50 protein-coding genes are annotated in these 56856 nt (G+C 68.0%); 26 read left to right on the top strand and 24 right to left on the bottom strand.

All coding sequences use genetic code 11. The features are described 5' to 3' along the window. Positions 1-253 precede the first annotated feature (253 nt). The gene (locus AC1DF3_RS04545; RefSeq protein WP_286530598.1) at positions 254-997 is read left to right on the top strand and encodes a response regulator; all 744 of its coding nucleotides are present in this window, start codon (positions 254-256) and stop codon (positions 995-997) included. 13 nt (positions 998-1010) lie between these two features. Here the strand turns inward: AC1DF3_RS04545 and AC1DF3_RS04540 are convergent, their stop codons facing one another. The 3 genes from AC1DF3_RS04540 to AC1DF3_RS04530 are packed head-to-tail and all read right to left on the bottom strand — an operon-like array spanning position 1011 to position 2118. Next, positions 1011-1139: a hypothetical protein gene (locus tag AC1DF3_RS04540; RefSeq protein WP_286530599.1), complete on the bottom strand. Its 129-nt coding sequence runs from the start codon at positions 1137-1139 to the stop codon at positions 1011-1013. Between the two features lies 1 nt (position 1140). Then, positions 1141-1719 (bottom strand): thioredoxin family protein, encoded by a 579-nt coding sequence (locus AC1DF3_RS04535; protein WP_478138947.1) that lies wholly within the window; start codon positions 1717-1719, stop codon positions 1141-1143. 15 nt (positions 1720-1734) lie between these two features. Further along, positions 1735-2118, bottom strand: coding sequence for a hypothetical protein (locus tag AC1DF3_RS04530; RefSeq protein WP_478138946.1), 384 nt, complete (start codon positions 2116-2118; stop codon positions 1735-1737). A 403-nt stretch (positions 2119-2521) separates the two neighbouring features. Between AC1DF3_RS04530 and AC1DF3_RS04525 the strand changes: the two genes are divergently transcribed. The 4 genes from AC1DF3_RS04525 to AC1DF3_RS04510 all read left to right on the top strand — a co-directional run bounded on the left by AC1DF3_RS04525 (position 2522) and on the right by AC1DF3_RS04510 (position 10023). Beyond that, on the top strand, positions 2522-7639 hold the full coding sequence (locus AC1DF3_RS04525; protein ID WP_478139114.1) for a trifunctional serine/threonine-protein kinase/ATP-binding protein/sensor histidine kinase: 5118 nt from the start codon (positions 2522-2524) through the stop codon (positions 7637-7639). A gap of 23 nt (positions 7640-7662) precedes the next feature. Further along, positions 7663-8328 (top strand): response regulator transcription factor, encoded by a 666-nt coding sequence (locus tag AC1DF3_RS04520; protein ID WP_478138945.1) that lies wholly within the window; start codon positions 7663-7665, stop codon positions 8326-8328. Between the two features lie 153 nt (positions 8329-8481). Further along, on the top strand, positions 8482-9495 hold the full coding sequence (locus AC1DF3_RS04515; RefSeq protein ID WP_478138944.1) for a sensor histidine kinase: 1014 nt from the start codon (positions 8482-8484) through the stop codon (positions 9493-9495). A 150-nt stretch (positions 9496-9645) separates the two neighbouring features. Continuing rightward, positions 9646-10023: a response regulator transcription factor gene (locus AC1DF3_RS04510; RefSeq protein ID WP_286530605.1), complete on the top strand. Its 378-nt coding sequence runs from the start codon at positions 9646-9648 to the stop codon at positions 10021-10023. A 42-nt stretch (positions 10024-10065) separates the two neighbouring features. Here AC1DF3_RS04510 and AC1DF3_RS04505 read toward each other — a convergent pair whose 3' ends face one another. Next, positions 10066-10659 (bottom strand): cytochrome P460 family protein, encoded by a 594-nt coding sequence (locus AC1DF3_RS04505; RefSeq protein ID WP_478138943.1) that lies wholly within the window; start codon positions 10657-10659, stop codon positions 10066-10068. A gap of 399 nt (positions 10660-11058) precedes the next feature. On the opposite strand from AC1DF3_RS04505, the gene AC1DF3_RS04500 reads away from it, so the two are divergent. From AC1DF3_RS04500 to AC1DF3_RS04490, 3 genes are all read left to right on the top strand, one after another. Next, positions 11059-11826 (top strand): alpha/beta fold hydrolase, encoded by a 768-nt coding sequence (locus tag AC1DF3_RS04500; protein ID WP_286530607.1) that lies wholly within the window; start codon positions 11059-11061, stop codon positions 11824-11826. A 207-nt stretch (positions 11827-12033) separates the two neighbouring features. Next, a complete protein-coding gene (locus AC1DF3_RS04495; protein ID WP_478138942.1) occupies positions 12034-13050 on the top strand; it encodes an alpha/beta fold hydrolase in 1017 nt (338 codons plus the stop codon). 52 nt (positions 13051-13102) lie between these two features. Then, on the top strand, positions 13103-14533 hold the full coding sequence (locus tag AC1DF3_RS04490) for an aldehyde dehydrogenase family protein (RefSeq protein WP_478138941.1): 1431 nt from the start codon (positions 13103-13105) through the stop codon (positions 14531-14533). A 52-nt stretch (positions 14534-14585) separates the two neighbouring features. On the opposite strand, the gene AC1DF3_RS04485 is transcribed toward AC1DF3_RS04490, so the two are convergent. Continuing rightward, positions 14586-15500, bottom strand: a complete 915-nt coding sequence (locus AC1DF3_RS04485; protein ID WP_478138940.1) for a LysR family transcriptional regulator — start codon at positions 15498-15500, stop codon at positions 14586-14588. 138 nt (positions 15501-15638) lie between these two features. On the opposite strand from AC1DF3_RS04485, the gene AC1DF3_RS04480 reads away from it, so the two are divergent. The 7 genes from AC1DF3_RS04480 (at position 15639) to AC1DF3_RS04450 (ending at position 23900) form a co-directional block, all read left to right on the top strand. Then, positions 15639-16652, top strand: a complete 1014-nt coding sequence (locus tag AC1DF3_RS04480) for a tripartite tricarboxylate transporter substrate binding protein (protein WP_286530611.1) — start codon at positions 15639-15641, stop codon at positions 16650-16652. Between the two features lie 47 nt (positions 16653-16699). Further along, positions 16700-18205: a M81 family metallopeptidase gene (locus AC1DF3_RS04475; RefSeq protein ID WP_478138939.1), complete on the top strand. Its 1506-nt coding sequence runs from the start codon at positions 16700-16702 to the stop codon at positions 18203-18205. Between the two features lie 59 nt (positions 18206-18264). Further along, positions 18265-21270 (top strand): ATP-binding protein, encoded by a 3006-nt coding sequence (locus AC1DF3_RS04470; RefSeq protein WP_478138938.1) that lies wholly within the window; start codon positions 18265-18267, stop codon positions 21268-21270. Between the two features lie 82 nt (positions 21271-21352). Beyond that, positions 21353-21544: a DUF3311 domain-containing protein gene (locus tag AC1DF3_RS04465; RefSeq protein ID WP_286530614.1), complete on the top strand. Its 192-nt coding sequence runs from the start codon at positions 21353-21355 to the stop codon at positions 21542-21544. 37 nt (positions 21545-21581) lie between these two features. Then, positions 21582-23087 (top strand): sodium:solute symporter family protein, encoded by a 1506-nt coding sequence (locus AC1DF3_RS04460; protein WP_478138937.1) that lies wholly within the window; start codon positions 21582-21584, stop codon positions 23085-23087. A gap of 176 nt (positions 23088-23263) precedes the next feature. After that, complete coding sequence (locus AC1DF3_RS04455) at positions 23264-23719, top strand: DUF4148 domain-containing protein (RefSeq protein WP_286530616.1); 456 nt, start codon at positions 23264-23266, stop codon at positions 23717-23719. A 4-nt stretch (positions 23720-23723) separates the two neighbouring features. Beyond that, positions 23724-23900, top strand: coding sequence for a hypothetical protein (locus AC1DF3_RS04450; RefSeq protein WP_478138936.1), 177 nt, complete (start codon positions 23724-23726; stop codon positions 23898-23900). Here AC1DF3_RS04450 and AC1DF3_RS04445 read toward each other — a convergent pair whose 3' ends face one another. The 7 genes from AC1DF3_RS04445 to AC1DF3_RS04415 form a co-directional block, all read right to left on the bottom strand. After that, entirely contained in the window at positions 23901-24053 is a 153-nt protein-coding gene (locus AC1DF3_RS04445) for a hypothetical protein (protein ID WP_286521062.1), read from the bottom strand. 138 nt (positions 24054-24191) lie between these two features. After that, positions 24192-25064 carry a glutathione-dependent disulfide-bond oxidoreductase gene (yghU, locus tag AC1DF3_RS04440; RefSeq protein WP_478138935.1) on the bottom strand — a complete coding sequence of 291 codons (873 nt, stop codon included), beginning with the start codon at positions 25062-25064 and terminating at the stop codon, positions 24192-24194. Between the two features lie 91 nt (positions 25065-25155). Further along, a complete protein-coding gene (locus AC1DF3_RS04435; protein WP_286530619.1) occupies positions 25156-25512 on the bottom strand; it encodes a hypothetical protein in 357 nt (118 codons plus the stop codon). 24 nt (positions 25513-25536) lie between these two features. Further along, entirely contained in the window at positions 25537-26589 is a 1053-nt protein-coding gene (locus AC1DF3_RS04430; RefSeq protein ID WP_478138934.1) for an extracellular catalytic domain type 1 short-chain-length polyhydroxyalkanoate depolymerase, read from the bottom strand. After that, complete coding sequence (locus tag AC1DF3_RS04425) at positions 26589-26798, bottom strand: hypothetical protein (RefSeq protein ID WP_286521058.1); 210 nt, start codon at positions 26796-26798, stop codon at positions 26589-26591. Before AC1DF3_RS04425 ends, AC1DF3_RS04430 begins: the two co-directional genes overlap by 1 nt. A 98-nt stretch (positions 26799-26896) precedes the next feature. Further along, positions 26897-29113 carry a response regulator gene (locus AC1DF3_RS04420; protein WP_478138933.1) on the bottom strand — a complete coding sequence of 739 codons (2217 nt, stop codon included), beginning with the start codon at positions 29111-29113 and terminating at the stop codon, positions 26897-26899. Further along, entirely contained in the window at positions 29104-35436 is a 6333-nt protein-coding gene (locus AC1DF3_RS04415; protein ID WP_478138932.1) for a HAMP domain-containing protein, read from the bottom strand. The genes AC1DF3_RS04420 and AC1DF3_RS04415 overlap by 10 nt, the downstream gene beginning before the upstream one ends. Positions 35437-35929: 493 nt before the next feature. Between AC1DF3_RS04415 and AC1DF3_RS04410 the strand changes: the two genes are divergently transcribed. Beyond that, positions 35930-38395 carry a hybrid sensor histidine kinase/response regulator gene (locus AC1DF3_RS04410; RefSeq protein WP_478138931.1) on the top strand — a complete coding sequence of 822 codons (2466 nt, stop codon included), beginning with the start codon at positions 35930-35932 and terminating at the stop codon, positions 38393-38395. Here the strand turns inward: AC1DF3_RS04410 and AC1DF3_RS04405 are convergent. The 8 genes from AC1DF3_RS04405 to AC1DF3_RS04370 form a co-directional block, all read right to left on the bottom strand. After that, positions 38376-40346 (bottom strand): hybrid sensor histidine kinase/response regulator, encoded by a 1971-nt coding sequence (locus AC1DF3_RS04405; RefSeq protein ID WP_286530626.1) that lies wholly within the window; start codon positions 40344-40346, stop codon positions 38376-38378. The genes AC1DF3_RS04410 and AC1DF3_RS04405 overlap by 20 nt on opposite strands. A 3-nt stretch (positions 40347-40349) precedes the next feature. After that, the gene (locus AC1DF3_RS04400) at positions 40350-41243 is read right to left on the bottom strand and encodes a sensor histidine kinase (protein ID WP_478138930.1); all 894 of its coding nucleotides are present in this window, start codon (positions 41241-41243) and stop codon (positions 40350-40352) included. A 1-nt stretch (position 41244) separates the two neighbouring features. Further along, the gene (locus AC1DF3_RS04395; protein ID WP_478139113.1) at positions 41245-42204 is read right to left on the bottom strand and encodes an ATP-binding SpoIIE family protein phosphatase; all 960 of its coding nucleotides are present in this window, start codon (positions 42202-42204) and stop codon (positions 41245-41247) included. A 47-nt stretch (positions 42205-42251) separates the two neighbouring features. Next, a complete protein-coding gene (locus AC1DF3_RS04390; protein WP_286530629.1) occupies positions 42252-42656 on the bottom strand; it encodes an anti-sigma regulatory factor in 405 nt (134 codons plus the stop codon). Then, positions 42646-43020: an STAS domain-containing protein gene (locus AC1DF3_RS04385; protein WP_286509564.1), complete on the bottom strand. Its 375-nt coding sequence runs from the start codon at positions 43018-43020 to the stop codon at positions 42646-42648. Before AC1DF3_RS04385 ends, AC1DF3_RS04390 begins: the two co-directional genes overlap by 11 nt. A 7-nt stretch (positions 43021-43027) precedes the next feature. Next, a complete protein-coding gene (locus AC1DF3_RS04380; protein ID WP_286531308.1) occupies positions 43028-43873 on the bottom strand; it encodes an STAS domain-containing protein in 846 nt (281 codons plus the stop codon). A gap of 213 nt (positions 43874-44086) precedes the next feature. Then, positions 44087-44317, bottom strand: a complete 231-nt coding sequence (locus AC1DF3_RS04375; protein ID WP_478138929.1) for a hypothetical protein — start codon at positions 44315-44317, stop codon at positions 44087-44089. Positions 44318-44331: 14 nt separating this feature from the next. After that, positions 44332-44529 (bottom strand): hypothetical protein, encoded by a 198-nt coding sequence (locus tag AC1DF3_RS04370; protein ID WP_286530631.1) that lies wholly within the window; start codon positions 44527-44529, stop codon positions 44332-44334. 229 nt (positions 44530-44758) lie between these two features. Here AC1DF3_RS04370 and AC1DF3_RS04365 point away from each other — a divergent pair, with 229 nt between their 5' ends. The 4 genes from AC1DF3_RS04365 to AC1DF3_RS04350 are packed head-to-tail and all read left to right on the top strand — an operon-like array spanning position 44759 to position 47872. Continuing rightward, positions 44759-45463, top strand: a complete 705-nt coding sequence (locus AC1DF3_RS04365; protein WP_286530632.1) for a glycosyltransferase family 2 protein — start codon at positions 44759-44761, stop codon at positions 45461-45463. Positions 45464-45480: 17 nt separating this feature from the next. Further along, positions 45481-46497, top strand: coding sequence for an acyl-CoA dehydrogenase family protein (locus tag AC1DF3_RS04360; protein WP_301808143.1), 1017 nt, complete (start codon positions 45481-45483; stop codon positions 46495-46497). Continuing rightward, on the top strand, positions 46485-47252 hold the full coding sequence (locus AC1DF3_RS04355; protein ID WP_301808146.1) for a PIG-L deacetylase family protein: 768 nt from the start codon (positions 46485-46487) through the stop codon (positions 47250-47252). The genes AC1DF3_RS04360 and AC1DF3_RS04355 overlap by 13 nt, the downstream gene beginning before the upstream one ends. Next, on the top strand, positions 47249-47872 hold the full coding sequence (locus AC1DF3_RS04350; protein ID WP_478138928.1) for a class I SAM-dependent methyltransferase: 624 nt from the start codon (positions 47249-47251) through the stop codon (positions 47870-47872). Before AC1DF3_RS04355 ends, AC1DF3_RS04350 begins: the two co-directional genes overlap by 4 nt. On the opposite strand, the gene AC1DF3_RS04345 is transcribed toward AC1DF3_RS04350, so the two are convergent. After that, positions 47778-48983: a zinc-binding metallopeptidase family protein gene (locus tag AC1DF3_RS04345; RefSeq protein WP_286530636.1), complete on the bottom strand. Its 1206-nt coding sequence runs from the start codon at positions 48981-48983 to the stop codon at positions 47778-47780. The two genes, AC1DF3_RS04350 and AC1DF3_RS04345, sit on opposite strands and share 95 nt — an antisense overlap. Positions 48984-49230: 247 nt before the next feature. Between AC1DF3_RS04345 and AC1DF3_RS04340 the strand changes: the two genes are divergently transcribed. Further along, the gene (locus tag AC1DF3_RS04340; protein ID WP_286530637.1) at positions 49231-49482 is read left to right on the top strand and encodes a hypothetical protein; all 252 of its coding nucleotides are present in this window, start codon (positions 49231-49233) and stop codon (positions 49480-49482) included. 10 nt (positions 49483-49492) lie between these two features. Here the strand turns inward: AC1DF3_RS04340 and AC1DF3_RS04335 are convergent, their stop codons facing one another. Further along, the gene (locus AC1DF3_RS04335; protein ID WP_286530639.1) at positions 49493-49873 is read right to left on the bottom strand and encodes a response regulator; all 381 of its coding nucleotides are present in this window, start codon (positions 49871-49873) and stop codon (positions 49493-49495) included. Between the two features lie 138 nt (positions 49874-50011). Continuing rightward, the gene (gene chrA / locus AC1DF3_RS04330; RefSeq protein WP_478138927.1) at positions 50012-51370 is read right to left on the bottom strand and encodes a chromate efflux transporter; all 1359 of its coding nucleotides are present in this window, start codon (positions 51368-51370) and stop codon (positions 50012-50014) included. Positions 51371-51531: 161 nt separating this feature from the next. Between chrA and AC1DF3_RS04325 the strand changes: the two genes are divergently transcribed. Next, positions 51532-52392 carry an SgcJ/EcaC family oxidoreductase gene (locus AC1DF3_RS04325; RefSeq protein ID WP_478138926.1) on the top strand — a complete coding sequence of 287 codons (861 nt, stop codon included), beginning with the start codon at positions 51532-51534 and terminating at the stop codon, positions 52390-52392. Between the two features lie 43 nt (positions 52393-52435). Here AC1DF3_RS04325 and AC1DF3_RS04320 read toward each other — a convergent pair whose 3' ends face one another. Beyond that, a complete protein-coding gene (locus AC1DF3_RS04320; RefSeq protein ID WP_286530641.1) occupies positions 52436-53365 on the bottom strand; it encodes a LysR family transcriptional regulator in 930 nt (309 codons plus the stop codon). A 134-nt stretch (positions 53366-53499) separates the two neighbouring features. On the opposite strand from AC1DF3_RS04320, the gene AC1DF3_RS04315 reads away from it, so the two are divergent. From AC1DF3_RS04315 to AC1DF3_RS04300, 4 genes are all read left to right on the top strand, one after another. Continuing rightward, complete coding sequence (locus AC1DF3_RS04315) at positions 53500-54456, top strand: hydroxymethylglutaryl-CoA lyase (protein WP_286530642.1); 957 nt, start codon at positions 53500-53502, stop codon at positions 54454-54456. Between the two features lie 17 nt (positions 54457-54473). Beyond that, positions 54474-55628, top strand: coding sequence for a CaiB/BaiF CoA transferase family protein (locus AC1DF3_RS04310; RefSeq protein ID WP_478138925.1), 1155 nt, complete (start codon positions 54474-54476; stop codon positions 55626-55628). Positions 55629-55661: 33 nt separating this feature from the next. Further along, positions 55662-56642, top strand: coding sequence for a tripartite tricarboxylate transporter substrate binding protein (locus tag AC1DF3_RS04305; protein WP_478138924.1), 981 nt, complete (start codon positions 55662-55664; stop codon positions 56640-56642). A 4-nt stretch (positions 56643-56646) separates the two neighbouring features. Further along, a partial coding sequence (locus tag AC1DF3_RS04300; protein WP_478138923.1) for a VOC family protein occupies positions 56647-56856 on the top strand: 210 nt, incomplete at its 3' end.

Genomic DNA, 56856 nt, shown 5'->3' with positions numbered 1-56856 from the left:
ACGGCTGGATTGTTGGCTGCGTTCGAACGCGCCGGCGCATCCTGCGTATGCCTCTGTATCCGCGCGGGAAACGCACACACTACGTTTCAAGCCCGGCCTCCTGCGAGCCGGTTGGCGGCCGAAGCGGCAGGCAGGGCGCGCAACATAGTGTGGCGCCGCTGCATGTCGGATACTTGCGAATACAAACCCGCTGGCGGTGCGAAAGCGACAAGTTACATTGCGGCTGCCGCGGACCACACGCCCCACCCACGTCATGACCCCCAAGACCTCGGACCACATCCTCATCGTCGACGACGACCGGGAAATCCGCGAGCTGCTCACGACCTACCTGGTCAAGAACGGCTTGCGCGTCGTCGCCGTGCCCACCGGCCGGCACATGCGCGCGGCGCTGGAGGCGTCGGGCCCCTTCGACCTGATCATTCTCGACCTGATGCTGCCGGGTGAAGACGGGCTCACGCTGTGCCGCGACCTGCGCACCGGCAAGTACAAGGCGACGCCCATCCTGATGCTCACCGCGCGCAGCGAGGAGGCCGACCGCATCCTGGGCCTGGAGATGGGCGCCGACGACTACCTGGCCAAGCCTTTTTCCGCGCGCGAGTTGCTCGCACGCCTGCGCGCGGTCATGCGCCGCACGCGCATGCTGCCGCCCAACATGGGCGCGGTCGAGCCGACCCGGAAGCTGGTCTTCGGCGACTGGCAGGTGGACACGGTGGCGCGCCACCTGCTGGACGACAGCGGCACGATGGTGGCCCTGAGCGGCGCCGAGTACCGGCTGCTGCGCGTCTTCCTCGATCATCCGCAGAAGGTCCTGACCCGCGACCAGCTGTTGAGCCTGACCCAGGGCCGCGAAGCCGAACTCTTCGAGCGCTCGATCGACCTGCTGGTGAGTCGCCTGCGCCAGCGACTGCGCGAGGATGCACGCGAGCCGCGGTACATCAAGACGGTCCGCAGCGAGGGCTACGTCTTCGCTTCGTCGGTCGAGGCGCGGGACGACTGAGCGTCCCGCCCATTCATGGGCGACCGCGTTTTCGCCCGCCCTCGGATGCGCGGGCGTTGATGCATTGGCAACTCACCGGGTTGCGCACTTCGTGCGCGAAGCCGCCCGCCAGGAAGAGCAGCACGAACCAGAGCTTCTTCACCTCAGGTTCCTGGCGATGGCGATGGCGATGCCGGCGGCTGCTCGGCCAGCAAGGCCTGGATCTTCTTCTCGGTCGCGCCGTAGCTGCCTTCGCCGAAATGCGAGTAGACGATCTTGCCCTGCTTGTCGATCAGGTAGACCGCGGGCCAGTACTGGTTGTCGAAGGCCCTCCAGGTGGCGTACTGGTTGTCCTGCGCCACGGCGTGCTTGATCTGCAGGCGGTCGATGGCGTCCTGCACGTTCCTGGCGGACTTCTCGTAGGCGAACTCCGGCGTGTGCACGCCCACGACGACCAGCCCCTGGTCCTTGTATTTCTCGTTCCATGCCTTGACGTAGGGCAGGTGGTTGAGACAGTTGATGCAGGTGTAGGTCCAGAAGTCGACCAGCACGACCTTGCCGCGCAGCGCTTCCAGCTGGAGCGGCCGCGAGTTGAACCATTGGTCGATGTTCGCGAACGCTGGCGCCTTCTGCGCGGCGCCGGTGGCGATGTCCCCGCCGGGCGGCGGCGCCGCGAAGGTCAGGAGGCCCACCGAGGCCGCGGCGGCCGCGACGACGAGGAGCACGTTGGATTTCATGTTCACGGCGAGCTCCAGCGTTCAGCGCAAGGTGACGCCGTCGGCGATCCCGGCCTGACGTGTCGGAAGCACCCCGCGGATGCCGTACTGGACCGGCACCCGGCTGTTCACGAAGGCCTCGACATAGAGATTCTGGCTCGGCGCGTGAGCGACTGCGCGGGCTTCGGACTGCACCGCGGAACGCTCGCGCGGGGATGGAAGTGCCGCGGCCACGACGGAAGAGGCGCCTTCCGAGTAAGGATCGATGGCGTGCGCAGCAAGCTCCGCCTGGGCGCGAACGTCACCGCGGCCGAGCGTCGAATGGGTCTGCAGGACGCCTTGATATTCCTCGGCATGGGCCTGCGCGGCGATCAGCGCAACGAGGACGGACAGCGAGGCGGCACTGGCGATTCGGGAGATCTTCATGGCGATTCCTTGATGGAAGGTAGGGCTTGGAGAGGGAACGAGCGGATTATTCGACGCCCCCTTCGCCTTCGCCCGACGTTGCGTATGTCTCTGTGTCAGTCTGGCAACCGCACACACTACGTTTCACGACGAGGTCTCGATCCCGCTCCGCAACCCAGAACACCGGGATGGGAGGCCTTCGCGGCCGCCAACACCTGCGCATCTAACAAGAGCTAACACACGCCAACGCCCGCCACCGCCGGCGTGCCAACATCTGGGCTCCAATGGGCGCGAAGCGAAAGAGCGGAGGCCCGTTTCCATGCAGCAAGAAGAAATCACGCGGCGACCTGAGGCGGGCCTTCGCGACGCGAACCCCGAATCCGCCCCGCGCAACGGCTCCGGCGTGCCAGTGAAACTCGATCCGATGGTCTGCGACCACGGCCTGATGGCACGCGATTTCCACGACCTGGGGGCGGCCGCGCCGCGCCTCGAGCGCGCCATCGCCGACGGTTGTGTGTCCGTGCTCGTTGCGGGACGCGGCCGAGCAGAACCGACGGCTCAGGCCACGCTGCAGCGCGAGTACGCGTTCCGCAATGCGCTGCATGAAGACTGGGCGGCGCTGCCGCTGGCCCTGGTGCCGCATGGTGAAGGCGCGCTGCTGGTCCTGAAGGACCCGGGCGGGGAACTGCTGCGCCGCATGGACTGCCCGGTCCGCAGCATCGACACATTCATCGCCGTTGCGATCCGACTGACCGCGGCCGCTGCTGCCATGCACGCGGCAGGCGTGATGCATCGCGCGCTGACGCCGGATCGTGTCCTGCTCACGCCCGACGGCCGGGCCCGCCTGACAGGCTTCGGTTTCGCAAGCCGCATTGCCACAGAAAATGATGTGCTGCCGGAGGAGCATCTGGCCTGGGACGAAATCAGCTTCGACTATATGGCGCCCGAACTCGGCGGGCGCATGAACGTGCGGGTCGATGCACGCGCGGACCTCTATTCGCTGGGCTGCATCCTCCATGAACTGCTGGTCGGCAGGCCGCCTTTCCAGGGTGCGGATCCTGCGCAGCGGGTGCATGCGCATGCAACGCACAAGCCGTCGCCACCCTCCGATCTGGTCGAGGGCATCCCACGGCAGTTGTCGCTGCTGATCTTGAAACTGCTCGAGAAGACCCGAGAGCACCGGTATGACAGCGCGGCCAGTGTGCTCGCCGACCTGCATCGCTGCGAGACCCTGTATCGCCAGCACGGATCCATCCCGCACTTCGCGCTGGACGCCCAGGCTCTCCTGCGCAGGGTGCGCTACACGGACCAGGTGCTGGGCCGCGACGCCGAGCTCGAGACGCTGGTGTCGCTCTACCGCCAGACTGCCAGCGATTCGCGATCGCGCGTCGCATGGGTCTCGGGCCCGTCGGGCATCGGCAAATCGATATTGCTGCGCGAAGCCGTGGCGCGCATCCGGCAGTCGGGCTCGCCCCTGGTCGCCGCGGGCAAGTGCGACGAAGGCACCCGCGGACAGCCCTATGCGATCCTGGTGCAGGCGCTGGAACAATTGCTGCAGTTCGTGCTCGGCTGTCCCGAGGAAGAGTTTGCGACCTGGCAGGACCGGATCCGCGCCGCAACGACGGCCGTGGATCGCACCTTGGCCGGCTTCCTGCCCGCCCTGCCGGTCGTTCTGGGTGCGCAACCCGCAGCCACCGAGACCCCGGACGCGTCCGCCGTGCTCGAACGGGAGCGCGTGCGCCAGGGCATGGCGCGCCTGCTGGCCTGCTTTGCGACCGCCACGCGGCCCCTGGTGCTGCTGCTGGATGACCTGCAATGGGCGGACGTCGGCGCACTCGAGGTGCTCGAACGGCTGCTTCATCAGCATGCCGGCACGCCGCTGCTGTTGGTCGGCACCTTCCGCAGCAACGAGGTGGATGCCGACCATCCCTTGCGTGCAGACCGGCTCGCCGAGGTGCCCGCCTCAGTGAAGCTGGAACTCGGACCGCTCGACGAGCGCGCGCTGCGCGAGTTGATCGCGCAGGCATTGCAGCAGGACGGCGACGGCCTGGGGCCGCTCACGGACGTGGTCGGCCGCAAGACCCAGCGCAATCCGTTCTTCACCCAGCACCTGCTCGGGCTGCTCGCCCACGACGGCCTTCTCTCCTACGACGCGGGGGCGTCGGCGTGGCGCTGGAGCCTGGAACGCATCACTGCGCATCCGGCCGTCGACAACGTCGTCGACCTGCTGGTGCGCCGCTTCGAAGAACTGCCGGCCCCGACGCAGTCCGCGCTGCAGCTGCTGGCTTTCCTCGGGCAACGCGCGTCGGGCGAAACGCTGGCTGTCGCCGCGGGGCTGGCGCCGGATGCCCGTTCGATCCGCAGCCTTGAAGCTACGCTCGAGCCCGCATTTCGAGCCGGAACCCTCTGCCGCGAGGACGACGACTGGGTGTTCTGCCACGACCGGTTCCGCGAAGCGACCTATGCATCCGTGGCGCCGGCAGATCGCGCTTCGCTGCATCTGCAGATCGCGCGCCGCCAGAGCGCGCACCCCACGGCGCGGGCCCACGTCTTCGCGATCGCCGCGCAGGCCAACCTCGCCCGATCGGCCGTCGACGCGCTTCAGGAACGGCGCGACTTCGCGAAGCTCAACCTCGAAGCCGGCCGTCAGGCCAAGGCCGCCACCGCCCACCATTCGGCGCTCGGCTTCTTCCGCGCCGCGCTCGATTTCCTGGGCGCGGACGACGTCACCGAGGAAGGGCTGAACGCTCGCGCGTCGTGCGGTGAAGCCGAATTCCTGACCGGCAACCTCGAGGCGGCCGAAGCGCGGCTGTCGGCCCTGGAGCAGGTGGCGGGCGACGGCGTCTTCGGCGCCGACCTGGCGCGCCTGCGCGCAGCGCTGTACACCACCCTCGGGCGATTCGACCTTGCGCTGGCCGTCGGGCTGAGCTTTCTGCGCAAGGCAGGCATCCACGTCCCCATGCGGCCGGACGACGCGGCGGTCGACCGTGAGTACACGCAGTTGCGGACCTGGCTGGACCGGCACGGCATCCTCGCGCTGCGGCGCCTGCCGATCGCAGTCGATCCGCTGCGCCTGGCGATCACCAACATCTTTTGCGACCTCATTCCGCCAGCGCTCTACACCGACCAGAACCTGGTCGATCTGATTCTGCTGCGCATGGCCAACCTCGGCATCGTGCACGGCCATACGGACGCGTCGGCGAATGGGTATGTGTGCATGACGCAGGTCTTCGGTGTGCGCTACGGCGACTATGGCACCGCGCGCGAGTTCGGCGCGCTGGCGCTGCATCTGGTCGACGAGCGCGGCCTGCGCCTCTACCGCGGCCGCGTCTACATGGCCTACGGCACCATGGTCGTGCCCTGGACGCAGCCCGCCCGTGCGGCGCGCGACTTCATCCGCCGTGCCTACCAGGTCCTGGTGAATGTCGCGGACCACACCTTTGCGATCTATTGCGGCGCCAACGAAGCCAGCGGCCTGCTGTTCTCGGGCGAGTTCCTCGGTAACGTGCGCGATACGGTCGAGCACGGCCTGACCCTGGCGCGCGACGCCAATTTCCAGTTCGTCGTCAACGCGCTGCTGGCGCAGAAGGTGCTTCTTGCTCGGCTACAGGACGGCACCGACGGGCACCTGCCCGAGCCACCGAGCGTGCCTCAGGAAGGCGCGTCGACCACACTGGTGGACTTCGAATACTGGGTGTACCGCCTGCAGGGGGCACTGCTGTCGGGTGACCTCCCCGACGCTCTCGAGGCGCGCCGGCGTGCCCAGGCCTGTGCGTCGGCCGGGCGCACCTTTGCAGAGAGCGGCGAACTGCCGTTCTACGGCGCGCTGGCACTGCTGGCGCTGCCGGTGCGGGACCCGGACCAGCAGGCGGCGCTGCACCGCGACGTGGCGCAGCTCGCAGCCTGGGCCGAAGTCTGCCCCGACAACTTCTCGGCCCGATTCGACCTCGTGCGCGCCGAGCTGGCGCGGGTCGGCGGCGAGCCGCTGCAAGCCGCCGAGGCCTACGTCCGCTCGGTCTCGCATGCCCGCCGACACGGCTTCACGCAGATCGAGGCACTGGCCGCCGAACTGGCGGCGGCGTTCCACACCGGCCGCGGCGACGAACTCTCCGCACAAGGCAACCTGCGCCATGCCCGCGGCGCATGGCAGCGCTGGGGTGCCGCGGCCAAGGTACGGCAACTGCAGGCTGCCCATCCTGCGGTTTTCGAGCAGGACGCGTGGCCGCCGGCGGCGAGCCGACTGCAGGCGCTCGACGCGCAGGCCGTGCTGCGCATCTCGACCGCGCTCGCGAGCGACATCGTTCCCGCCCGACTGATCGAAACCGTGTTGCGCACCGCGCTCGAGAGTGCCGGCGCCGAACGCGGCACGCTGGCGCTGCTGCGTCACGGCGTCTGGCAGGTGCGCGCGCAGGCACGCGTGCTCGATGGCGCCATTCCGGTGACGCAGGAGGTGCCCGCTTTCGGCAGCGAGATTCTTCCGGTATCGATCGTGCAGGCCGTCGCGCGCACCCAACAGTGCCTGGTGGTGGGCGACGCGCGCGAGGAACCCTCCCTTGCACAAGACCACTACGTTCGCGTCCGGCGCCCGCGCTCGGTGTTGTGCGTGCCGATGATGCGCCACGCGACCCTGATCGGCGCGTTGTACCTCGAGAACAACCTCGCGGCCCAGGTGTTCACGCTCGCCAAGGCCGAGCTGCTGGAGGTGATCGCCTCGCAGGCAGCCTTCGCCCTGGAGAATGCGCGCCTGTACGACGAACTGCTCGATCAGAATCGGCAGCGGGCCGTCGCCGAGGAACAGCTGCGCGGCGCCCTCGCCGAACTCGAGCGCGCCAGCCGCCTCAAGGCCATGGGCGAACTCGTCGCCTCCATCGTCCACGAGATCGGCCAGCCGATCGCAGCGGTCGACACCTCCGCCAGTGCCGCTCTGCGCTGGCTCGATCGCGGCACGCCCGACATCGACGAGGCGCGCCAGATGCTGGCGCACATCAGCAAGAGTGCACTGCGAGCGCGCACCATCATCCAGAGCCTCAGGTCCAAGGCGCGCAACGCCGAGCCGCAGTTCGCCCCCTTCGATCTCGGCGAAGCGCTGCGCGAAGCGGCGACGCTGGTCGCCGGTCCGCTCGAATCGCTGGGCGTCGCCCTTGAGCTTCAAGGCCTGGACGCACCGGTGCAGGTGCGCGGCGACCGCGTCCAGCTGCAGCAGGTCGCGGTCAATCTCCTGATGAACGGCGCCGAGGCGATGACGGCGCTCGAGCACGGCCCACGGCTGCTGCGGTTCGCGTGTGCGACCGACGACGAAGGCCGCGCCCAGGTCGCGGTGGACGACGTCGGCAGCGGGATTGGCGCCGGGACCGCCGACAAGCTGCTCCAGCCCCTGTTCACCACCAAGGCCAACGGCATGGGCATGGGTCTGGCAATCTGCAAGTCGATCCTCGATGCGCACGGCGGGACGCTCGCGCTGCTGCCGCGCAAGACGGCGGGCACGCGCGCCGTGTTCTCGCTGCCGCGCCTGGACCCGGGCGCTGCGGCCCGGAACGTCTGAACCATTTCGCCAGCCACCGAACCATGCATCCCGCCCCCGCCTTCCCGACCGGCACTCGCCCCGACAGCGATCCCCGTGTCGCCTACATCGTCGATGACGACGATCTCGTGCGCGGCGCGCTGGGCAGCCTGTTGCGCTCCATCGGCCTGGAGGTTCGCGCTTTCGATTCGACCGAAGCATTCCTCGCCGCCGCGCGCGCCGACGGGCCGTCCTGCCTCGTGCTTGACGTGCGCTTGCGCGGCCAAAGCGGCCTTGCATTGCAGCAGAGCCTGCTCCAGCTCGCCCGCCCGCCGATTCCCATCGTCTTCATGACCGGGCACGGCGACATCGCAATGACCGTGAAGGCGATGAAAGCGGGTGCCGTGGACTTCCTGAGCAAGCCCTTCCGCGACCAGGACATGATCGATGCGGTCACCGCCGCGCTGGACAGCGACGCCAGGCGACTCGAGGCGGCGCGCCGGTTGCTTGCGGTTCGAAACGGCTGGGATGCCCTGACGCCGCGCGAGCGCGAGGTGATGCAGCATGTGGGCGGAGGCCTCATGAACAAGCAGATCGCCGCCGAGATGGGGATCGCGGAGATCACCGCCAAGATCCATCGCGGCCAGGCCATGCGCAAGATGAACTCCCGCTCGGTCGCCGAGCTGGTGCGCAAGATGGAAGCGCTCGGCGTGCTCCAAGGCACGCACTGAGCGCCTCGCCCGGCCCGTGGTCCGCTGCGCGCCCGCATGACAAGGGCAAACCTTCGTAGGGGTCGGGCGAACGCGGGTGCAATGGCGCACCTGGCACTGCGCGTGATGTCATCTCCCCATGCCGCCCATTGCGACGGCAACAGGAGAACGAAGATGACGAACAGCCCCGTGAAGCACCCCGACGCCGCCCCCGCCGCGGCCGCGGCTCGAACCGCGATGATCGCAGGCCGCGCGCTCGCCATCGCCACCCTTGGCCAGACCACGCATGCCACGATGCTGCCGTCAGCAGCCTGCACGGTCGATGCCAGCCTGTGGGGGCTGCTGTCCCTGACGCTGCTGGTCGGTCTTGTGCTGCTCGGCGCCCTCTTCGGCTTCACCGTCCACGCCCACCGCGCCGGCGCGATGCGAATTGCCCGTGAGCTGGATCGGGAAGGCAAGGACGCCAGGCTGCCCGCCATCGCTGTGACTGCCCCGATGGCCATTGCGCAGCTCGCGCGCTCCATCAACGCAGTCCGCCGCCGCCAGGCGGAGCGCGAGGCAGAGCATCTGGATGTCCAGGCCGCCTATGCGCACGACCTGCGCACGCCGCTCACTCGCATGGGACTGCGTTGCGAGATGCTGGAGGATCCCGCGGCACGCGAAGCCCTGGCGCGGGACCTCGCGGAGATGCGCGAACTGGTGGAGGCCAGCGTCGCGAGCGCGTGGATGCAGCGCAGCGTGGCCGAGCCACAGCAGCATGTCGATGCCGACGGCCTGATCGGCAACCTGGTGCGCGACTACCGCGACGCGGGCCGGGCGATCGCGCTGGATGGGCATATCGGCCGGCCGGTGGCCGCGTGCCCGCTGGCGCTGCGCCGCGTGCTTGCCAACCTGATCGACAACGCGCTGCGGTATGGCACCGACGTGCGGATCAGCGCCCGCGTCGATACCCGCAGCCTGGTGCTGGCCGTGATCGACTCGGGACCGGGCATTTGCCCGGCGCAGATGGAGGCCGTCCTTTCCCCTTGGGTGCGGGCACGGCAGGGACAGGAGCACAAGCCGGGATCGGGCCTGGGCCTGGCGATCGCCCGGCGCCTCGCGCGGTCCATGCAAGGCGAGCTCCTGCTGCAGAACCGCCGCGGCGGGGGGCTCGAGGCACGCCTGACGCTGCCGCTCGCAATGGCATGACGCCGCTCGAGCGGGACCTCCAGGCCGGCGAAGGTCCAGCGCCCATACCTTCATATGATGGCTGCCGCGCGCTCGCGGCGGTATTCTGGGCCACCGGGCAATGATGGGATGGTCCCAGCCGCTTTCCCAGGTAAAGAGCCGGATTCTCACTTGTCCTCCCATCGCATCGCGCTCGTGTCCATCGTCGACGACGATTCTTTCGTGCGCACCGCGACGAGCAGCCTCGTGCGCTCGCTCGGCTGGGAAGCGCGCGAGTTCGCATCGGCCTCGGCTTTCCTTGCCTCCGGCACGGCGGCGCGTACGCACTGCCTGGTGTGCGATGTGCAGATGCCGGCGATGGACGGGATCGAGTTGCTGGACCGGCTCCAAGGCCGGGGCATCCATGTCCGCACGCTGTTCATCACCGCCTTCGCATCGACCCGCGTGCGCGAGCGCGTGGCGGCCAGCTCGGCGCTGTGCCTGATCGAAAAGCCGATCGACGCCGACGAGCTGAAGACCTGGATCGAGCTGGCGCTCGCGCACGGCTGACGACGTGGCGACGGCCCCGTTGGGGACGGGGCGCTTTGCGCGTCAGCGTGCCAGCCGCGTGAACACGTAGTCGTGATTCTTCACCAGCGCCTGGTGGCAGGCGAAACAGGTCTGGTGCTGTGCCAGGTCGACGGGCTTTCCGTTCACGAACCGGCCGAAGCCCCAGCCACCCGTGGCGGCGTATTTCTTCGCGTCCTTCACCATCACTTGAACGGTCGTGGCCGCGCCCGGAACAGTGGCGGGAGGGGACTCCGACGACTGCACCTGCTTCCATGCCAGCTTGACAAGGACGGTGCCGTCCGGGAACGGCAGGCTGCCCTGGTCGTAGGCCTCGACGGCCTTGGCGTTTCCGAGCACCGCCCGAAGCTCGTTCAACGGCTCTGCCTCGATGGCCGGTGCGATCAGTCGCCACTGCCTGTAGCCCTCGGGAATCGTGACGCCGTACAGGGGCGAGGCAGCCGTCGTCTTCGCGTCCGCAGAGGCGTTGGAGGCCACCGAGAAGACGGCCGCGGCGGCCGCGAGCGCAAGGACGCCAAGGCCAGTGAGCGCCGCCAACACCGCCCGGTCTGGAGACGGTGATTCATCGAGTCTTTTGGCGTTGAAGGCGGAAGCCTGCTGCGTGTCGAGTCGTTTCATGAGACGGACCCTTGAGTGTTGAAAATATGGGCTGGAGGTGAGTCCCAGAGCACGTCGATTGTTCGGCGACCTTGCCTCTTGCGGACCGGACTTCGTATGCCCGCGTATCTCCACTGCGGACAGCCACACTACGTTTCACCGGCGAGCGGCGCGGGGGCGCATCGCCGTGATGCGTTTGCGTAACTCCTCTTGTCAGGCGGTTCGGCAGACACAGTGCCATACACAGATCAGCGGTGCGGGTGGCTGCGCATCCTATAACCGCGTCCGTGCTTGCCCCCCGCGCGCCTTCTTGCGTTGCGAAGGACGATCACTCCTCTTCGCTCTCTACTTCAACGACAGGAAATTCGAATGAAACAACTTAGCCGCCGCCGCGCTCGCACGGTCGCCATCGGAGGCCTGATGGCACTGGCGGGCGTCTTCGTCACGCTCACCGCTTCGGCGCAGACCGCCGGCACCGCGCAGCATGTCAAGCCCACCGTCGTGCTCGTCCATGGCGCCTTCGCCGAATCATCGAGCTGGGACGGCGTGATCCGCAAGCTCGAAGCACAGCACTACCCGGTCATCGCTGCGGCAGACCCGCTGCGCGGCGTCAAATCCGACGCGGCCTACATCGCGGGGATCGTCGATTCAATCAAGGGACCGGTGGTGCTGGTGGGCCACTCGTACGGCGGTTCCGTGATCTCCAGTGCCGCCACTGGCAAGAGCAACGTGAAAGCGCTTGTCTTCGTGGCTGCGTTCGCACCAGAAGCGGGTGAGTCGGCCGCCGATCTCAGCGGCAAGTTTCCTGGCAGCACGCTCGGGCCCGCGCTGGCACCACCGGTCGCACTCGCGGATGGTGGCAAGGACCTGTACATCTTGAAAGACAGGTTCCACGACCAGTTCGCCGCTGACGTGCCCGTCGTCGCTGCGCGTCTCATGGCCGCGACGCAGCGCCCCATCGCCGAGGCGGCGCTCGGCGAGCCGGCCGGAGCACCGGCATGGAAGACGGTCCCCTCGTGGTTCGTCTACGGTGACGGCGACAAGAACATCCCGCCGGCGGCACAGGCCTTCATGGCCGAGCGCGCCAAGTCCATGAAGACGGTGGTCGTCAAAGGCGCTTCGCACGTCGTGATGACGTCGAAGCCCGATGTGGTCGCCAAGCTCATCGTCGAAGCCGCAAACCGCTAGACGGACTGCCAGGCCCGGCCTGTCGCCACGCAGGCCGGCCAGATCGGTGGGACGGTCCGGATCGGCCCATCGACCCAGGCATCGAAATTTATTGTCGAGAAGACAGCCGCAGATACAGAGCGATACGCAGTACCTGCCGAATCGCGATCCCGCGGGCACCATCTGGACCACCCTTCCACCGCCCACCCTTGCTCAGGAGATTCAAATATGACACCGTCGTTCCAACTGCCCCGCCGGCGCTTCCTCACCGCGACCGCGCTCGGCGCCGCCGCCGCCCAGCTCTCGGCGGTCACACCGGCCTTCGCCCAGCCCGCTCGCGCACTCCAGCGCCTCGAACCGCTCAAGAGCATCGATGCCGGCACGCTCAACATCGGCTATTACGAAGCGGGGCCGGCCAACGGTGCACCGGTGATCCTGCTGCACGGATGGCCGTACGACATCCACATGTTCGTCGACGTGGCGCCGGCGCTGGCGGCGGCAGGCTTGCGGGTCATCGTGCCGCATCTGCGCGGCTACGGAACCACGCGCTTCCTGTCGGCCGACACGCCACGCAACGGACAGCAGTCGGTGGTCGCCGTGGACATCATCGCGCTGATGGATGCGCTCGACATCCGCACCGCCACGGTGGCGGGTTGCGACTGGGGCGCACGAACGGCCTGCATCATGGCCGCGCTCTGGCCGGAACGGATCAATGCGCTGGTCTCGGTCAGCGGCTACCTGATCGGCAGCCAGGCGGCCGGCAAGGTGCCGCTGCCACCGCAGGCCGAACTGCAGTGGTGGTACCAGTACTACTTCGCGACCGAGCGCGGCCGCGCGGGCTACGAGAAGAATCGCCACGACTTCGCCAAGCTCATCTGGCAACTGGCATCGCCGAAGTGGAACTTCGATGCGGCGACCTTCGACCGCAGCGCAGCGGCACTCGAGAATCCCGACCACGTGGCCATCACGATCCACAACTACCGCTGGCGCCTCGGTCTGGCCGACGGCGAGGCGAAGTACCAGCCGCTCGAGGACCGGCTGGCCAAGGCGCCCGTGATCGGCGTGCCGACCATCACCCTCGAAGGCGATGCCAATGGCGCGCCGCATCCGGAGCCCAGCACCTACGCGAAGAAGTTCTCGGGGCGCTACGAACATCGGCTGGTGAGCGGTGGCATCGGCCACAACCTGCCGCAGGAAGCCCCCGAGGCCTTCGCTAGGGCCGTGCTCGATCTTGCACGCGGGTAAGGCGCCGTCCGGCCGGCGAACAAGCACCTCCATCGCACCAGGAGAGCGAACCATGTGGAACCTCGATCAAGCCTACATCGACGGCGCCTTCGTGCCTGTCCAGGGCAGCGAACGGCTGGAGATCGTCAACCCCGCGACCGAGCAGGCCATCGGGACGGTGGTGCTGGCCAACCGCGTCGATGCCCGACGGGCCATCGCCGCGGCGAACCGGGCCCAACCGGGGCTGGCGAACAGCACCAAGGCCCAGCGCATCGAGATGCTCAGGCGCCTCGAGGCCGCCGTACTGGCCCGCAGCGACCAGATCCGCGATGCCACGATCGAGGAGTACGGCGGCCCGCTGGGCCGTTCTCAATGGGTCAGCAACTACGCCTCGCAGTGTTTCGCCACGACGGCGCAGATGCTGGGCGACTATGCCTTCGAACGCCGCCTGGGTGAGGCCGCCGTCGTCATGGAGCCGATCGGGGTCGCCGGCCTCATCGCGCCATGGAACAGCGCGGCCGGCAGCATCTGCAGCAAGTTGGCTTCGGCCATCGCAGCGGGCTGCGCCTCGGTCGTCAAGCCCAGCGAACTGGGCCCGCTGCAGGCGCAGGTCGTGACCGAGGCACTGCATGACGCCCGCTTGCCGGCCGGCGTCGTCAACGTGCTGCTCGGGCGCGGCGGCGATGTGGGCGACGAGATCGCCACCCACCCGGGCATCGCGAAGATCTCTTTCACCGGTTCGACGCAGACCGGCAAGCGCATCGCGCGTGCCGGCCTGGACACCCTGAAGCGGGTGAGCCTCGCGCTGTCGGGCAAGTCGGCCACCCTGATTCTGGACGACGCCGACCTGGCCATCGCGTTGCCGATGGCGCTGAACGCCGCCTTCATGAACAACGGCCAGGCCTGCGTGGCCGGCACGCGCCTGCTGGTCCCGAACGTGCACATGACCGAGGTCATCGAAGGCCTGCGGCATGCCGTCGCCGCGCTGCGGGTTGGCGATCCGCGCGACGCCGCCACGGCGGTCGGGCCGCTCGCGAGCCAGGTGCAGTTCGAGCGCGTGCAGCAGTTCATCCGTCGCGGCCTGGCGCAGGGCGCGACGCTGGTGGCCGGCGGCGAGGGCCGTCCGGATGGCCTCGACAAGGGCTGGTTCGTCCGCCCCACCGTGTTCGCCGGTGTGCGCAACGACATGGACATCGCACGCGAGGAGATCTTCGGGCCCGTGCTCTCGGTGATCGGCTACGACGACGAGGACGAAGCAGTCGAGATCGCGAACGATTCCATCTACGGCTTGCAGGCCTACGTCTTCTCGTCGCAGCCGCAGCGTGCACGCCGCGTGGCCTCCAGGCTTCGCGCCGGCACGGTGCTGGTCAATCGCATCGCGCCCGATCTGATCGCGCCTTTCGGGGGTGTCAGGCAATCGGGCATCGGCAGGGAGTTCGGCGTCTTCGGGATGGAAGCCTTCCTGGAGCCCAAGACCGTCGCCATGGCGAACAGCCTGGCCTGAAGGCCGCAACGACCGGGCGTCCGACTCGCCGCCACCCTGCGTTCGCCCACCGTCAAGGCGCGAAAACCGAGAACCGGCCCTGGATCTCGGCCAGCAGCCTGCTCGCTGCGATGGCCAGCGGCCGGCCGTGGCGCACGATCAGCCGCACCTGCGCTGTCCTGCAGAGTGGATCGGCGAGATTCAGTGCGACCAGCTCCCCGGATGCGATCTCCGCCGATGCCGCCATGCCGGCGCCGACGAAGGTCACGCCGTTGGTCGACTGCACGAATCTCTTGAGGCTGGTGACGGAGTTGCTCCGGAACGAGGGGTGCAGCTTCAGGTGCTCCGCGTACTCGAGCAGCTCGACCACGCGCTCGACGCCATAGCCGGGCGGCATGAGCGCGATCGGAAAGCCGACCAGCTGCTTCAGGCGCAGGGCTCCGGCGAGCCGGGTGAGCGGGTGGCCCGCCCGGACCAGCACCTGGGTCGGCGCGGCCGCGCTGGCGACGAACTGCAGCAGCGGATCGGGCTGGGGGTTGTAGGCGAGCCCGATGTGGGCCGAGTCGTCCGCCAGCGCGCCGATCAGTTCGTTCACGGGCAAGGCGTCCAGCTCGACCGTGAGTTTCGGATAGGCCTCGCAGAACGGGGCGACGATCTGGGTCACCAGGCCCTCGACGAAACCTTCGCTGGCGACGATGCGAACCGTGCCCGTTTCCATCGAATCGATCGCCTGGAGCCGCTCGACCAGCCGCTCCTGATGCGCCTGGCAGCCTCGCCAGTACTCGAGCAGGTGGTAGGCGTTGTCGGTCGGCACGACGCCGCGGGCCTGGCGCTCGAAAAGGGCGAAGCCCAGCTCCTCTTCCAGCAGCGCGACCTGGCGCGTGATCACGGACGGTGCGGTGTTGAGCGCATCGGCGGCACCGCGCATGGACCCCCGCACCAGCACTTCCTGGAAATACCTGAGTCGCTTCTGGTTGATCTCCCGCACGGTACAGGCCTCTTGTTGGTGTTGCCCTTTGAGCAACGTTCAAGCCACGAAATTGCTGTTGCTCGAACGAATGCTACATCAAACAATCGCCTCACCCCCCACCCACCGCCTCGCGGCGCTCAACGAAAGAGGACTGAAATGCGACGCAGAACCTTCCACGCCTTCGCCCGCCTGATCGCCGTGAACGCTGCCCTGCTGGGCCTCGCGACCACGGCCGGCACTGCCGCTGCGGCCGATGCCTTTCCCTCGAAGCCGATCACCATGCTGGTCGCCTTCCCGCCAGGCGGGCCCGCGGATGTGCTGGCGCGTGCGATGCAGCCCGAGATGGCCAAGGCCCTCGGGCAGCCCTTCATCATCGAGAACCTGCCGGGCGCCGGCGGTGCACTGGCGGCACAGCGGCTGCTGAGCCGTCCGGCCGATGGCTACACGCTGATCATGGGTTCGCCCAACGAGGCGATCCTCGCGCCGCTGTCCAACGCCTCAGCGAAGTACAAGCCCGAGGAGTTCGCGCTGCTAGCACCGATCTCGACGCACCCGCTGGTGGTCATGGCACGCAACGACCTTCCCTATTCATCGCTCGAACAGGTGATCGCCGCCGGCAGGCAGGCCGGCAGCCAGAGCCTCACCTTCGGCAGCCCCGGCCACGGCTCGATGTACCACATCGTCTCGGAGTACATCGCGCAGACGACCGGCGCCAAGCTGCTCCATGTGCCGTACAAGGGCGCCACGCCGATGATGCAGGACCTCGTCGGCCAGCAGATCGACGTCACGATCCTGCCGAATCTGGGGGCGTCGACGCAACTGCTCGAGAGCCACAAGATCAAGGCGATCGACGTGCTGGACACGCAGCGCATGCCGACCCTGCCCGGGGTGCCCGCCATCACCGAGGGCAAGCTCGCGCAGAAGAAGGAGCTGGTCTACGCCGTCTGGCTGGCGGTCATGGCCAAGGGCGGCATGCCGGCCGACCGCGCAGACATTCTGCTCGCGGCATCGCAGAAGGCCATCGCATCGCCCGAGATGACCAAGGCGCTGGCGCTGTCCGGCGTCGAGGCCATGAAGCCGCAATCGCTGGCCGATTCGGCGAAGTTCTACGCCGCCGAGACCGACAAGTTCAGAAAGATGGCGCGCTCCATCCAGCTGACACCGCAGTGATCCGGCCGCGCAGCCTCCCCCATGTCCCCTCCCTCCGAAAGAACCCCATGAACATCCTCGTCGCCGGTTTCCAGCATGAGACCAACACCTTCGCCCCCACCGTGGCCAGCTACGACAGCTTCGTCCGGGGAGAGGACTTCCCGGGCCTCGTGCGCGGCGAAGCGATGTTCGGACTGCTCGACGTGAACTTGCCCGCCAGCGGCTTCATCCACTTCGTGCGGGCACAGGGGCACAGCGTCACGCCGGTCATCTGGGCGGGTGCGGGCGCCTCGGCCCATGTGACCACCCACGCGTACGAGCTCATCGCTTCCGAGATCGTCGAGGCTGCCAGGAGCGCGTCCTTCGATGCCATCTACCTGGATCTGCATGGCGCGATGGTTGCGCAGCACCTGGACGACGGCGAGGGCGAACTGCTGTCGCGCATCCGGGCCGTCACACGGCCCGGCATGAAGATCGTCGCCTCCCTCGATTCGCATGCCAACGTCACACGGCAGATGCTCGGTCTGGCGGACGGCGTGGTCGCCTATCGCACCTATCCGCACATCGACATGGCGGACACGGGCCGGCGCGCCGGCGAACTGCTGCTGGCCTTGATGCGTGCGGAACAACCCGCTCACCTCGCGGTCCGGCGCGTGCCCTTCCTGATCCCCGTGAACAGCATGTCGACGATGATGCAGCCCGCGCGCGGTGTCTACGACCTGCTCGAAGAGCTCGAGCCCACGGTGCTTTCCCTGTCATTCGCGCCTGGCTTCCCGGCCGCGGACTTCCCGGAATGCGGGCCGGTGATCTGGGGCTACGGCTTCGACGCAGCAGAAACCGAGCGCGCCATCGACACCCTCTTCGATCGCGTCTGCGAGCCCGAGGGCCAATGGGCCGTCGAGTTCGAGGAGCCCGACGCTGCCGTGCAGCACGCGATGCAGGTCGCGGCCACCGCGCACCGGCCGGTGATCATCGCCGACACGCAGGACAACCCGGGCGTCGGCGGCGACTCGAACACCACGGGCATGCTGCGCACCTTGCTGCGCCACGGTGCACAGGACGCCGCGATCGGCCTGATCTGCGATCCATCGGCCGCGGCGGCGGCGCACGAGGCTGGCGTGGGCGCGACAATCAGCATCGGACTGGGCGGTTGTCCGCAGATCGAGGGCGACCCGCCGCTGCAGGCGCAATTCCAGGTCGAGGCATTGTCGGACGGCAAGTTCGTCTATGGCGGCCCGATGATGAACGGCAAGGCCAGCGACCTCGGTCCGATGGCTCGGCTGCGCATCGGGGGTGTGCGCATCGCGGTGAGTTCGGCCAAGGCGCAGCTGCTCGACCGGAACATGTACCGGGCGGTCGGCATCGAACCCGAGCGCATGAAGATCCTCGTCAACAAGAGTTCGGTGCATTTCCGGGCCGACTTCGCCGCCATCGCCAAAGAGATCCTGGTCGTGCGCGCGCCGGGTCCCTTCATTGCCGACCCCGCGGATCTGCCGTGGACGAAGCTGGGGCCCGGCATGCGCACGCGGCCGAACGGTCCGGTCTTTGCCGGCGCCGCCGATGTCCATGCCTGAGCTTCCGGCCGGCGGCGTCGGGCCCCTGGCCCGCACGCTAAACTTCGCGTCATTTTCCAATGGGCGAAGCCGCCGAGTGGTCGACTTCGCCCCTGCGCCGGGGCGCGGCCATTGCCTGGTCGCATCGGCTCGGGAAGACATCCGTCGACCGGCTCGATGCCCTTTTCCTGCGGGTCGGCGTCTCAGAGTTTCCATCGATGAACGAATTCGCAGCGAGAACAGGCGCCATAGTGACGTTTGGACCGTTCACCCTCAGGGAGAACGAGCGGCTGCTGACGCGCGACGGCGCCCCGGTGGAACTCGGCGGGCGCGCCATGGATGTCTTGATCGTGTTGGTCGCCCGCGCCAACGAGGTGGTCAGCAAGCACGAACTCATGCGGCTGGCCTGGCCCGGCGTCGTCGTCTCGGACGGCAGCCTCCGCTTCCAGATCACGATGCTGCGGCAGGCGCTCGGCGACGGCAAGGACGGCGCCCGCTACATCGTCAGCATCGTCGGCCGCGGCTACTGTTTCGTCGCTGCCATTTCGAGGCAAGGCGGCGTCGACACCGCCAACCCTGCCGAGCCCGTCCTTCCCGGACAGCCGCCGCAGTTGGTGGGGCGGGAAACGGATCTGTCCGAAATCCGGGCCCGGCTCGCCACCAGCAGGTTTGTCACCATCGTCGGCTCGGGCGGCGTGGGCAAGACAACGGTTGCCGTTCGAACCGGCCACGACCTGCTTGCAATGTTCGGCAACGCCGTCTATTTCATCGACCTCGCGGCGTTGAGCGATGCGTCCCTGGTGCCGACTGCGATCGCCTCGACGCTGCGGCTGTCCGTCCGTTCGAGCGACCCGGTGCCCAGTCTGCTCGCGTACCTGCGCGACAAGCGCATGTTGCTGGTTCTTGACAACTGCGAGCATGTGATCGATGCGGCGGCCCTGCTCGCCGAGAGGATCTTTGCGGCGACACCCCATGTCCACCTCCTGGCGACGAGCCGGGAACCCCTGCGCACGCAAGGCGAACATGTCCACCGGCTGGAACCGCTGGCGAGCCCCCCGGACCAGCCCGGGATCACGGCGGCTGGCGTCCTGACCTATCCGGCGGCGTGGCTGTTCGTGGCACGGGCAGGTGCCAGCGGGGCGATGCTCGGTCTCGACGACACCGATGCGCAGGTCGTCGCCGGCATCTGCCGCAAGCTCGACGGCGTGCCGCTGGCGATCGAACTCGCGGCGCGGCGCGTGGTGAGCTACGGCCTGCACCAGACCGCCACCCTTCTGAACGATCGCCTCACGCTGTCGTGGCCCGGGCAGCGCACCGCACGGCCGCGCCATCAGACCCTGCAGGCCACGCTGGACTGGAGCTTCGAGCTGCTCGACGGCGCAGAGCGACAGGTCCTGTGCCAGCTTCCGGTGTTCGTCGGCAACTTCTCGCTGGAGGCCGCGCGCCGGGTCGTGGTCGCGCCCGGTGTGAGCGAGGAGCAGGTGCTCGCCGCGATCGCGGGCTTGGCGGAGAAATCGCTGCTCGCCATGCACCGTTCAGGCGCGCGTACGCTGTACCGGCTGCTGGAGAGCACACGGGTCTACGCGCTCTCGAAAGCCAGCGCGGAGACGACGGAGGCGGCGGCGCTTCGGCACGCGCAGTACTTTTGCCATCGGCTCGAGCAGGCGGCCGAGAAGGACGCTGCCTTTTCGCGCGACGCCGGCCGCGCCTCGGACACGGCAGACCTGGGCAATGTCAGGGCGGCGCTGGAATGGTGCTTCGGCCCCCAAGGCGCGACCGAGCTCGGGGTCGCGCTGGCAGCGGCAGCGGTGCCGGCCTTCATGGCGATGTCGCTGCTGGCGGAATGCCACCGCTGGTCGGCGCGTGCGCTGGGGGAGCTGACCGAGCGTACCGTCGCGAGCCGCTCGGAAATGACCCTGCAGGCCGCGCTGGGCCTGTCGCAGATGTTCACGCGCGGCAACAGCGAGGAGGTGCGCCATGCCCTCGAACGAAGTCTGGCGGTTGCTCAGGAATTGGGCGACACCGCCAGCCAGGTCCAGCTCCTTGCCCGGTTGCAGATATTCCACGAGCGCATCGGCGACTTCGTGGTCTCGCTGGACTACGCCCACCGAAGCGCCGCGGTGGCCGAGACGATCGATGACCCGACGGCGCGTGCGACCGCCAATTCCCTGGTCGGCCTCTGCAGCCATCTGACCGGAGACCAGGCCAAGGCACGCCTTCTGCTGGAAGCAGCGATCGACGGCACGGTGCAATCCGCACAGGCCAGCACGATCTATTCCGGCTTCGACCATGCCAACCGCGCCAGCATCGCGCTGGCTCGAACGCTCTGGCTGCAGGGGTACCCGGCGCAGGCCGTCATCGTCGCTCAACGCGCCGTGGACGACGCCCGCCAGCTGGACCATCCTGTGACCCTGTGCATCGCACTGATCTGGGCCGTTTCGGTCTACCTCTGGGTCGGCGACCTCGACAGGGCCGAGCGGGACATTGACAGTTTCATCGCCTACGCGGAATCTCATTCGCTGACGCCCTATCTGGCCGTCGGCCGCGGCATCAAGGGCGAACTGGCGCTCAGGCGCGGCGACCCGGAGCACGGCGTGCAGGCGCTCGCGCGCTGCCTGGGCGATCTCCACGAATCTCGCTATGAGTTGCTCACCACCTCCTTCAGTCTCACGCTGGCCGAAGGTCTGACCATGGTCGGCAGGACGCCCGAAGCGCTCGTCTTGATCGACGACACCCTGGCGTCGGTGCATGCGAACGGCGATCTCTGCCACCTTCCCGAACTGCTGCGGGTCAAGGCGCGCGCGCTGCGCAGTGCGCCCGAGCGCCGCATCGACGAGGCGGAGGAATGCCTGGTGCAATCCCTGGATTGGAGCCGCCGCCAAGGCGCGCGGGGATGGGAGCTGCGGACGGCGATGGACCTGGCACGGCTGTGGAGCGAAACGCCCCGCGCCCCGCAGGGACAAGCGTTGCTGCGAGGGGTACTCGCCCACTACGAGGAAGGCTTCGACACCGCGGACCTCCAGGAGGCGGGCGGGATCCTGGCGCGAATCGACGAACGGGCAGCGTCGGCCGCGCCGATGGGGTAGCCGTGTCCAATCGGTCGACCACTGCCCTGCCCCTCTCCCGCCAGGTCGCGCACGGCCATGGCGGTCTCGTGCCGGGCCTTCGATGAAACTGCATCACTGGCTCGCCGTCATTCCGTTCCTGCTGTTCCTTGGCGGCTCGCTGTTCGCCGCCCGGGTTCAGCCCTTCGTGCTCGGGCTCCCGCTGTTCGTCGCGTGGACCATCGGCTGTGTGATCGCGACGGCCGCGGTGATGTGGCTGGTCTTCCGGCTCGACCCCGCCAATCGCGCGCCCTAGGCGCTGCGCCAACGCCTTCCTCTTCGCTGCGACCTGCATGAATCCCGCGCTGGCCATCATTGCGTCGACCCTGGTCGGCGTCCTGCTTCTTGGACTGCATGCCCGGCAAGGGGTGCGCATGAACCTGGAGCAATGGAGCGTCGGCGGGCGTGCCTTCTCTGGCCGGCTGGTGTTCGTGCTGATGGCCGGCGAGCTCTACACCACCTTCACCTTTCTGGGTGCCAGCGGCTTCGCCTATGGCCACGGCGGCCCTGCGTTCTACGTCATGGCCTATTCCTGCCTGGCGTTCGTGCTGTCGTACTGGCTGCTGCCGGCCATCTGGCGCTTCGCCCGGCAGCACGGCGTGCTCACACAGCCAGAGTTCTTCGCGAAGGCCTACGACAGCCCGTTGATTGGCTTGCTGGTCTGCGCGGTCGCGCTGCTCGCGCTGCTGCCCTACCTGGTCCTTCAGTTCAAGGGCTTGGGCATCATCGTGGAACTCACGTCGTACGGCAGCCTCACGTCGTCGTCGGCGATCTGGATCGGCGCGCTGGCCATGACGGCCTACGTGCTCCTGTCGGGCATGCACGGCTCCGCCAGCACGGCCGTTCTGAAGGACGTCCTGATCCTGGCGGTCTGCGTGTTCCTGGGGCTCTACCTGCCGTATCGCTACGACGGCGGGCTGGAAGCGATGTTCAGGCACATCGAGCAGCACCGGCCGGGCTTCCTGGCGCTGCCCGCCACCGGCAAGAGCGGCGCATGGTTCGTATCGACCGTCGCGCTGTCGGCGCTGGGCATGTATTTGTGGCCCCACGCCTTCACCGCGACATTCACCGCCGGCAACGAGCGCAGCTTCCGCCGGAATGCGATGGTGATGCCGCTCTACGCGCTCGTGATGCTGTTTTCGATGTTCGCCGGGCTCGCCGCAGTGCTGCAAGTTCCCGCGCTGACCGGAGACCAGATCGACCTGGCCTTGCTGAGGCTCGCGATCCAGACCTTCGACCCCTGGATCGTCGGCGTGATCGGCGCCGCCGGCATGCTCACGGCCATCGTCCCGGGCTCCATCATGCTGGTGTCCGCATCCACCTTGGTCGCACGCGACCTCTACCGGCCCTGCCGGCCAGCCAGCAGCGATGCACACCTGTCCATGGTCTCGCGTGGCGCGACCGTCTTGCTGATGCTGGCCGCCGTCGCCTGGACCTTGGCTGGCGGCGCCAGCATCGTCTCCCTGCTGCTCATGGGCTTCGGCTTCGTGACGCAGCTGGCACCGGCCTTGCTGGCCGTGCTGGCGCGAGACCGTCGGGTCAACCGCTATGGCGCATTCGCGGGCATTCTCGTCGGCGTGACCTTCGTCGCCGGCAGCGTGGTGTCCGGTCTCACCATGCGGCGGCTGCTTCCCGCTGCGCCGGAATGGGTCCACGACGTCAACCTCGGCATCGTCGGCCTGGCGTTGAACGTCCTGACGACGTTCATCGTGAGTCTGCTCACGCGAGACCGGCTGCGCGCGAGGATGCCGCCGCGGGTCAGCCCCGAGCCGTTGCGCTACGCCGTGTTTCAAACGTAGCCGTCCGGGTTTCAGCTGCATCGCGCAGTGGCAGCGGGGCAATCCGATCGCAACCGCCAGATCCGACAGTAGAGACACCGATGCAGACGCAAGTCGCTCGGGTTTCGAAGAGGACGTCGGACGCGTGTCTGCTGGCGCCGCCTCTGTACTTCATTCAGACGCGCAAAGGAATCACCATGAAGAAGATCCATTTGGCCATGGCCCTGGCGGCCGCCGTTCTCGCGCTCTCGGGCACCGTGGCTTCGGCGCAAGAAAGCCGTGCGGAAGTGAAGGCCGAACTCAAGGCCGCGCAGGCCAGCGGCGAACTCGCCGCGCTCGACGGCGAGGACAGCGGCTCAGCCTACCTGGCCTCGCACTTCCGTTCGACCGAATCGCGCAAGGAGGTCAAGGCCGAAGTCAAGGAAGCCCGCGCGGACGGCACGCTGAACGTGCTGGATGGCAGCGACAGCGGCTCGGCTTATCTCTCCAGGCACCAGGTGCTGGACACGCCGCGCGCGGAAGTCAAGGGCGAACTCCAGGCTGCCGAGAAGAACGGCACGCTCGACCAGCTGTACGGCGAAGACAGCGGCTCCTTCGCCTTGGCCGCGGACCGGCGCCACGTCGCCGCGCGGCCGGCCGTCGCCTCGAACTGAGCCCTTGCCGATGGCCGCCGGCATCGTGTCGCTGTTCGAGACCAGGTGGTACCGCAGCGTGACGCTCATGGGGTTGACATGGCTGGCGGCGGCAGGACCGATGCCCCCGATCGACATGACGCCTGTAGCGCCGCTGGCCGCGGTGTCGGCGTGGCGGTCAGACGCACTCGGCGAAGGCTGATCAGCCTTCGATGGCCCGCGTGGAGCGTCGCAGCTGCTGCGCCATCATGCGCTGCATCCGCGTCTGCGGCGTGCGGTGCAGCAGCAGGTCGATGGCCCAGCCGGCCACCACCACGACCGCCAGTGCGCCAAGGGTGAGAATTGCTGAGTCCATGGTCTGCTCCCGATTCGACAATGGAGCGACTTTGCGCCTCCGGCCGCCGGCTGTGAACCCTCCAAATGGACTGGGTTGTTTTGTGATCTAGGTCCTTTTTTCCCGCCGCGGCTGTGCTAGCGGGTGCCCTCGACGAGACTATGGCGCGGCGTCCAGCGCGTGCCCTCCGGACTCGAAATCCCCGGCGTCGTGGCGCTCGGCCAGCTGGCTGTCCAGGTCGCCCCAGACCCGGTTCACCCTGCGCCCGCGCTGCACCGCGGGCCGTTCGGCGATCCGGTCGGTCCAGCGCTGGACATGGGTGTAGCTCTCGACCTGCAGGAACTCGCCGGCGCCATAGACCAGGCCCTTGGCCAGCGCGCCATACCAGGGCCAGACCGCCATGTCGGCGATCGTGTAGTGCTCGCCCGCCAGGTACGGGGTTTCGGCCAGCCGCCTGTCGAGCACGTCGAGCTGGCGCTTGACCTCCATCGCGAAGCGGTCGATCGCGTACTCGATCTTGGTCGGCGCGTAGGCGTAGAAATGGCCGAAGCCGCCGCCCAGGTAGGGGGCGCTGCCCATCTGCCAGAACAGCCAGGACAGGCAGGCGGCCCGTTCCTCCGGGACGGTCGGCAGGAAGGCGCCGAACTTCTCGGCCAGGTACAACAGGATGGCGCCCGATTCGAACACCCGCACCGGCGTCGGCGCGCTGCGGTCCATCAGCGCGGGAATCTTCGAGTTCGGGTTCACCGCGACGAAGCCGCTGCCGAACTGCTCGCCCTCGTTGATCCTGATGAGCCAGGCGTCGTACTCGGCGCCCGCGTGCCCCTGCGCCAGCAACTCCTCCAGCATCACCGTGACCTTGACGCCGTTCGGCGTGGCCAGCGAGTAAAGCTGCAGCGGATGGCGGCCCACCGGGAGTTCCTTGTCGTGCGTCGGCCCGGCCACCGGACGATTGATGTTGGCGAATTGCCCGCCGTTGGCCTTGTTCCAGGTCCAGACCTTGGGTGGGGTGTAGTCCGATGTTTCGTCCATGCGTGGCGCTCCGGGGGCGGGTGAAGTGGCGCGGCAGCAAGGTCCGCGCAGCCCGACTTTAGAGCGAATCGGCCCACGAGGGCGTCGGCAGCTAGGCGCGGGTCTTCGAAAGCGCCGCCGCCGTGGCCTGCAGCTCCGGCACCAGCGTCAACAGCCGGCGGGTGAGCCAGTACAGGTGGGCCGGATCGATCGGGTCCGGCAGCCTCAGGGTGTCGATCAGCCGTTGGGCCCGCGGCCCCAGGGGCAGTGCGGTCAACGGTTCGAGCACCATGGCGAGCTCGTCCCGGACCGCCTCGTCGACGAGTTCATGCTCGTCGAGGCTTCGCCAGATGGCCCGCACGGCGCGTTCGCAGAGTTCGGCATCGGACAGCGGCGCAGGCAGCGCAGGATCGGGCGGCACGCCGCGCGTTCCGGTCACGTCACTCGAAAAGCTTCTTCGCAAGCTCATCTGCCGCTCCTTCGGGGCACCAGTCTAGTGCTGCCTCGAAGAGATGTAATGACGCGCTGCAGCATGGCGGGCGCCAAACTGCCTGGCGGCGAAAGCCCAGGCCATGCGAGACGCGTCGGGCCCTGCGCCGTCGCTGTACGGCTGGCCGGCAGCGCCGCCGCTCCAGGCGTGGCCGAGCCGGTCGATTTCCACCAGGGTCGCCACCGTGCTCGCCCCATGCTTGAAGTCGGTCACGGTCGCCGGGTAGCGCTTGCCCCGTTGCAGCGTGCGCTCCTTGCTCGAGGTCGCGCCCATGGCGTCGGCCCAGGCGCGAACCGCGGCGAGCCCGTTCGACGCCGCGACCACCCTGTCGCCGGCGCCATGGATCACCATCAACGGCGGCCAGCCGGCAGCAGCCCGCGCCAGCGGCGGCGCCGCCAGGGGCTTCGTGGAGCGATGGCCATGCATGGCGCCGAGCGCGGACAGCGTGGAATGCGCGGTCCCGGGCGGTATGCCCGAGTGCATCACCACGGCGGCGAAACGGTCCGGGTGCCTGGCGACGAGCAGCGCCGCCATGCTGGCACCTGCCGACAGGCCCGCCACCGCGATGCGCGTGCGGTCCACCGCGTACATCAGGCAGACCTGGTCGATCGCCTTCATGATGAGCGCCGCCTCGCCGTAGGCGCGTCCGGATGATGTGTCGAACCAGTTCCAGCAGCCTTGCGGATTCGACACCCTGTCCTGCTCGGGATAGAGCACCAGAAAGCGTTCGCGGGCTGCAATCAGGTTCATGCGCGTGCTGGTCGCGAAGGTCTTCGCATCCTGTCCGCACCCATGCAGCATGACCATCAGCGGCAGGCGCTCGTCGAACTTGATGCCGGGTGGCCGATACAGGCGGAACCGGCGCATGCCGGTCGCACCCATGGCCAGACCCTGGATCCATTGGCCCGCACCCGCAGGCGGGCGCCGCTTCTCGATCACCGGCTTGACTGTCTGGCCGACCGCCCGCGTACCGGCGCGCACGGTGCTGCGCGTGATCGCCTCCATGCCGCGGGCGACCACGCCCAGCCAGCCTCCAGACCCTTTGCGTCGCGCCATCAGCGGCGCGACTTCCGCCTGGCGACGGTCGCCCGGGCCGTCTTGCCGCTCCAGAAATCGACGATCTGCCGGGTCGCCTCGGCTTGCGCGGCCCCGACCTGGCGCCTGGCGGCCGCGGCCGACTGACCGCGGGCCGAGCCGACCGCCTTGTTGGCCGCGCTCAGCCACATGCTCATCAAGGGATTCTTCTTCATCCAGGGGTTGCTCATGGAGCCTCCGTCTCGACCGGCGGTCCACAAAAGCGACTGTCGCCGGGCTGCCAATGCCGCAGCGCAGCATTTTTGCCCGATCGAAGGTGGCCGCCGTCCTACGCCTCGTGCGTCGGCACGGCGGCGCGGGCTCGCCACGCCCGGATGCACGCCAGCAGGCTGTCCGCTTCGACCGGCTTGACGAAATGACAGTCGAAGCCGGCGTCCAAGGCCGCCCGCCGGTCTTCGTACTGGCCATATCCCGTGAGTGCGACCAGCAGCAAGCCGGTGCCCCCTCCGGCACGCAGGCGACGCGCGACCTCATAGCCGTCCAGTCGCGGCAAGCCGATGTCCAGCAGCACGACCGCGGGCTGAAACCGCGCTGCGACCTCCAGGGCCTCTTCGCCATCGGCTGCAGTGCGGATCTCGTGCCCCTCCATCTCCAGCATCGTTGCCAGGGTCTGCGCGGCGTCGACGTTGTCGTCCACCACCAGGATGCGTTCGGGGGGACCGTCTCGCGCGGGACCCGCCGAGGACCCCGGCGGCGCACTGGCCCGCAGCGTCGCCCTGCGGGGCAGCGTCACCCGGAATTCGGACCCGAGGTTGCGGCCGCGGCTGTGCACCTCGATCCGGCCTCCGTGCATCTCGGCCAGCCGCCGGGCCAAGGTCAGTCCGACGCCCAGGCCGCCTTGCGAGCGATCCAGGCCGCGCTTGCCCTGCGCGAAGAGGTCGAAGATGCGCGGCAGCAGCTCTTCATCGATGCCCATGCCTTCGTCCCGCACCGTGATCTCGACGCGTTCGTCTTCGACCTCCACCCGCAGGTCGATCGGCGTCGACTCCGGGCTGTACTTCGCGGCGTTGTGAAGAAGGTTGGCAATGACCTGCGTGAGCCTCGCGCCATCCGCATCCATCCAGATCGGGGCTTCCGGCATCGCCACGCCGAGCACCTGGCGCCGGCTCTCCAGCAGCTGATGCACGGTCTCGATGCTGTGCGCCACGACCACCCTCAGGTCGACCGGATCGCACTTGAGCGTGATCTTCCCCTGGCTGATGCGCGTGACGTCCAGCAGTTCCTCCATGAGACGCGTGATCTGGCGCAGCTGGCGACCCGCCAGGTCCAGCGCCCATGTCACCTTGGGATGCTTGTCCGCCACCCGCCGGATGATTTCGATGGCCGTGTGGACCGAGGCCAGCGGATTGCGCAGCTCGTGGGACAGCATGGCGAGAAACTCGTCCTTCCGCTGGCTCGCCTGCTGCAGCTCCTGCTGCGCCGCCTGACGCTCGACGATCTCGTGCTGGAGGTTGCGATAGAGCCGCGCGTTCTCGAACGCCGCCCCGGCCCGCGTCGCCACCTCGTGCACCAGGGTCAGGTCGGCCTCCCGCATCCAGGCGCCGTCATCGGGCGACGCCACCAGCAGGACGCCCGGCACGCGCTCTCCGAAGAGCAAGGGGACGGCGGCGACGGACGCCAGGGCGGCTTCGCCGAGATCGCCGTCGGGATGCCCGAGTGCGCCCGGGCGCAGCGGCATCGCCGCGTCCGCCACCCAGGCCACGCGGCGCGAGGTCGCGGCTTCCTGCAGCGCGGCCATGACCGCATCGGCCGGCGCCAGGTCGGCGCCGAACGCGACCGTCGCGGACCCGCCGCCCGCGGTGCGGGCCGCGATCGCGAACGAGCCTCGGCCGAGTTCGGGGTCCGCGATCCAGACCAGCGCCGCCGCGGCCCGCTCCGGCACCAGCAGGGCGACCAGCTCCTGCATCGCCACCTGGATGTCCAGGGAGCGGTTGAGCGCCTGGCTCGCACCGGCCAGGAAGGCGGAGCGCCGGTCGTTCTCCTCGGCCAGGCGGCGGGCGGCGTCCGAGGCCATCATCGCCGCTCGCGCATCGGCCTGCCGCTCGACCTGGCGCTGCATCAGGTAGAGCGACACGAACACGCCGACCTTGCTGCGCAGGATCTCCGGCACGACCGGCGAGAGGATGTAGTCGACCGCACCGAGCGAATAGCCGCGGGCGGTCTGGATCTCGTCCGCGTACGAGGTGATGAAGATGATCGGCGTGTGGGCGCTGCGCCGGTGGTTGCGGATCAGCGTGGCGGTCTCGAAGCCATCCATGCCGGGCATGTTGACGTCGAGCATGATCACTGCGAACTCGCGCTGGAGGATCTCGCGCAGCGCATCCGCGCCCGAACGCACCATCACCAGGTTCTGGCCCAGCTCCTCGAGGACCGTCCGGAAGACGAGCAGCTTTTCCGGCAGGTCGTCGACGATCAGGATGTTGGCGCGCTCGCCGCCGGGCGTGTCTCCCTGCGGCGCCGGGCCGTTCTTCGGTGCTAGCTGCACAGCCAGCCCCGCAGGACGACCAGCAGGTGGTTGGTGTCGACCGGCTTCGACAAATAGTCCCACGCCCCGGCCTCGATGCACTTCTCGCGATCGCCCTTCATGGCCTTGGCGGTCACCGCCACCAGCGGCAGCTGCTTGCCGCGCGGCAGGCGGCGCAGCTCGCGCATGGTCTGCATGCCGTCCATCTCCGGCATCATGATGTCCATCAGGACGATGTCGATGTCCTCGTCCTCCTGCACCAGCCGGATCGCGTCGCGGCCGTTCTCCGCCGTCACGATGGCCATGCCCTGCTGGTCGAGCACGGTGGCCAGCGCGAAGATGTTGCGCATGTCGTCGTCCACGATCAACACCTTGCGGCCCGCCAGCGAGCAGGCGGCGTCGTTCGCGGCCTCGACGGCACGGCGCTCAGGGTCCGACATCAGCGCGAAGGCGCGATGCAGGAAGAACGCACTGCTGTCGATCAACGCGTCCGTGCTGCTCACGCTGCGCCATGCCGCGCCGTCGATGCCGCGGGTCCACGCGGCCGACCGCGAGCCGGCGCCGGGCCGGTCGAAGACGATCACCGGAAGCTGATGCACCGGCGCCCTTCCCTCGACCGCCTCGGCCAGGTCCGCCGGGCTGAAGCCCGGCACCGACCCGTCCGTGACGAGGCAGTCCACCGGCCCCTGGGCGATCTCGCGGGCGAGGGCCTCCCTCGATTCGGCCAGCGAGATCGTCACCTCGGAACCGTCGAAGGCCTCCACCAGCGCCGCCCGCGCGTCGGAGCCCTGCATGGCCACCAGCAGCCTGCGCGATCCGGTCGACACGAAGCGATGCAGCTGCCCCATCGCCGCGTCCACCTGGTCCATCGACTGCAAGGGCTTGGCAAGGAATCCCACGGCGCCGGAGTTCAGGGCGCGCTCGCGCGAATCGTCGGTCGACACCACGCACACCGGGATGTGCCGCGTCGCCAGGTCGGCCTTCAGGCGTTCCAGGATGCGCCAGCCCTGCATGTCGGGCAGGTGGATGTCCAGCGTGATCAGCGCCGGGCGGTGGTCGCCGGTCAGCGCCAGCGCCACCGCGCCGGTCGAGCTGACCAGTCCCTTGAACCCGGCGCGACGGGCGGCCTGCAGCAGCACCTTCGCGAAGGCCAGTTCGTTCTCGACGATCAGCGCCACCTTGTCGCCCGGCAGCAGCGCATCGCGGTCGTCCCCCGCCACGTTCAGCGCGTGCAGTTCGGCGGCCGCGGCCTCTGCACCCGCGGCGTCGACGCCAGCCAGCGCGTCGACGGGCTCGATCGTGGCTGCGACGGAGGCCGGACGGGTCCTCGGCGTCGGCAGGGGTGCCGGCAGGTCGACGCCGCCGGCACGGACGCCGCGCCCTCGCGCCGGGCTGAAGCTCTGCGGCAGGAACAGCGTGAACGTGCTGCCCTGCGCCGGAACGCTCGAGAGGCGAATCTCGCCGCCCAGGAGCCGCGCCAGTTCGCGGCTGATCGCCAGGCCGAGACCGGTGCCGCCGTACTTGCGCGAGGTCGAGCCATCGGCCTGCTGGAAGGCTTCGAAGACGATCTGCTGCTTGTCCGCGGGGATGCCGATGCCGGTGTCGGAGACGGCGAAGGCGATCACCTGGCTCGCCCGGTTGAGTTCCTCGCGGTCGCGCGACCAGCCGCCTTGGACGACCCCGACCGAGAGCCCCACCGACCCGTGGTGGGTGAACTTGAAGGCGTTGGAGAGCAGGTTCTTGATGATCTGCTGCAGGCGCTTGACGTCGGTGACGATCGCCTCGGGGAGCGTATCTCCCAACTGGATGCCGAAGCCCACGTGCTTGGCCTCCGCCACGTGGCGGAAGCTGCGCTCGACCGAGCGCTGCAGGTCGTCGATCCGCAGTTCGCTCACCTCCACGGCGACCGTTCCCGATTCGATCTTCGACAGGTCGAGGATGTCGTTGATCAGCATCAGCAGGTCGTTGCCCGAAAGGTGGATCGTCTTGGCGAACTCCACCTGCCGCTCCGTCAGGTTGCCTTCCGCGTTCTTGCAGAGCTGGTCCGACAGGATCAGCAGGCTGTTCAGCGGCGTGCGCAGCTCGTGCGACATGTTGGCCAGGAACTCCGACTTGTACTTGGAGGTCAGCGCCAGCTGCTCGGCCTTCTCCTCGAGCGCCTGGCGGGCCTGCTCGACCTCCTGGTTCTTGCTCTCGACTTCCTGGTTCTGGTGCACCAGCAGCCGGGCCTTCTCCTGCAGCGCCTCGTTGGTCTGCTGCAGTTCCTGCTGGCGATTCTGGAGTTCCTCGGCGAGCGACTGCGACTGGGTCAGCAGGTCCTCGGTGCGCATGTTGGCCGAGATCGTGTTGATCACGATGCCGATCGATTCGGTCAGCTGGTCGAGGAAGGCCTGGTGCGACGGGTTGAAGCGCTCGAGCGACGCCAGTTCGAGCACCCCCCGCACCTCGTCCTCGAACACCACCGGCAGCACGATCACGTCCATCGCCGCGCCTTCGCTCAGCCCGGTGGCCACCTTGAAGGCCGTGCTCGGAACGTTGGTCAGCAGGATCTTCGACTTCTCGATCGCGCATTGCCCGACCAGGCCCTGCCCCAGGTCGATTTCCTTGCCGTGCGCGGCGTGGCCGCCCGAGGCGTAGCTGGCGAAGAGCCTGAGCTTCGGCGCGCCGCCCGAGGAGGTCAGCAGGTAGAACTCGGCCTGCTGCGCGCCGACGACGGGCGCGAGCTCCGACAGGATCAGCTGGCCCACCGTCAGCAGGTCCTTCTGGCCCTGCAGCATGCGGCTGAACTTGGCCAGGTTGGTCTTCAGCCAATCCTGCTCGGTGTTCTTCTGCGTCGTGTCCTTCAGGTTGCGGATCATCTCGTTGATGGTGTCCTTGAGCGCCGCCACTTCCCCCTGGGCCTCGACCGTGATCGAGCGCGTCAGGTCGCCCTGGGTCACCGCGGTCGCCACCTCGGCGATCGCGCGCACCTGCGTCGTCAGGTTGGCCGCGAGCTGATTGACGTTCTCGGTCAGCCCCTTCCAGGTGCCGGCGGCGCCAGGCACCTTGGCCTGGCCGCCGAGCTTGCCCTCGACCCCCACCTCGCGCGCCACGCTGGTCACCTGGTCGGCGAAGGTGGCCAGCGTGTCGGTCATGCTGTTGATGGTCTCGGCCAGCGCGGCGATCTCGCCCTTGGCCTCCACCGTGAGCTTCTGCTTGAGGTCGCCGTTGGCGACCGCCGTCACCACCTTGGCGATGCCGCGCACCTGCCCCGTCAGGTTGCCCGCCATGAAGTTGACGTTCTCGGTCAGGTCCTTCCAGGTGCCCGACACATCGCGCACCTGGGCCTGTCCGCCCAGCCGGCCTTCGGTGCCGACCTCTCGCGCCACGCGCGTGACTTCCGCCGCGAAGGAGGACAGCTGGTCGACCATGGTGTTGATCGTCGCCTTGAGTTCGAGGATCTCGCCCTTGACGTCGACCGTGATCTTCTCGGACAGGTCGCCCGCGGCCACCGCCTTGGTCACGTCGGCGATGTTGCGAACCTGCGAGGTGAGGTTCGAGGCCATCAGGTTGACCGAGTCGGTCAGGTCCTTCCAGGTGCCGGCCACGCCCTGCACGTCGGCCTGGCCGCCCAGGATGCCCTCGGTGCCCACCTCCAGCGCCACCCGCGTCACCTCGGCGGCGAAGGACCGCAGCTGGTCGACCATGGTGTTGACCGTGTTCTTGAGCTCGGAGATCTCGCCCTTGACGTCGACCGTGATCTTCTTCGACAGGTCGCCGGCCGCCACCGCGGTCGTCACCTCGGCGATGTTGCGCACCTGCGAGGTCAGGTTGCCGGCCATGAAGTTGACCGACTCCGTCAGGTCCTTCCAGGTGCCCGCCACGCCCTGCACGTCGGCCTGCCCGCCCAGGATGCCCTCGGTGCCGACCTCGCGTGCGACCCGCGTCACTTCGGCCGCGAAGGAGCGCAGCTGGTCGACCATGGTGTTGACCGTGTTCTTCAGCTCCAGGATCTCGCCCTTGACGTCGACAGTGATCTTCTTGGACAGGTCGCCCGCCGCCACCGCCTTGGTCACGTCGGCGATGTTGCGCACCTGCGAAGTGAGGTTCGACGCCATCGAATTGACCGACTCGGTGAGGTCCTTCCAGGTGCCCGCCACGCCCTGCACGTCGGCCTGGCCGCCCAGCTTGCCTTCGGTGCCCACTTCGCGCGCCACCCGCGTGACTTCCGCGGCAAAGGACGACAGCTGGTCGACCATCGTGTTGATGGTGTTGGTGAGTTCGAGGATCTCGCCCTTGGTGTCGACCGAGATCTTCTTCGACAGGTCGCCGGCCGCCACCGCCTTGGTCACGTAGGCGATGTTGCGCACCTGCGAGGTCAGGTTGCCGGCCATGAAGTTGACCGACTCCGTCAAGTCCTTCCAGGTCCCGGCAACACCCTGCACGTCGGCCTGGCCGCCCAGCTTGCCTTCGGTGCCGACTTCGCGCGCCACCCGGGTCACTTCGGCGGCGAACGAGCGCAGCTGGTCGACCATGGTGTTGATCGTCGCCTTGAGTTCCAGGATCTCGCCCTTGACGTCGACCGTGATCTTCTTCGACAGGTCGCCGGCCGCCACCGCCTTGGTCACGTCGGCGATGTTGCGCACCTGGCTGGTGAGATTGCCGGCCATCGAGTTGACCGATTCCGTCAGGTCGCGCCAGGTGCCGGCCACGCCCTTGACTTCGGCCTGGCCGCCGAGCCGCCCTTCGGTGCCGACTTCGCGTGCGACACGGGTCACCTCGTCCGCAAACGAGGACAGCTGGTCGACCATGGTGTTGATGGTGGCCTTCAGCTCCAGGATCTCGCCCTTCACGTCCACCGTGATCTTCTTCGACAGGTCGCCGGCGGCCACCGCCTTGGTCACGTCGGCGATGTTGCGCACCTGCGAGGTGAGGTTCGACGCCATCGAGTTGACCGAGTCCGTCAGGTCCTTCCAGGTCCCGGCCACGCCCTGCACGTCGGCCTGGCCGCCCAGCTTGCCCTCGGTGCCGACCTCTCGCGCCACGCGCGTCACCTCGGCGGCGAAGGAACGCAGCTGGTCGACCATCGTGTTGATCGTGTTCTTGAGCTCGGAGATCTCGCCCTTGACGTCGACCGTGATCTTCTTCGACAGGTCGCCGGCGGCCACCGCGGTCGTCACCTCGGCGATGTTGCGCACTTGCGAGGTCAGGTTGCCGGCCATGAAGTTGACCGACTCCGTCAAGTCCTTCCAGGTCCCGGCCACGCCCTGCACGTCGGCCTGGCCGCCCAGCTTGCCCTCGGTGCCAACCTCGCGCGCCACGCGGGTCACTTCGGCCGCGAACGAGCGCAGCTGGTCGACCAGCGTGTTGACCGTGTTCTTGAGTTCCAGGATCTCGCCCTTGCCATCGACCGTGATCTTCTTCGACAGGTCGCCGGCCGCCACCGCCTTGGTCACGTCGGCGATGTTGCGCACCTGGCTCGTCAGGTTGCCGGCCATCGAGTTGACCGAATCGGTCAGGTCCTTCCAGGTGCCGGACACGCCTTCCACCCGCGCCTGGCCGCCGAGCGAACCTTCGGTGCCGACCTCGCGCGCCACCCGGGTCACCTCCGAAGCAAAGGAGCGCAGCTGGTCGACCATCGTGTTGATGGTGTTCTTGAGCGTCAGGAACTCGCCCTTCACGTCGACGTCGATCTTCTTCGACAGGTCGCCCTTGGCGACCGCCGTGGTCACGTCGGCGATGTTGCGCACCTGGTCCGTCAGGTTGCCGGCCATGGAGTTGACCGAGTCCGTCAGGTCCTTCCAGGTGCCCGCCACGCCCTTGACCTTGGCCTGGCCGCCCAGCTTGCCTTCGGTCCCGACCTCGCGCGCCACGCGGGTCACCTCGGCGGAAAAGTTGCCCAGCTGCTCGACCATCTTGTTGATGGTCCTGGCGGTGCGCAGGAACTCGCCCTCCAGTTCGCGCCCTTCCACCTCGAGCGCCATGCTCTTCGACAGGTCCCCCTGCGCCACGGCCCCGATCACGCGGGCGACCTCGCTGGTCGGATGCACCAGGTCGTCGATGAGCGAATTGACGCAGGCGATCGACTCGCCCCAGAAGCCGCGGGTCTCGGTCATCACGGCCCGCTGCTTGAGCTTGCCCTCCTTGCCCACGACCTGCCGCAGCCGCACCAGCTCGGAAGCGAGCGTGGCGTTCTGCTCGACCAGTTCATTGAAGATGTCGGCGACCTTCCCGGGCAGTCCCACCCACTGGGCTGGAAGCCGGACCTTGGCATCGCCCTTTCGAAGGCGTGTCATCGCATCGAGCAGGACGGCCATTTCGTCGTTGGCGCTGTCCGCGACAGGGGCGTGTTCCAGGACTTTCATTTGTGCCTCGTGGTTCGACCAAGGTGACTTGCAGCGGCTGGCGGGGAAGTGTAGGCCTCGGCCCAGATTTGTAACAGGGCCTCGACCAGCATGGGCGCTGGATCGGAGTTCCTCGGACCACATGGTCGTCTTCCAGCAGGAAATTTCCCTCCTCCGGAAATTCGGCTGGCTGCGGCGTTCGGGTCTCGACATCTCGCATCTTATTTTTCGAAGCATTCGACCCGTGCATGGCTCCCCCCGTTCACAGCGACAGTGCGAACACGCAATGCGCAGTATTTGACCGCTGCGCGAACACCTCCCGCGTAGGCGGGGCGGCAGTCTCGCCACGCGGTCCATTCCTACAACAGAGCGCGCTCGACTCGCGCAGCCCGCGACTTGCCAGCAGTGCCCATTGCACGCCGCATTGCCCTAGACTCGTTCCAGCGCCTTTTCACGCCTCGCGCCTCCAGCCACCTGAACACCGCTGAACGGTGGAACCCAGTCGACCATGACCATGCCAGCACCCGCACGCCCGGACGCCACCACTGCGCAGAACACCGGCCAGGCGTTCATGGCAGGGAAGGGCGAGATGGCCAGCCTGATACGGGCCCATGACTGGTCAGCCTCCTCCCTCGGCGACCCGGCGCTGTGGCCGCAGTCCCTGCGCACCGTCGTTCGCCTCATGCTCAACACCGGGCATCCGATGTACGTGTGGTGGGGCCCCGAGTTGACTTGCCTCTACAACGACGCCTATCGGGAATCGATCGGTCCCGAGCGCCACCCCGGCTCGCTGGGACGCCCCGCGCGCGAAGTCTGGGCCGAGATCTGGGAAGTGATATTCCCGCAGATCGAACAGGTCCTGAGCGGAGGCGGGGCGACCTGGCATGTCGATCATCTGGTCCCGATCACCCGGCATGGCCGGCGTGAGGATGTCTACTGGACCTACAGCTACAGTCCGATCGACGACGAGCGCGCACCGGGTGGCATCGGCGGCGTCCTGGTGCAATGCACCGAGACCACGCAACAGGTTCTGGCGGCCCGGGAGCTGGCGTCCGAGCGAGACCGGTTGGCCGCTCTTCACGAGAGCGAGATGCGCTTCCGGTCGGCCCTGCATGCGGGTGGGATGGGGGCCTGGGAGACCGACTACCAGACCTTGACCAGGTCCTGGACCCCGGAGGGCATGGCGCTCTTCGGTCTCAGCCTGCCGGACGGGCGAGGCCACGTGGGCGGCCCCGACGATGAATACGTGGCCGCGCTGCATCCGGACCACCGCCATCTCGCCGCCGGATTCCGCGAGTTGGCGGATCGGCAAGACTCCTTCCCGGCGGAGTACTGGATCGTGCGGGCCGACGGATCGAAGCTTTGGCTGGAGGGCCGCGGGATGGTCATTTCCAGGATGCCGGACGGCCGGGCCCATCGCCTCGTCAGCATCATGGCCGACGCGACCGAACGCAAGCGGGCCGAAGAGCGCCTGCTGATCGAGCATCAGCGCCTCGAACTCGCGCTGGGCGCGGGGCGCATGGGCGCCTACGACATGGACATGCGGGACAACGTCCTGTGGTGGTCGGCGCAAACCTACCGGCTGTTCGGTGTCAGCGAACAGGATTTCGTGCCGACACCCGCCCACGTGCTGGCCTTGCTTCACCCGGACGATCGGGAGGACTTCATTCGGCGCCGCGCAGAGGCCATCGAGGGCCATCGGCCCTTCGTGCATGAGTTCCGCATCCTGCGGCCCGATGGCACGCAAGCCTGGCTGGGCCACCGCGGCCACGTCGAATACGACGCCGGTGGCCGTCCGGTGCGCATCTTCGGCGTCACGATGGACATCACCGAGCGCAAGCTGGTCGAGACCCGACTCCAGGACGCGGACCGGCAGAAAGATCGCTTCATCGCGATGCTGGCGCATGAACTGCGCAACCCGCTGGCGCCGATCCGAAATGCCATCGCCGTGTTGCGCAAGATCGGTGGTGCCGATGCGACCTCGGCCTGGTGCCATGACGTCATCGACCGGCAGGTGAGCCAGATGGCGCATCTCCTCGATGACCTGCTCGACGCCTCCCGCCTGAATCACGGCCATCTGCGCCTGCGCATGCAGCCGCTCCAACTGGCGACGGCGATCGACCGGGCGATCGAGATCGCCAGGCCGGTGATCGATGCCGGCGGCCACTCGTTTGCCTTGCACATTCCGGCCCGGCCCATCGAACTCGAAGGCGACCTGACGCGACTGGCACAGGTCTTCTCGAACATCCTCATCAATGCAGCCAAGTACACGCCGCGAGGCGGCGCCATCGCGCTGACCCTCGAGCGCGAGGGTCAGCAGGCTCTGGTCAGCGTGACCGACACCGGGATCGGCATCGAGTCGCATCACGGTGAACGAATCTTCGAAATGTTCGGCCAGGTGGAATCGTCGTTGGCCCGGGCCCAAGGTGGGCAGGGCATCGGCCTGGCCCTGGCGAAGGCCCTGGTGGAAATGCACGGCGGGACCATCGCGGCCTCCAGCGAAGGCCTGGGCAAGGGAAGCCGGTTCGAAGTCCGCCTGCCGCTGGCCGCCATGGAAGTCGAGGCGAACCCGGACGCCACCGGCGCCGGAGAATCCTCCGCGGCAGCGGGTTGTCGCGTCCTGGTGGTCGACGACATGCGCGACAGTGCCGACAGCCTGGCGCTTGCCGTGCAGGCACTGGGCCATGAGGTCGAGGTGGCCTACAGCGGTGAGGCGGCCTTGCGAAAGGTCGAAGCCACCCGACCCGACATCGTCTTGCTCGATCTGGGAATGCCGGGGATGGACGGCTACGAGGTGTGCCGTCGAATTCGGGCGACCCCCTGGGGGCACGAAGTGCTGCTTGTCGCGCAGACCGGGTGGGGAAACGACAACGATCGCGAGGCGACGCGCAGGGCGGGCTTCGACCACCATCTCGTCAAGCCCGTGGAGCTCGGCGCGCTGGCCGCGCTGCTCGAATCGGCTAGCCCGTCCTCCCGCTGATGATGTTCATCAGGACATGCGGCTGCAGGGGCTTTCCGAGGTGCGCGTCGAAGCCGGCCTCGATCGCCTTGGTGCGGTCCTGGGGCCGCGCAAAGGCCGTCAACGCCACGGCGAACAGGCGCGGCATGCCATGCGACGCGCCGTGCTGCCGGGTCAGGCGGATGAGCTCGTAGCCATCCCGGCCCGGCAGGCCGATGTCGCTCACCAGCACATCGGGCCAATGGGCCTCGATCAGCCGCATGGCTTCATCGAACGTGGACGCCAGCCGGACATGCGCGCCGGCGTCTCCGAGGACCAGGGTCAGCATGGCGCTGGCGTCCTCGTTGTCCTCGACCACGAGCACATCCAGGCCGCCCAGCGCGCGATCGGAGGCGGGCGAGGGCCGCGGCTCCTGGGGCTCCGTCAGGACCAGGGAAGACCCGTCGGCGGGCACCACCACCAGCTCGACACGCAGCGTGGCCCCCGCGCCGGCACCTGCGCTCTCGGCGGTGACACCGCCGCCGTGCAGCTCCGCCAGGTTCTTGACGATCGACAGGCCCAGCCCGAGCCCGCCGTGCAACCGGTTGTCCGGCGAATCGCTCTGCGTGAAGCGGTCGAACAGATGGGCCACGAATTCGGGGTCGATGCCGCGGCCGCAGTCCTGCACGGACAGTGCCAGGCGATCGGCCTCGCGCGCCAGGCCGATGCGAATCAAGCCGCCTTCATTCGAGAACTTGACGGCGTTCGAAAGCAGGTTCCACACGATCTGCTGGAAGCGGGTCGGATCGAGCCAGGCGGGCTGCTCGGCCTCCTCGTGCTCGAACTGGACACGAAGGTGCTTGGCGGCGATCGCAACGCTGAGCGCTTCGATCGACGAGGCGACCAGCGCGCGCGGTTCGCTCCATTCGGGGTGAAGCCGGAGCTTGCCGGAACTGATGCGGGAGACGTCGAGAATGTCCGAAATGAGCCGTGCCTGGGCCTTGACGCTGCGGTCGATCGCAGTGAGTCCCTTCTCGACCAGGTCCGGCGAACGATTGCCCGTCTTCAGCACGTGAACCCAGCCGCCGATGGCGTTGAGCGGATTCCGCAGTTCGTGCGAAAGCACGGCGACGAAGTCGTCCTTGGTCCGGCTGTGCCGCTCGGCGGATGCCCGCGCCGCCTGCTCGCGCTCGAGGACTTCGAGGCGGCGCGCCTCGAGCTCGAAGCGTTCGGAAACGTCCAGAGCGATGCCGATGCGAAGCCCCGGCTCGATCGGTGCCGACATCGTCCATTCGAGGCGCACCAGGCTGCCGTCTTGCCGGTGCAGCGGAAATTCCGACTGCCAGGAGGCGGCGCCCTCGCCCGCCATCACGGTCCTTTCGCTCACGGCATCGGTCCAGTCGTCAGGCGCGAACGCGGCCACCGCCTGCCCGACCACCTGGTCCTGCGCACGCCCCAGCATCGCGACCATGGCGGGATTGACATCGACGAACCGCCCGGCGTCGTCGATCAGCGCCATGCCGGTGGGCGCCTGCGTGTAGATCGCCCGGAAGCGTGATTCGCTGCTGCGAAGCCGATCCTCGGCCATGCGGGCGCGAATCAGCGCCTGCAGCGTGGCGATCAGCACCGCCGGCTCGACCGGATGCACCAGGTAGGCGTCGGCGCCGGCATCCAGGCCGGTCACCTTGTCCTCGTTGCGCACGAAGGCGCCGGAAAGGTGAATGACCGGCAGCGTCGCCGTGGCCCGGTCGGCGCGGATCCGTCGGCAGACCTCGAAGCCGTCGATGTCGGGCAGGTGCACATCCAGCACGACGGCCGACACCTGGCTCGCCGCGAGTGCAAGCGCCTCGCCCCCGGTACTCGCTTCGCTGGTCTGGAAGCCCGCGGCGCGGATCAGGCGCGCCGTCGAGTAGCGCGTCGTGGGGTTGTCGTCGACCACCAGCACCGTGTGGCGGCTGCGGTCGATGGTGGTGTTTATCACGTCGGTGACCACGGTTCAGCCCTTCGGGGGCAGCATCGATCCGTTCAACTGCACGGGCAGGGTCACCGAGAACACGGAGCCCCTGCCGAGTTCACTGGCGATTTCCACCCGCCCGCCGAGCAGCTCGGCGAACTGCTTGCTCAGCGACAGCCCGAGGCCGGTGCCTCGCAGGCGCTTCTGCACCGGCGAGTCGACCTGCGAGAAGTCGTCGAACACCGCCGCATGATGCTCCGGTGCGATGCCGATGCCGGTATCGGCCACCGAGAAGCGGATGAAGTCGCCTTCGACCTGCGCCGCCGATACGCGCACTTCACCGCGCGGCGTGAACTTGAGCGCATTGGCAATGAAGTTGCGCAGGATCTGGGACAGCTTGCGGTCGTCGGTGAAGAGCCGCGGCAGCTCGTGTGGCTCCTCGAAGATGAGCGCGGTGTCGGGGTTCGTGAGCACCGGCTTGAACATGCCCCGCAGTGCGGAGAACAGGTCGACCATCTCGAACCAGGCAGGAGAGATCTCGACGCGGCCGGCCTCGATCTTGGCCAGGTCCAGCAGATCGTCGACCATCTCGGCGAACTCGGCCGCACTGGACTCGATGAAGCCGACCTGGCGCTCCTGCTCCGGGGTCAGCGGGCCATCGACCCGGTCGCTCAACAAGCGCGTGATGCTCCGGATCGCGCTGATCGGCGTGCGGAATTCATGGCTCATGTAGGCGAGGAAGCGGCTCTTGAGTTCCGTGGCCCGCTGGAGTTGCTCGGCTTGGGCATCGAGTTCGGCATAGAGCGCCACCACGCCGCGGTTGGTTTCCTCGAGCTCGGCGCGCAGTTCGTCCGCTTCCTGGCGGCTCGCTGCCAGCGCCCGTCGACAGTCCTCGAGGGTGGCGCCATCGGCCGGGTCGGATTCGGGTGTCGTCATGTCACTGGTCCTCCCGGCGCAGCACCACGACGGTGGCATCGTCGCGATGTCTGGTGTGGTCGCGCAGCAGAATGGCAGCCGCCAGGGTCGGGTCCTTCTGCATCACAGGAAGGATCCGGTCGGCGCGCCAGCGCGTGTCGATGCCGTCGCTGTGAACGATCACGAGAGCGTGGGCTGGCAATTCCATCGCGGTTTCCTCCGGACGCCGGATCTGGAGGCCAGCGGTGCCATGCTGCGTGATGATCGATTTGTCGAACACGCCGGACAGCACCCGTCCCACCACGTTTCCCGCCCCGGAGTATGACAACCTCGAGGTCTCGCCGTCGATGGCCAGGGCGCAGATGGCCGCACCCCGCGTCGTCTGCAGTGCCTGGTGGGTCTGCTGGACCTGTTCGCGCGGCGCCGCCGATGGATGGCGAGCGAAGGCAGCGCTGGCGGCCAGCGACGCCTTGGCGGCTTCGGGGCCGTGGCCGAGGCCGTCGGCGACCATCAGGCTGAATCGGGCGCCCAGGCGGCCCGCCGTCCAGGCGTCGCCGCACACGGCCTCACCGGGCGCGGGCAGGCAAACGGCGCCGATCCGGACCGAGGCTGCCGGGCCCTGCGGCGCATCCGACCCGCGGACCCGCGCCACGCTCACCGTGCCGTCGGGAACCGATGAATGAATATCGAAATCGTCGGCCAGGCGGCGGATCGCGCCCAGGCCGGTGCCGGGCGTGCGCCCGGACGATTGGCCGTCCTGCATCGACAGGTGAAGGTTCACGATGCCCGGCCCCTCGTCGATAGCCACGACCTCGACGTCCCGGGCGTGCGGGCGCGCGGCGACCAGCAGGCGGCCCTTGCGCGCGTGACGATGGAGGTTGGTGCCCAATTCGGTCACGACCAATGCCAGCCTGCCCGCGTCCACTTCGGAAAACGCCAATCCGGCCGCCAGCTGTGCCGCATGGCGCCTTGCCTCGCCCACCCGGCTCGCATCTTCGACCGGGAAGGACTTGTGGGTCCAGCCGGTGACTACTTCCACTTGGTGATACTCACGCGCGTTCCCGCGCCAGGTTCGGACTGAAGATCGAAATCGTTCACCAGCCGCTTGCTGCCCGGAAGTCCGAGGCCCATCCCGGTGCCGCTGGTCCAGCCGTCGGTCAGCGCCAGCGCGATGTCGGCGATGCCCGGCCCCTGGTCCTCGAAGACCAGTTGCAGCCCGGGTCGGCCGTTCTTCTCGATGAACTCCCATCGCATCGTGCCGCCGCCCCCGTGGATCAGGGTGTTGCGCGACAGTTCGCTGGCCGCGGTGATCATCTTGGTCTGGTCGACCAGCGTCAGCTTGAGCTCCTGGCACAGCGCGCGCACCATCTGCCGGCTGGCGACGATGTTGTGCTCCGACTGCAGCGGCAGCGTACCGGCGCGTTCAATGGCCAAGGGAACTCTCCTCGCGCGCGCGCTGGAGCAGTTCCATGCCGCGCTCGACGTTGAGCGCGGTCCGCACGCCTTCGAGCGACAGGCCGAGTTCGACGAGCGTGATGGCCACGGCAGGCTGCATGCCGACGACCACCGTGGTGGCGGAGAGGATGCGGGCGATGCCCGAGATGCTGGTCAGCATGCGGCCGACGAAAGAGTCGACGATCTCGAGCGCCGAGATGTCGATCATCACGCCCGACGCACCCGTCTTGGCGATCTGGCCGGCCAGGTCGTCCTGCAGCGTCAGGGCAGTCTGGTCCTGCATGTCGACCTGAATGGTCACCAGCAGGGTCTCGCCCATGCGCAGAATCGGGATGCGGTCCATGTCCGTCCTACTTGTCGCGCGTGATGCGCCAACCGGTCTTCTGCAGCGCAAGCGACAGCGCATCGGCCAGTGTCGCCTTGGTGCTGACGCCCTGCAGGTCGATGCCCAGATGCACGATGGTCTGTGCGATCTGCGGGCGGATCCCGCTGATGATGCAGTCGGCCCCCATCAAGCGGATGGCGGTGACGGTCTTCAGCAGGTGCTGCGCCACCAGCGTGTCGACGGTCGGCACACCCGTGATGTCGATGATCGCGAGGCCCGAACCGGTTTCGACGATCCGTTGCAGCAGCGCCTCCATCACCATCTGCGTGCGGCTGCTGTCGAGCACGCCGATCATGGGCACGGCCAGAACGCCCTCCCACAGCTTCACGACCGGGGTGGACAACTCGAGCAGTTCTTCCTGCTGGCGCCGGATGATGTCCTCGCGCACCTGCTGGAAGGTCGACACGGTGTGCTGCGCCAACCTGTCGACCGTGGTCGACAAGGACCAGAGCGCAGGCCCCAAGGCCTCCGGCTGGGCGGCAAGCCGTCGCTGCAGGGAAGCGAAAAGCGGCTTCTTGAGCGCCAGCACGAAGAGGCTGGTGGCTTCTGCCGTCTGGCCCTGTGCGGCCCTGGAGCGCGACAGGCCGGAAAGCGTGTCGCGCACGGACGCCCAATCGGCCGACTCGAATCCTTCCGGGTCCGCACCGGCCTGCAGGCTTTCACGCAGCTTGCGCAGGAGCTCGGAGGCCTCGGCGCGAGCGGCGCGCCGGGCACCGACGTCGGCGCCGGGCAATTCGGCCATCCACTCGTCGATGATCGGTTCTTCCTCGTCCCTCAGGGCACCCAGCAGTGGCGCGTAATCGTTCTTCATGGTTTCCTCACAAAACTGTCTTCCGGGTCGGCGCGAGTCGCCTCCCAGGCCCTCGCGCAGTGCGCGCTGGTCGTTCGGCATGGTAGCCACTGGGACAGCGACTCCCGCGCCCGCTGCACCGAATTGGACGATGGACTACGCCGCGATCGGCGCAGGCCTACACAAAGCGAGGCACGACCACGCCTGCCCCACCCGCGGCAACGCCCGGTCGGCCTAGCGACCTTGGCTCAACCGGATCAGCCCATAGACCGTCAAATACGCCGATCCGCGGCCATCCGTCGCGACCAGGCCGTTGGAACTCAGGCGACCCGACACCGCGGAGGCTTCGACGGGGGCCGCTTCTTCGCTGGCGCCGGCCAGGCTCTGCAGCCTCCTCCACTGCGCGTTGTTGAGCCGGAGCTTGTCCGCCTTCGCGCGCTCGGTGCCAGCCTGCGTCTCGTTCATGGCCGCGCCCCGGGTCAGACGATGGCGCCGACCAGCCGCAGCAGCGACAAGCCGAACACGGTCATGATCATGATGATGACCGCCACCCTGGTCCAGACGCGCTCATCACGCTCCTCGGATCGCGGAGGAAGGGGCGCGAACGAGGAGCCCCGGTCCAGGCGGTCCGGCTTTTCGGTCCACCAGCCGAGTCGGGTGTCATGGTCTTCTTGCATGGACGTGATTCTTCTGGGGTCAGTAGTACTTTGGTATGTCATTTGACGTATCCGCCGTACGAGGGCGACCAGGAAGTGAACTAGTTCACGCTTTGACAGCGCGTGGTGCGCCATGGCCCGCGCCGCGATGCCAGGTGTCAGCGCCTACACATCGTTGGCTCAGGGACCGACTCGGCGTTCGAGCGCACCTGCCCTACCGTCGCTGCACCCGACTTCAGCGAGACAACCCATGCTTGGCATCGTCATCCCGGCACACAACGAAGCCCTGCTCATCGGCTCGACCCTCGATGCGGTCATGGCCGCGGCGAGACACCCCGACCTGCGTGACGAGCCGGTCGAGGTGGTGGTGGTGCTCGACAGCTGCAGCGACGCCACCGGCGTGATCGCGGCACGCGCAGGCGCGCGCACCGTCAGCCTGCGCGTGCAGAACGTCGGCGTCGCCCGCGCAGTGGGCGCGGAAGCCATGCTCGCCGCCGGCGCCCGCTGGCTCGCCTTCACCGACGCCGACACGGTCGTCTCGCCAAGCTGGCTGGTGGACCAGCTCGCGCAGGAGGCCGACGCGGTCTGCGGTTCGATCGGCGTCGACGATTGGTCAGCGCATGGGGACCATGCAGGCGCGATCGAAGCCCATTTCCAGAAGACCTATTCGGACGTCGACGGCCACTCCCACATCCATGGCGCCAACCTGGGCGTCTCGGCGGCCGCCTATCGGCGCGCGGGTGGCTTCCGCCACCTGGCCTGCAGCGAGGACGTCGCCCTGGTGCGTGCGCTCGAGGCCACCGGGGCCCGGATCGCCTGGAGCGCGAAGCCGCGCGTGGTGACCAGTTCGCGCCGCGACGGGCGCGCGCGCGGCGGCTTTGCGGATGCGCTGCTGGCCGCGGTCGCTGCCGGCGTGGCCGCTGTGGCGCCACCCGGCGCCGCCGCCGTGGGCTGACGACGGACCCGCCCGCCATGCTCTCCGGCGCGACCCATGATGCGCTCCAGCGCCTTTGCCGCCAGCATGGGGGCGCACTCGCGCTCGACCATCTGGTGGCTGCCGGCATCGATCGCCTGCCGCCGCCCGGCTCCGGCGGCACCATCGAACGCTGGCGAATCCTGTCGGAAGTGGCCGCGCACGACCTCTCGCTCGCCAAGCTGTTCGAAGGGCACACGGACGCGCTTGCGATCCGCCATGAACTCGGCCTGGCGGACGCCGAGACCGGTTCTCGCTGGGGCACATGGTGCGCCGAACCCCCCGATGCGCGCGTGACGATGGAAGCCCTCGTCGACGAGGGTGCGAGCGCAGCCCCGGTCCGCCTCCACGGCACCAAGGCATGGTGCTCGGGCGCACAGGGCGTGACGCATGCCGTACTGAGCTGCTGGGACGATGCAGGAGAGCCCTGCCTCGCCGAGCTGAAGCTCGACCAGGCGGCCGTCACGGTCACCGACCAGGGCTGGCACGCGGTGGGCATGGCGGCAAGCGGCAGCGTGGATGTGCGATTCGATGGCGCGGTGGCACACCGGATCGGCCGCCCCGGCGACTACGTCCGGCGGCCCGGTTTCTGGCAGGGCGGCGCCGGCATCGCGGCCTGCTGGTTCGGCGGCGCTCTGGGCATCGCACGCATGGCGCGCCGATTCTGCGGCATGGCACCCGACGCCCATCGGCTCGCCCACCTGGGCGCCATCGACACCGCGCTCGCAGCCGGAGCGGCCGTGTTGCGCGAAAGCGCGGCGTGGATCGATGCCCATCCCCGCGACGACGCGCACCAGATCGCGCTGCGCGCCCGCCTGGTGGTCGAGGAGGCCGCCCATGCGCTCATCGCGCACGCCTGCCGCGCGACCGGCGCGGGGCCGCTCTGCCGGGATGCGCGCTTTGCACGGGCGGTGGCCGACCTCCCTGTCTATATGCGCCAGAGCCATGCGGAACGCGACCTGGCGAGCCTGGGCAAGACTGTTCTCGATACGGAGACCACACCATGGAAGTTGTAGAGAAGGAAGGCGATCGCGTGATCCACGGCGACGGCACGACAGAAGACGAGTGGCATGCCTGGAGCGGCCTGCGCCAGATGCGCACGAGCTTCGTGGAGACTCTGGTTCCCGCCGGCGGGCGCGCCGTGGTCGTTGCGCCGCATCCGGACGACGAGGTGCTGGCGGTCGGCGGACTGCTGGCGCAGCTGGCCCGGCTCGGAAGCGCGATCCGCGTCATCGCGGTCACCGACGGCACCGCCAGCCATCGCGGCTCACGCGACTGGCCTGTCGAGCGGCTGGTCCGCGAGCGCCCGGGCGAGAGCCGCGAGGCCCTGCACCGGCTGGGCGTCGACATCGAGCCGATCCGGCTGGGCCTGCCCGATGGGGGCTTGCGCGGCCTCGAGACACTGCTGGCGGATCGCCTCCTGACCCTCTTCGACCGCCAGGACGTGGTGTTCACGACCTGGCGCGGCGACGGGCATCCCGACCATGAAGCCACGGGCCACGCCTGCGCCTTTGCCGCGGCGCGGACCGGGGCGAAACTGGTCGAGGTGCCGGTGTGGGCCTGGCACTGGGCCGCACCGGGCGACAAGCGCCTGCCGTGGCTGCGCGCGCGGCGGCTGGACCTCGATGCGCAGGCGTGCCGGCGCAAGCAGAGCGCGGTGCGGGCGTTCGCGAGCCAGATCGAAGCCGACGCGTCGACGGGTCGGCCGCCCATCCTGCGACCCACGACGCTCGCGCGCGCCGCGCGGCCTTTCGAGGTGTTCTTCACGTGAACTCCCCGGCTGGCCAGCCTGACGGCACGAGCGCCTATTTCGATGGGCTCTACGGGGCGAGCGACGATCCCTATGCGCTGCGCACCCGCTGGTATGAAGAGCGAAAGCGGGCGCTGATCCTGGCCACGCTGCCGCGGCGCCGCTACCGGCGTGCCTTCGAACCTGGCTGCGGCATCGGCGAGTTCACGGTGGCGCTATCGGCTCGCTGCGACACGGTGTTCGCGAGCGACCGCTCGGCGCGGGCGGTCGAGATTGCGCGGCAGCGCACCGCAGGCCTTCGCAACGTCCGCATCGAACGACAGGACCTGCCGGCGGAATGGCCGAACGATGTCGCTGCGTTCGACCTGATCCTGCTGTGCGAGCTCGGCTATTTCCTGCAGCCGGACGCGATGCGGGAGCTCGCCCGCCACTGCGATGACTCGCTCGCCGGCGACGGCACCCTGGTCGCCTGCGATTGGCGCCCCGACTTCGCCGAGCGCCGGCTGGCGACCGACGCGGTGCAAGCGCAACTGTCGGCGCTGGGCCTCACGCGGCTGGCGCGCCACGAGGAAGAAGATTTTCTGCTTCAGGTGTGGTCGCGGGATGGTCGTTCGGTGGCACAACAGGAGCGGATCCGCTGACGCCGAGGCCGGCCGGCTGCTCGCCATGGCGACGCGGCAGGAAGTTCATCGGCACCCGCCCGGCGCTTCCAGCCCGGACCACGCGATGAATGAAGTCCAGCTTCTCGATGACGGGGGGAACCACGATGAACGGATAGCTGTCGTGGGCGCCGAGGCTGCGATCCATCGCGTTGATGAACTGCGAGACCGGCAGCCACTGCTCGGCCACCAAAGACAAGATCGACTCGGCGTCGAGATCGAGCTTGCGCACCGTCAGTGAAGGCGCGGACGGCAAGGCGTGATCGAGCCGGGCGCCCCAGGCCGCGGCGGTCTCCAGGCCGTCCACCATGTGCAAGTAGTGCGCCCAGGTCTCCGCCCAGTCTTCCCAGGGGTGCGAGCTCGCGTACGCACTGATGAAACGCTGCGGCCAGTCGGCCACCGGCGATGCATAGTGCTTCTTCAGGGAAGCTTCGTAGTCGGCGCGCTCGTCGCCGAACAAGGCCCGGTACTCGTCGATCCAGGGCGTGCCGCGCACCAGCCGATCCCAGTAGTAGTGGCCGATCTCGTGGCGGAAGTGGCCCAGCAAGGTCCGATAGGGCTCGTGCATCGACATGCGGATCTGCTCCCGACGCGCATCGTCGGCCTCCGCGATGTTGAGCGTGATGACGCCCTCGTCATGGCCGGTGAGCACGCGATCCTTCGGATCCACCTGCTCGAGGAACTCGAATGAAAGTCCGTTCGCAGGGTCTTCCAGCTTGTTGGGCGTCGGCAGAACGAGCTCGACCAAGGTGTAGAACAGGCGCCGCTTGGCCTGTTCGAGCGCGGCCCAATAGCCACGATTCTGGGGTGTCGCCAGCGCCGGGATGGTATGGGTCGTTCGACACGACAGGCAATGATCGTGGGCGCTGTCAGCCAAGAGCATCCAGTTGCAGACGCCCTGCTTCCGATTCGCGCAAGGGCGGTATCCGGGACCCGGTGGACCCAGCCGGCGCCAGGCGTCTTCGGCCGAGGTCTCGAAGGCGATCATCAGTTGTTCGTCCGGCGCATAGCCGAGCGTCGAGCCGCATGTCTCGCAGCTCAGGTTCTCGAAGAAAACCCGGTTGCTGCAATGCGAGCAGGTCAGTTGCTTCATGGTGTCTTTCCTGGATGCGCGGGATTCATCGCCCTGTTGTTGCGATGCAGCATAAGGGCTGCCCGATGATCGTGGAGAAGATGGCCGGCTGCAACGACGTGGGACAAGACGCCGCGCAGCGCAGCGCGAACTCGCAGCGACAGGGGCATTGCAGCGGCGTTCTCCTACATCGCCGGCGGGGGAACGGGCGCATCGTCGGGCAAGGAGCTGCTTCCGGAAGATGAGCGGCCCATTCAGTGAGGCTCGCATGAACACCAGCACTCTTCAACCCTACCAGGCATTCGCATATCGAGGAAGGTCGTTCCTTTGTGGAGCGCAGCCGCGGGACAACGGGACCTTCCTGCCCGTCGTCTTTTGTGTCGGTCCGGCGCCGGGTCGGCAGACCGAACTGCCGCGGGACACGGATGCCTATGCGACCGAGAGCGAGGCGCTTCGCCACGCAGAGCAGCAGGCGATGCGCTGGGTCGAGGATCACGAGGACGTCCGGGGCCTGGAATGAGGCCGGCCAGTCAAGCGCCGAGGTCGGTCGCGCAGAACTCGAAGAACTCGTCCAGTTCGATGGATTTGTCGAAGACGCGATCGGCCCCTGCGTCGAGGCACCTTTGCCGGGCATCCTGTCGCGCATAGTTCGTGAGCACGACCACCCGCTGGTGCGGCTCGCGCCCATTGCACCAGTTCACGACCGCAAGACCGTTTCCCTGCCGCAGGAACAGGTCGACAACCGCCAGATCCCACTGGCCCTTGTGCCCGGCGAGCCAGCCGATCGCCTCGTCCTCGGTCTCCGCGGTGGCCATCACTTTCGCTGACGAGAGATCCTCGAGAGCAGGAATCAGATGCTGCCGGATGGTGCTGTTGTCTTCGACCAGGAAGATGCTGCGGGCGGCGGTCATGGAGCGATCATTGATTGGTTCTCGTTTTGCCTGAGGCTAGGAACCTCGTGCCGCCACGCGAGTGAGCACTTCCCCCGGGCGAAGGTAGGATGGACTCGCCATGCTCTCTCTCTCCGCTTGCCGCCGGGGCCGGCGGATTCACGCGAGGGCCGTCAGTGCCAGCCCCGCCAGGCCTGATCCCACCACCACCGGAATGACGCCAAGCTTGAATCGAAACAGGGCCACGGCGGCGGCGACGCCGATGAGGGCCGAGGCCCAATCGAAGCGGCCTGTGAACCCCTGCGGCCAGAGCACGTGGTAGGCGAAGAAGACCGCGAGGTTGGCGATGACACCCACCACCGCTGCCGTGATGCCGGTGAGCGGCGCCGTGAACTTGAGATTTCCGTGCGTGGACTCGATGAAGGGAGCGCCGAGCAGGATGAAGAAGAACGAAGGCAGGAAGGTGAAGAAGGTCACCACGGTGGCTGCCACCGCGCCCGAAAGAAACAGCGCATCGGCACCGAAGATGGCCTTCGTCCAGCCACCCACGAAGCCGACGAAGGACACCACCATGATGAGGGGGCCCGGCGTGGTTTCGCCGAGCGCCAGGCCGTCGATCATCTGCGATGCCGTCAGCCACTGGTAGTGCCCGACCGCGCCCTGGAACACATAGGGCAGCACGGCATACGCACCGCCGAAAGTCATGAGGGCCGCCTTGGTGAAGAACCAGGCCATCTGCGTCAGGACGGCATCCCATCCATAGAGCGCCATCGACGTGCCGATGGCAGCGAGCCAGAGCGCAAGGCAGACCGCCAGCACGCGGCCGAAGCGCCGCCAGCTGAACACCGCGTGCTCGGGCGTCGGCGTATGGTCGTCGATCAGCGCGGGACCCGCAGACTGTGTCGCCTTGGCATGGCCAGCCCCGCCGGCGAAGCTGGCAGGCGCGAAGCGTCCGCCCAGGTAGCCGATGACACCCGCGGCCAGCACGATGAGCGGAAACGGCAGCTGCAGCGCGAAGATCGCCAGGAAGGCGGCCACCGCAATGGCCCACAGCCATGCGTTCTTCAGGGTCCGGGCGCCGACCCGGCAGGCTGCGTGGACCACCAGCGCTGTCACCGCGGGCTTGATGCCATGGAACACCCCCGCAATGGCCGGCACGTTGCCGTACGCCATGTAGACCCACGACAGGCCGATGAGGATCAGCAACGACGGCAGCACGAAGAGCACGCCCGCGACGATGCCGCCCCATGTGCGATGCATCAGCCAGCCGATGTAGGTGGCGAGTTGCTGCGCCTCGGGTCCGGGCAGGAGCATGCAGTAGTTCAGCGCATGCAGGAAGCGGCCCTCGGAAATCCAGCGCCGGCGCTCGACCAGGTCCTCGTGCATGATGGCGATCTGCCCGGCCGGCCCACCGAAGCTGATGAAGCCGAGCTTGAGCCAGTAGACCAGGGCTTCGCCGAACGTCAGCCGCCGTTGCGCAAGCGGCGATGGCGTCTCCCCGGGAGCGCCCGGGTTCAATGTCGAAGCCTGTCGTTCATGCGGCAACTATCGCATGACGTGATTTTCGCTACAAGAACCCGGTGTTCGGACAACGCTTGCAGGGCTCGGTGCCTGGGCAGCGGCGGGCGAAGCGCGTACGTAGGCGAATAGACTTCCAATCCACGATCCGAATGAATCCAATGAACCGACCCGAAGACGCACCTCATGCGTTTCAAGCCGCCTGGAACAGCCACGACATGGCTTCGCTAGGAACACTGTTCCATGAGGATGCGACATTCGTGAACCGGTTCGGGCACTACGTGCACGGCGTCGCGCAGATCGTCGACCTGCATGCGCCCATCCACGCGACCATCTACAGCGATTCCACGCTGGAGAACGAATTGATCGGCGTGGTCGCGATCAGCGACGACGCGGCCGTCGTCCATTTCTGGAGTCGCCTCACAGCCGGTGCGGCGCATCCGGCGGGGCCACATGCCGTCGACACGCTGATCCTTGCCGTGCTCACGCGGCAGGCCGGCGAGTGGCGGATCAAGGCGCTCGAGAATGTCACGCTGACGAATCCCCGTACCGGAGAAGCGGTGTTGAGAGATGCGAGCCCGGTTCGGAATTTGCAATCAGTCTTCGTTTTCGGAACCCTGAAGGAAGGCTTTCCCAACTTCGCGACCAACAGGGGCTCGCGAGTGGCGGGAGACTTCATGACGGTCGGGCGCTACCCGCTGTACCTGGTGGGCGAACGCTTTTCGCCCTGGCTCGTCGATGCCCTGGGTGAGGGCGAACGAGTTGTCGGTCAAGTGTTCGATGTCGACGAGGCTGCATTGGCCAGGATGGACGAACTTGAGCGAACCACGGAGGCGGACGGGTATCGACGCGTGATGCTCGAGGTGGAGTCGCTGAGCGATGGCCGAAGAATTCGCACGCATGCGTACATCAAGCCCCGCGAGCAATTCGCCCTGGCGGATGCCCGGCTTGGCCCGTTGCACGAATACACGCTCGAACACGCGGCGCTGTACCGAAGCCGCGAAGCGAAGCGGTCTGTTTGAGGCAGGCAGGCAGGCACGAGGAAACAACACATCCAGGGCACCCTTACCCTCGACGCAGCGGCGGATCTTCGCGAGCCGCCGCCAACGACTGCAGATGTACGGCCAGCGCCCTCGCCGCCGGTGACAGGCGCCTCTCGTCGTAGAAGCAGATGGCGAAGCTGCGTTGGGCCCACGGATCGGTCAGCGGCAGCACCTTCAGCCCGTAGATGGAGGCCATCGGCTCGGCGACCTCGCGCGGAACGACCGCGATGCCGAGGTTGGCCCGGACACAGCGCAACGACGCATCGAAGGTCGAGACGACCGCCCGGTAGCTGATCGGCTTGCCGATGATCGCGGCAGCGCGCGCCAGCATCGTGTGCACGGCAGTCGACGCGGGAAGGCCCACATGGTCGTAGTCGAGTGTCTCCTCGAAGGCGCAGCGCTTCTTCCTCGCGATCGGGTGCGAAGGGCTGGCGATGATCGAGAGATGGTCGTTGCGATAGGGCCGGGTCTGCAGTCCCTCGAGGTCCGCGGCGTCCCAGCAGACCGCCAGAGGCGCCAGGCCTTCCCGCAAGCCGCTGACCACGTCACGGCTGAGCGCCTCCTCGATGTCGATCCGGATCTCCCGGTGTTCGGGGACCTGCAGGAACGAAGCGATGTCGTCGGGCAGGTACTCGGCAATGGAGGAGACCGTGGCCAGAACCCGCACCTGGCCCTTGATCCCCCTTCCGAAGGCAGCCATGTCGCGCGCCACGCGGTCCGCACCGGCCAACATGCCGCGCGCATGCTCCAGCAGGATCTCGCCGGCGCCGGTGATCGCGACCCCGCGACGATTCCGCTCCACCAGCACATTGCCCAGCGTGCTCTCCAGCTGGGCAATGCGCTTGCTGATGGCGGACGCGACGATGTGATGCTGCTCGGCCGCGCGCGCGATGTTCCGGGTCTCGCAAACCGCGACGAAAAGACGAAGACTTGTGAGATCGAGGTCGTGCATGGTGCGAGCGGGTTGTGAGCTTCCGAAATGGAACGCTGCTCGTTCCAATTTACCGCTTTTCGATCGAAGAAGGAATGCCTACAGTCTCCCCCAACGACGTCGCGACCGTGCGTCGAGAGTCCGGAGACGAACACATGACACTTCCACCCGCCCGCCTGCCGCGCAGCGCCGTGATCCGCGAGGTCGGCCTGCGCGATGGCCTGCAGAGCATCGCCACCATCCTTCCGACCGCGCAAAAGATCGAATGGATCCGCGCCGCCTACCAGGCCGGCCAGCGCGAGATCGAAGTCGGCTCCTTCGTGCCGGCACGACTGCTGCCGCAGTTGGCGGACACGGCCGAGCTGGTCGCCTTTGCCAAGACGCTGCCGGACCTGTTCACTTCCGTCCTCGTGCCCAACCTGCGCGGCGCCGAAAACGCGATCGCGGCGAGGGCCGACCTGATGATCGTCCCGCTCTCCGCCAGCCATGCGCACAGCCTGGCCAACCTGCGCAAGACCCCGGACGACGTGGTGGCTGAAGTCGCGAAGATCCGAGCGGCGCGCGATGCTTCGGGCGCGAGGATCCTGATCGAGGGCGGGGTGGGCACGGCCTTCGGCTGCACGCTGCAGGGCCACGTCGACAAGAGCGAGGTGCTGCGCCTGATGCAGGCCTTGCTCGACGCCGGCGCCGATCGCGTGAGCATCGCCGATACCGTCGGCTACGCCGATCCCGGCATGGTCCGGGACCTGTTCGAGGACGCCGTCAAGATCGCCGGCGACCGCTTCTGGTGCGGGCACTTTCACGACACCCGCGGCCTGGGTCTCGCGAACGTCTATGCCGCACTCGAAGCCGGTGTGAATCGATTCGATGCCTGCCTGGCCGGCATCGGCGGCTGCCCGCACGCACCGGGCGCGAGCGGCAACGTCTCGACCGAAGACCTCGCCTACATGCTGGGCAGCATGCGCATCGAGACAGGCATCGACATCGACCGACTGCTGGCGTTGCGCACCCGCGTCGCCGAATGGCTCGCCGGCGAGACGCTCCATGGCTCGCTCTGGCAGGCCGGCCTGCCGAAGACCTTCGGCCTCCCGGCCCAAGCCCTTTCCGCCTGAAACCGCGAACCCATCCCATGAACACCGCTGCCCATCCCCTCCCCCTCGCCGGCGTCCGCGTCCTCGAGTTCACCCACATGGTCATGGGCCCGACCTGCGGGATGATCCTCGCCGACCTCGGCGCCGAGGTCATCAAGGTCGAGCCTCCGGGCGGCGACAAGACCCGGAAGCTGCCGGGCCTGGGCATCGGCTTCTTCCGCTCGTTCAACCGCAACAAGAAGAGCGTGGTGATCGACATCGGCACCGAAGAAGGCCGCGCCACGGCCGCTGAACTCGCAGGCCAGTGCGACGTGGTGCTGGAGAACTTCCGGCCCGGCCTGATGGAGAGCTTCGGCCTCGACCACGCGACGCTGTCGCAGAAGTACCCGCGCCTGATCTACGTCACGCACAAGGGCTTCCTGCCCGGCCCGTACGAAAACCGCCTGGCACTCGACGAGGTGGTGCAGATGATGGGTGGACTCTCGTACATGACCGGCCCGGTCGGTCGGCCGCTGCGCGCCGGCACCTCGGTCAACGACATCATGGGCGGCATGTTCGGCGCCATCGGCGTGCTGGCCGCACTGCGCGAGCGCGACATGACCGGCAAGGGCCAGGAGGTACAGAGCGCACTGTTCGAGAACTGCGTGTTCCTTTCGTCGCAGCACATGCAGCAGTACGCAATGACCGGCGAGCCGCCGCCGCCGATGCCCTCGCGCGTCTCGGCCTGGAGCGTCTACGACGTCTTCACGCTGGCCGACGGCGAGCAGCTCTTCATCGGCGCGGTCAGCGACAAGCAATTCCTGACGCTGTGCCGCGTGATCGAGGCACCCGAGCTGGCGGCCGACCCGGCGCTGGCAAACAACGCGCTGCGCGTGGCGGTACGCCCTGCCCTGCTCGCGAAACTCGGCGAGAACCTCAAGCACCACCGCGTGGAAGAGCTCTCGGCCAAGCTCGAAGCGGCCGGCATCCCCTATGCGCCCATCGTGAGGCCCGACCAATTGGCCAACGACCCCCACCTGAAGGCGAGCGGCGGCCTGGTGCCGATGGAATGCGAAGACGGCGAGACCACCGACGTGGTGCTGCTGCCGCTGCTGATGGGCGGCCGCCGCCCGGGTGTGCGGCACCCGCTGCCGGGCATCGGCCAGCACACGGAAGAAATCCTCGCCGGCCTGCCCAGCCACGCGACGGCCTGATCAGAATCAAACCAAGACCCACGGAGACAAGCCATGACCTTCAAGATCCAACGCCGCCAGTTGACCGCAGTGGTCGCCGCCGCCCTCGCACTGGGCGCGACCGCGAGTTTCGCCCAAGCCTCCGACAAGCCCCTGCGCATGGTGCTGCCCGTCGGCGCCGGTTCCGGCGTCGACACCATCATGCGGGCCGCCACGCCGTCACTCACCAAGGCGCTCGGCGGCCAGGCGGTGGTGATCGAGAACCTGCCCGGCGCCGGCGGCATCACGGGCACCGGCGTCGTGGTGCGCGCAGCGGCCGACGGCCAGACCCTCGGCGTCGTCTCGAACAACCACGTCGTGAACCCCAGCGTCTTCAAGAAGATGCCTTTCGACGCCATCAACGACATCACGCCGATCTCCGTGGTCGGCGCGACCCCCTTCGTGCTGGTGGTCAATCCGAAGCTCCCGGCGAAGAACGCCCGCGAACTGCAAGCCTTGTTGAAGGCCAAGCCGGACGGCTACAACTACGCGTCGTCGGGCAATGGCACCATCATCCACCTCGCCGGCGCGATGTTCGTCGACGCCGCCGGCGTCGAGGTGCGCCACATCCCCTACAAGGGCGTCGGCCCGATGGTGGCCGACCTCATCGGCGGCCAGGTCGAGATGGGCGTGGTGGCCGTGCCAGCAGTTCAAGGCCAGCTCAAGAGCGGTGCCTTGCGCGCCATCGGCGTCATGGGCAAGACCCGTGTGCCTTCACTGCCGGACGTCCCCACCATCGCCGAACAGGGCTTCCCCGATGTCGACGTCTCGGGCTGGTTCGCCGTCATCGGCCCGGCCAAGATGCCGCCGGCGGAAGTCAAGCGCCTGCATGCCGCCATCGTCGCCGCGTTCAACATGCCGGAGACCAGGGACGCCATGGCGAAGCAGGAAAACATCATCAATCCGATGACACCCGAAGCGTCGGCGCAGTTCTTCAAGACCGAGCAGGAGCGCTATGCCAAGCTGGTCAAGAAGGCCAACATCGTGGCGGAGTGACACCATGGCCGATCTGTTCGACAACCCGATGGGCCTGATGGGCTTCGAATTCGTCGAGTTCGCCTCGCCGACGCCCGACACGCTGGAGCCCTTCTTCGAGAAGCTCGGCTTCACGCTGGTGGCCAGGCACCGCTCGAAGGACGTGGTGCTCTATCGCCAGGGCGACATCAACTTCATCGTCAACCGCGAACCCAACAGCCCGGCGGCCTACTTC

It is taken from the genome of Variovorax sp. 10N432 (assembly GCF_056394465.1).
This window is presented reverse-complemented; position numbering and strand designations above follow the sequence as displayed.

What these genes read in the sequence shown, in the direction of transcription:
- AC1DF3_RS04545 (WP_286530598.1), top strand. Translation starts at nt 254, where the DNA reads ATGACCCCCAAGACCTCGGACCACATCCTCATCGTCGACGACGACCGG.
- AC1DF3_RS04530 (WP_478138946.1), bottom strand. Translation starts at nt 2,118, where the DNA reads ATGAAGATCTCCCGAATCGCCAGTGCCGCCTCGCTGTCCGTCCTCGTT.
- AC1DF3_RS04525 (WP_478139114.1), top strand. Translation starts at nt 2,522, where the DNA reads ATGGTCTGCGACCACGGCCTGATGGCACGCGATTTCCACGACCTGGGG.
- AC1DF3_RS04520 (WP_478138945.1), top strand. Translation starts at nt 7,663, where the DNA reads ATGCATCCCGCCCCCGCCTTCCCGACCGGCACTCGCCCCGACAGCGAT.
- AC1DF3_RS04515 (WP_478138944.1), top strand. Translation starts at nt 8,482, where the DNA reads ATGACGAACAGCCCCGTGAAGCACCCCGACGCCGCCCCCGCCGCGGCC.
- AC1DF3_RS04505 (WP_478138943.1), bottom strand. Translation starts at nt 10,659, where the DNA reads ATGAAACGACTCGACACGCAGCAGGCTTCCGCCTTCAACGCCAAAAGA.
- AC1DF3_RS04500 (WP_286530607.1), top strand. Translation starts at nt 11,059, where the DNA reads ATGGCACTGGCGGGCGTCTTCGTCACGCTCACCGCTTCGGCGCAGACC.
- AC1DF3_RS04495 (WP_478138942.1), top strand. Translation starts at nt 12,034, where the DNA reads ATGACACCGTCGTTCCAACTGCCCCGCCGGCGCTTCCTCACCGCGACC.
- AC1DF3_RS04490 (WP_478138941.1), top strand. Translation starts at nt 13,103, where the DNA reads ATGTGGAACCTCGATCAAGCCTACATCGACGGCGCCTTCGTGCCTGTC.
- AC1DF3_RS04480 (WP_286530611.1), top strand. Translation starts at nt 15,639, where the DNA reads ATGCGACGCAGAACCTTCCACGCCTTCGCCCGCCTGATCGCCGTGAAC.
- AC1DF3_RS04475 (WP_478138939.1), top strand. Translation starts at nt 16,700, where the DNA reads ATGAACATCCTCGTCGCCGGTTTCCAGCATGAGACCAACACCTTCGCC.
- AC1DF3_RS04470 (WP_478138938.1), top strand. Translation starts at nt 18,265, where the DNA reads ATGGGCGAAGCCGCCGAGTGGTCGACTTCGCCCCTGCGCCGGGGCGCG.
- AC1DF3_RS04465 (WP_286530614.1), top strand. Translation starts at nt 21,353, where the DNA reads ATGAAACTGCATCACTGGCTCGCCGTCATTCCGTTCCTGCTGTTCCTT.
- AC1DF3_RS04460 (WP_478138937.1), top strand. Translation starts at nt 21,582, where the DNA reads ATGAATCCCGCGCTGGCCATCATTGCGTCGACCCTGGTCGGCGTCCTG.
- AC1DF3_RS04455 (WP_286530616.1), top strand. Translation starts at nt 23,264, where the DNA reads ATGAAGAAGATCCATTTGGCCATGGCCCTGGCGGCCGCCGTTCTCGCG.
- AC1DF3_RS04445 (WP_286521062.1), bottom strand. Translation starts at nt 24,053, where the DNA reads ATGGACTCAGCAATTCTCACCCTTGGCGCACTGGCGGTCGTGGTGGTG.
- yghU (WP_478138935.1), bottom strand. Translation starts at nt 25,064, where the DNA reads ATGGACGAAACATCGGACTACACCCCACCCAAGGTCTGGACCTGGAAC.
- AC1DF3_RS04435 (WP_286530619.1), bottom strand. Translation starts at nt 25,512, where the DNA reads ATGAGCTTGCGAAGAAGCTTTTCGAGTGACGTGACCGGAACGCGCGGC.
- AC1DF3_RS04430 (WP_478138934.1), bottom strand. Translation starts at nt 26,589, where the DNA reads ATGGCGCGACGCAAAGGGTCTGGAGGCTGGCTGGGCGTGGTCGCCCGC.
- AC1DF3_RS04425 (WP_286521058.1), bottom strand. Translation starts at nt 26,798, where the DNA reads ATGAGCAACCCCTGGATGAAGAAGAATCCCTTGATGAGCATGTGGCTG.
- AC1DF3_RS04415 (WP_478138932.1), bottom strand. Translation starts at nt 35,436, where the DNA reads ATGAAAGTCCTGGAACACGCCCCTGTCGCGGACAGCGCCAACGACGAA.
- AC1DF3_RS04410 (WP_478138931.1), top strand. Translation starts at nt 35,930, where the DNA reads ATGCCAGCACCCGCACGCCCGGACGCCACCACTGCGCAGAACACCGGC.
- AC1DF3_RS04400 (WP_478138930.1), bottom strand. Translation starts at nt 41,243, where the DNA reads ATGACGACACCCGAATCCGACCCGGCCGATGGCGCCACCCTCGAGGAC.
- AC1DF3_RS04385 (WP_286509564.1), bottom strand. Translation starts at nt 43,020, where the DNA reads ATGGACCGCATCCCGATTCTGCGCATGGGCGAGACCCTGCTGGTGACC.
- AC1DF3_RS04380 (WP_286531308.1), bottom strand. Translation starts at nt 43,873, where the DNA reads ATGAAGAACGATTACGCGCCACTGCTGGGTGCCCTGAGGGACGAGGAA.
- AC1DF3_RS04375 (WP_478138929.1), bottom strand. Translation starts at nt 44,317, where the DNA reads ATGAACGAGACGCAGGCTGGCACCGAGCGCGCGAAGGCGGACAAGCTC.
- AC1DF3_RS04370 (WP_286530631.1), bottom strand. Translation starts at nt 44,529, where the DNA reads ATGCAAGAAGACCATGACACCCGACTCGGCTGGTGGACCGAAAAGCCG.
- AC1DF3_RS04365 (WP_286530632.1), top strand. Translation starts at nt 44,759, where the DNA reads ATGCTTGGCATCGTCATCCCGGCACACAACGAAGCCCTGCTCATCGGC.
- AC1DF3_RS04360 (WP_301808143.1), top strand. Translation starts at nt 45,481, where the DNA reads ATGCTCTCCGGCGCGACCCATGATGCGCTCCAGCGCCTTTGCCGCCAG.
- AC1DF3_RS04355 (WP_301808146.1), top strand. Translation starts at nt 46,485, where the DNA reads ATGGAAGTTGTAGAGAAGGAAGGCGATCGCGTGATCCACGGCGACGGC.
- AC1DF3_RS04345 (WP_286530636.1), bottom strand. Translation starts at nt 48,983, where the DNA reads ATGAAGCAACTGACCTGCTCGCATTGCAGCAACCGGGTTTTCTTCGAG.
- AC1DF3_RS04340 (WP_286530637.1), top strand. Translation starts at nt 49,231, where the DNA reads ATGAACACCAGCACTCTTCAACCCTACCAGGCATTCGCATATCGAGGA.
- AC1DF3_RS04335 (WP_286530639.1), bottom strand. Translation starts at nt 49,873, where the DNA reads ATGACCGCCGCCCGCAGCATCTTCCTGGTCGAAGACAACAGCACCATC.
- AC1DF3_RS04325 (WP_478138926.1), top strand. Translation starts at nt 51,532, where the DNA reads ATGAACCGACCCGAAGACGCACCTCATGCGTTTCAAGCCGCCTGGAAC.
- AC1DF3_RS04320 (WP_286530641.1), bottom strand. Translation starts at nt 53,365, where the DNA reads ATGCACGACCTCGATCTCACAAGTCTTCGTCTTTTCGTCGCGGTTTGC.
- AC1DF3_RS04315 (WP_286530642.1), top strand. Translation starts at nt 53,500, where the DNA reads ATGACACTTCCACCCGCCCGCCTGCCGCGCAGCGCCGTGATCCGCGAG.
- AC1DF3_RS04310 (WP_478138925.1), top strand. Translation starts at nt 54,474, where the DNA reads ATGAACACCGCTGCCCATCCCCTCCCCCTCGCCGGCGTCCGCGTCCTC.
- AC1DF3_RS04305 (WP_478138924.1), top strand. Translation starts at nt 55,662, where the DNA reads ATGACCTTCAAGATCCAACGCCGCCAGTTGACCGCAGTGGTCGCCGCC.